The following is a 50079-nucleotide window of genomic DNA, read 5'->3' on the forward strand; positions in this document are numbered from 1 at the left end:
TACGTGCATGCGGTGAAACGCCCGTAAAATAAACGAATCAAAACTTTTCCTATTTGGAATATAACGATGTACTATAGTAAAAATTTTGTTTTTATGACAAAATATAGTTAAGTCATATTGTATTGAAGATGGAGGTTTTTGAATATGTTTTCCCAATTAACTGTAAAAAAGTATCTTAAAGTGATTCGAGAGAATTTAGCAAATACAGAAACACAATTGGTTGAGTCTTTTAAAAAAATAGAAAATCTTAAATTTCCAGAGGATGCTTCTGTATTGATTGTTAGTTCATCGTTGGATGATTTGAATGATGAACAATTTGAAATTTATTTATCGGTAAATGAAGATATGTTTGATGCTGTAGAACCGGTTGATGAAGATAGTGAATATAATGATGGTGTTTATTTAGTCGATTCCGCTATGTTGTATAAAGAATTTGAGACCGGTGAGGAATTTGATAAATTCTTTAGCTTTTTTGATAAAAATAATTTAGAAGAAGTGACAATGAAAGAAATTAGCGACTGGGTTCAAAAATGCTTTCATCAAGCAGAAGTCACGTTGCCACTACCGATTTATTTTAGCTTTACAGACGAAGATGATGCGTTAAATTTAGTGACAGGTAAATGGGAAGATCAAATGGACATCGACTTATAACATTCAATAAAAAAGCGTACAGCATGAAATCATGCTGTACGCTTTTTTGAACTAATCGATTAAGCTTCTACAAGTTCTTTTACGTCTGAACGAATCATATAATCGAATGCGCCTAGTGCAGCAGTTGCACCTGAACCCATTGAAATAACGATTTGTTTGTATGCGGCATTCGTACAATCTCCCGCAGCAAATACACCTGGAAGATTCGTTGCACCGTGTGCATCTACGATGACTTCATTACGTTCGTTTAATGCAAGTGTGCCTTGTAAAAATTCTGTATTCGGTAATAAACCGATTTGAATGAAAACGCCATCTAACGCGATTTTATGAACATCACCCGTAACAGCATCTTTGTACGTTAAACCGTTCACTGTTCCGTCGCCTGTAATTTCTTCTGTTAGCGCATTCGTTATGACCGTTACGTTCGGTAAGCTACGTAAACGTGTTTGTAACACGGAATCTGCTTTTAATTCTGCGCTACGTTGAAGAACGGTCACATGATTCACAATACCAGCTAAATCGATTGCCGCTTCAACGCCTGAGTTCCCGCCACCAACGACCGCAACATCTTTGCCTTTAAACAGTGGACCGTCACAGTGTGGGCAGTACGCAACGCCTTTATTTTTAAACTGTTGTTCGCCTGGAACGCCTAATTGACGGTAACGTGCACCTGTTGATAAAATAACGGTTTTTGATTTTAATACCGCACCATTTTCAAGTGTCACTTCAACGAAATCATTTTTCTCTACATTGACAACACGTTGGTTTTTCATAATATCTACTGGATAATCCGTTACGTGCGCTTCAAGGCTTGCGACGAATGCAGGACCTTCTGTCGCTTTCGTACCGATAATATTTTCAATTGATAACGTATCGTTCACTTGACCGCCGAAGCGTTCTGCTACAAGACCTGTACGGATTCCTTTACGTGCTGAATAAATAGCAGATGCAGCGCCTGCTGGACCACCACCAACGACAAGAACATCATACGCTTCTTTTTCGTCAAAGCCCGTTGAATCTTGAGCTGCACCTAATTTATCTAAAATATCTTCTAGTGACATGCGTCCGCCTTCGAAAAATTCACCATCTGCATAAACGGCAGGAACGGCTAAAATATCTTTTTCTTTCACTTCATCTTGATAAGCGCCGCCTTCAATCATCGTATGGCTAATGTTCGGGTTGAGTACAGACATAATATTCAACGCTTGTACGACATCTGGACAGTTGTGACACGTTAAGCTTACGTACGTTTCAAAATGTATCGGTTTCGTAATCGCTTGAATACGTTTCGCTGTCGCCTCATCTACTTTTGGTGCGCGACCTGAAACTTGTAATAATGCGAGTACGAGTGAGTTGAGTTCGTGTCCAAGTGGAAGTCCGGCGAAAACGACACCTGATTCAGAACCTACTTTATTAATGCTGAAACTTGGAGTACGGGCAAGCGTCGCTTCTTCTACTGTAATATGAGAAGACATCGTCGCTAATTCTGTTACAAGTTCACGCATATCTGTTGATGTTTTATCTTCGCCTACACTTAGTTGAATCGTTAAATCGCCTTCTAATAATGCAAGTAATTGGTTCAATTGTGCTTTAATGTTTGCATCTAATAATGCCATGTTTGTCATCATCCTTTCAAATAGACGGTAATACTGCTTAATAGCAGAAAGGAGCGCGATCACCCGCGCTCCTTTCTTTTTTACATTTCAATGTTCATTGACAAAGAAATTAGATTTTACCTACTAAATCTAGGCTAGGAGTTAATGTTTCTGCTCCTTCTTTCCATTTAGCTGGGCAAACTTCACCTGGGTGGTTACGTACGTAAGTTGCTGCTTTAATTTTGTCGATTAATTGAGAAGCGTTACGGCCGATACCATCGTTGTTAATTTCCATTGTTTGTACGATACCGTCTGGATCGATTAAGAAAGTCGCGCGTTGAGCAAGACCTGCTTCTTCGTCTAAAACGTCGAAGTTACGAGAAATAGTATGTGTTGGGTCACCGATCATTGTGTATTGAATTTTAGAAATCGCTTCTGAATGGTCATGCCAAGCTTTGTGAGTGAAGTGCGTATCAGTTGAAACTGAGAATACTTCAGCACCTAAAGATTTTAATGTTTCGTATTCTGTTTGTAAGTCTTCAAGTTCTGTTGGACAAACGAATGTGAAGTCAGCTGGATAAAATGCGACAACAGCCCATTTACCTTTTAATGTTTCGTCTGTAACTGTTTTGAATTCACCGTTTTGGAATGCTTCGGCAGTGAATGGTAAGATTTGTTTGTTTACTAATGACATATTAAATTCCTCCATTTAATCCGCATATATTTTCTTAATAACCATTTTTTCATTAGAATGATTATTATTTACAATTAAATTATTATACGAAAACTTTTTTCTGTCAACCCTTCTGCTCTACTTCTGTACTTATATTTATAAAGATTGATTTAACAATACGATCTCTATTTTCAATTAGGTGATTACTCCCAATACATATATTTGTGAAATAACTCACAATTTTCTGCGAACCGTCTATTTTTTCCTATCTCGTGTAAAATATGTCGTTTAAAGCGCTTCTGTTTTCTCAATTAGATGTACAAAAATGACACAAGAACGTCATTTTTAAAGAAAAAACTTTCCGATTAAATAGATGACATTTGACAATTGAGAAATATATAACCTATTTAATAATTCTCTTTTGTTAACGTCTTTTTCAATAGGTTATTAGTTGACCGTAAATCGTATACGAAACTATAGTAAAACTAGTAGGGCAATATTGTGATTTTGTATAGTTATCTATCACAATGGAGGACATTAAATGGAACAGACAAAACCAACATTTCAGATGAAAGATTTTTTAAAACTTATTAATAGTGTGAACCCTAAAAAAGGTCTATTTTTCTTAGGGATTGTGTTTAGTTTAGTGACAAGTGGTGCGAGCTTACTCGTTCCCCAATTTACGAAAACGTTAGTCGATACGAGCGAACTAACGAAAATCGACTTAAACATGCTTGGCATTTTACTACTTGCGTTTGCGGCACAACTCATTTTCGGTACGATTGGCGGCTTCTTGCTGCGCTACGTCGGAGAAAGTGCCGTGAAAACATTACGAGAAAAGCTGTGGGATCATTTACTACGCTTACCTGTTAGTTATTTTGATCAGCATAAATCAGGCGAAAGTAGTTCTCGCCTCGTCAACGATACCGGCGTCATTAAAGACCTCGTGACGACGCACTTCCCTAGCTTTATTACGGGAGCCATTCAACTCGTCGGCTCGATGATTATTTTATTTTTCATGGACTGGAAAATGGCATCGATTATGTTTCTTGCGGTTCCAATTGTCGCACTCGTTTTATTCCCAATCGGCAAAATCATGTCGAAAATTGGACGTCAATTGCAAGGTGCGACAGCAGATTTCAATGCCGAAGCGACAGAAAAACTAGCGGAAATTCGCTTAATTAAATCAAGTAACGGTGAAGCATTTGAACAAAAGAATGGGCGTACGTTCATCGCAAAGATTTTTAAATTAGGTGTGAAAGATGCGAAAGTCGAAGCGGTTTTACAACCGATTATGATGACCGTTATTTTAGGCTTATTCGTCGGTATTTTAGGCTACGGTGCGGTTCGCGTACAAGCCGGTACGTTAACGAGTGGTTCTCTCGTCGCCTTCTTACTATATTTATTCAATATTTTAATGCCTGCTGCAAGCTTTGCGATGTTCTTCGCACAAGTACAAAAAGCGATGGGTGCGACGGAACGAATCGAACAAATTTTAGCAACTTCATTTGAGCCCGCAGGAAACGGTTCAACGATGGACGTTGTCGGACAGACGATTCAAGCACGCGACGTTTCTTTTTACTACAATGAAGATCATCCGGTTCTTAAACATATTTCATTCGATGCCCATCCGAACTCGGTCATCGCTTTTGTAGGTCCTAGTGGTGGCGGGAAAACGACCATTTTTGCCTTACTTGAGCGATTTTACGAACCGACGAGTGGTGTATTCGCAATCAATGGACAAAACATTCAACAGCTTGATTTAACAGATTGGCGTTCACAAATCGGTTACGTTTCACAAGATAGCGCTGTGTTTGCCGGAAGTATTCGCGATAATTTACAATACGGTCTCGGACGCACATTAACGGATGACGAACTGTGGCACGGGCTTGCACTTGCCTATGCGGATACATTCGTTTCCCATTTCCCTGAAAAACTAGAAACGGAAATTGGCGAACGTGGTGTGAAATTGTCAGGTGGTCAAAAGCAACGTATTGCCATTGCACGGGCTTTCCTACGCAATCCGAAAATTTTAATGCTCGACGAAGCGACAGCTAGTCTCGACTCGCAGTCCGAAGAAAAAGTACAACGCGCACTCGATCAATTAATGGAAGGCCGTACAACACTCGTCATTGCGCACCGTCTTTCAACGATTGTCGATGCCGACCAAATTTACTTTATCGAACACGGGGAAGTAACCGGACACGGCTCGCATCATGAATTACTTGAAACCCATCCATTGTACGCATCTTACGTACAAGAACAAATGGTCAATTAAAACAAAAGGTTCATCAATAAGAAAAGACATTCACGATTTTTTTCAAATCATGAATGTCTTTTTTTCGAGAGGTTACGAAAAAAGAAAGAAGCTGGAATTTTTATTTAATTCCTAACCTCTTTTACGTTGAATAAGCACTATACTATTCATCTAGACGCTTTTTTGTTTTTATATCGTAAATTTTATAATCTATTTCCCATACATGGTCTTTAGTCACCGTAATTTCACAATAATACGGAATCGCTGCACCATAAGCGTCCAGTGCCGCAATCCCATCAAAAGAAAACTGTTCGTCTGTATGTACCATATTAAAAGTCGTGTCAGAAGTACGCCCAGATGAACCGACTTCTGCTGTACACTCTCCTTTAACTACGTCATAGTCTTTCATGATAATAAATTTCATACTAGGGATCGTACTCCACAAAAGGAACACTCCAATTAATAAGCTACCTAACGCTCGTACTATTCCCCAAAATGTCACTTCTCTACTTGCGAACATTAGTATTAAAAAACCAACGCCAAAAATTGTCATTACTAGACCGATCCCCGTGATCAAAAAATACATTAAAATTATCATCGTCTCCCTACATTGTATAAAGCTTCTGCATACTAAACATTCATTATAAATGAATATCCATTACTAGACCTATAGGGTACAACTACTATTTTTCCTCCTCTCTTATTTACACAAAAAAACACGGGTGCTACTCACCCGTGTTTTGAACGTATAAAATTAATATTCTGGAAAGCAAGATAATTTGACTGTTTCTAATACCGTTGTGTTTTTTATTTTCTTCTGTGTCGCTTTTGCAGATTTAAAGTCCATTTGTACAACGAATCCATTTCCTATATATACCGACACCGCATGCTTTTTCGTTTTTGAACTATACTCTGCATATAACTCTTTGTATACTTTTTTCAGCTCACCGTATGTCACTTTGTTTGCCAACTTAAATTCAATAGAATCTACTGTGCTATCACTTTGCGGTTTCTCTTTTTTAGAATTTACGTTAAAGCCCACTTTATAACCATTTTTGAATGTCGCTACATATTCATATCCACCATGTACATACGCTTTAGTTGTTGTAGAAGTCGGTTTTCCCCATTTTTTCACGACATTTTTGTACGTCGTTTTGTTCAAAGTAACACCTTTAACCGTTAGCGTTTTCTTCATTTTTTTAACGTCTGTAATTCCTTGTTTCGTCGCATGTGCTTGCTCAGAATTAGCAAATAACACAGGTGCTGTCACCGCAGTCGTTCCGAAAACGAGCGCTGACGCAAGTATGATTTTTTTCATCATGTATTCACTCCCATTTCTATTTTCTATACTTCCTTACTTTATGGTATTTAATTGGAAAAATATATCAACTTTTTGCTTATTTTTAAATATTCAAATTTTATTCACAATAAAAAAATCCGTTCCTTAATGGACGGATTTTTTGTTATGCTTTTAACTTTTCAATTAACTGTTCGTACGTTTCTTCGTGCAAGTGCATCGTGTTACTCATAAATTGTTGAAATACACTTAAATATTGACGTGTCGCATCGTCTGTCTCGATTTGTTCATAAATCGCGCCTAAGTCATCTTGACGTTTTTTCGTTTTTTCTACTTTACGTTCCAACATGTAGGCAATCCGTTCTTTGTCGACATACTGCATCGCACCAATGCAGACGACAATTTCGATTGGCGTCAATGCTTTTTCAACCGTTTTGTAAATCATTTCCGGTAGCGCAGCTCGTCCTGCGTCCGTAATGCCGAAAATATGTTTATCGGGGCGATTTTCTTCTTGAATGACTTTCACTTCTTGAATGAAGCCACGTTTCGTAAGCGCATCAAAATGGTAATACAACTTACTTTCCGTTAAGTTCGCCATTTCCGCAAAAGGAATCGGATCCGATAATGCTTTTTTAATTCGTATGGATAACTGTCGCCTTCCATTAGCTTCGTCAAAATATAAATTTGAAGAGACATGTGCTCAACTCCTAAAATAGACTATATAGCAAAAGGAAGCTTCCATCCATGTAGAGAACAGAAACTTCCTTTATCATATCAAACTTAAGCCATCATTTCTTTACTATCTTTATCAATTTTTTTAAGTGGCATACGTCGCGGAACGAACGTAATAATTAACAAGTTAATAATGACCGCTCCTACGCCGACTGCTACAAGCCCCCATAAAAATGGTACAGGGCTCGTTGAACCGAAGAAAATAGCTAAGTACGACTGTACCGAATGATACATTGGCGTAATGTAACTAATCACTTGGAACGGTGCATACATCATATCGCGTGGCATCGTTGCGCCGTTTGCAATCGTTTGTGCTAACAGTACAGGAATGTTTAAAATCATACCCGCTTCACCGATTAAGAACGTAAACATCGCACAGAAGTTAAATGCGACCATGTACAGTAAGATTTGTTGCAGCGCCACTTTCCAAATCGTTGCCGTATCAATATCTGCTACTAAGTACGCAATAATGAGTGCGGCAATCGTACTGAGTACGGCAATAATTAGCGCACATAATTGAACGTATCCGAATAAACGAATTTTTGATGCTTCGCCGAGGAACATTTTAAATGAACCGATTAATTGCATCGCCGCAATCATTGCCCCTACGTAACAAGCCATCGTTAAGAACATTGGTAGCATATTGTTGTGCATACCGTCCGGTACATCATTCACGACAACGTAATTGCCGACATAGCTTTCTTCAATTTGTTTCGCTACTTTTTTCGCTTGGTCTTCTGGAACGTTCATATTCATCAGAACACCTTGAGCTGTTTGTTCAGAGAAACTTTTACTAAGTTGTGCATTAATTTCTTTCACGACTGAATTCATACTCGATGCAACCATCGTTGCCGACGCTTCATTCACTGTGAAGTCAATTTGTGCCGATTTGCCACTCGTCGCATTGTCCGAAAACTCTTTCGGAATGTGAATTACGAGTGAATAATCATTATCTTTTAATGCTTTGATCGCTTCTTTATTCGTTAAATCGGTATCGATTGTTTTGAACGGTAAGCTCTCCGTCAACTGACTTTCAATTTGCTTCGCTGCTTTTCCTTCATCATCATTGACGAATGCAATTTTTAATTCATCCATTTGTCCAGGAAGTGCCGTGTACCCGAAAAGGAAAATCCCTAACATGGCCACCGCATAAAAAATCCCCATAAATACTGAGCTTTTTACACCCATTGAGTTAAAAAACTTTTTAAAACTCACTACTTCTCATTCCTCCATCAACTTGCGTCTGTATATTATTCTAATTAAAGTACTCAAATTTGAGTACTTTTAGAATTTTAGATGAAAGGGAGGGTGATGTAAAGAGAAAAGTTAGGTTTTTATTTGATTTTAAAAAGAATGACGTGACATTTTTATGACAGACGTAAAAGACACCTCTCCCCATATACTTGGAGAAAGGTGTCTTTTCTTTATTTATCATCGAGATTGCATGTATTTACTAACGACCCAACGTAAGAAAGCATACACGCCTACTTTAACCGTTTGCTGCTCTACTGTATCTCGTCTCGGATCTAAACAAACGAAGTCCATTCCTTTTACAACATCGTATTTTCCGATTTCTGATAACACATCGAACAATTCGTCTGATCGCATACCACCCGGTGTAGAAGCCGGAACCCCTGGTGCATAAGCAATATCTAGTACGTCCATATCTACTGTGACATAGACGATATCTACTTTTGATACTAGCTCGGTCATCACTTTTTGGATAATTGCTTTAGCACCTTGTTCACGGAATTGCTTTAAAGTAATGCGATTGACGCCGTAATGATTCGCTGCTTTTATAAGGCTCGGTGCATTGAAAAATCCATGCAAGCCAATATTGTAAACGTTTTGTCCTTGAACGATGCCACCATCTAACAACTGACGAATTGGTGTACCATTCGTTGGACCGTCTGTTTCTGTTGCTCGTAAATCTAAGTGTGTGTCGAGTTGAACAATGCCAATTGTTTTTTCGTATGTTCTTGAAAAGCTGTCACGATTGGCGCCGTAATCGAATGGTCGCCTCCAATTTGAACGTAAAAGCTATCCGGACATTGTTGAAGTATGTCGTGCATCGCCTGTCGAATATTTTCATGACATGCTAAAATATCCGTGCCGTGCATACGAACATCGCCTACGTCCGCCACTTGAAACGAACGAAAATCGACATCATCGTCAATCGAATACGTGCTAAAGCCGTTCCATGCACGGCGAAAGAAATCCGGATATTCACTTGCGGCAGATGGGCTAATAGAAGACCGTGATAAAGGAATTCCAGTAACAATGACGTCCATCTTTTCTGGAAGCTGTGCATAATACGGTACAATCCAATCTTTCACTTTCAAATCTTCCCCTTGTACGCGGTTCCACATCATTTGAGGTGTAGTGAAATAATTACTCAACGAGCGACCCTTCTTTCACGGCAACTTGTCCGTTCTTCACAACAGTATGCGTATGATTCATACCGTAGAAATATTGTAGCTGTTTGTAATTAGGCACGTCTAAAATGAGTACATCTGCTTGCTTTCCAACTTCTAAAGTACCGACTTGTTCACCTCGTTGAATGGCGTATGCGGCATTGATCGTCGTTGCACAAAGTACTTCTTCCATCGTCATACCCATGTTCATACACGCTAAATTTTGAATGTACGGTAAGCTAATCGTTGGTGAAGAACCTGGGTTAAAGTCAGTCGATATTGCAACCGGCACACCCGAATCAATCATTAGACGTCCTCGTGCGTAAGGTGCACGTAAGAAGAAGGCCGTCCCCGGTAATAAAACCGCAATCGTACCACTTTTCGCCATCGCTTCAATACCTTCATCCGATGCGACTAATAAATGTTCGGCTGAAATGGCACCGACTTCTGCTGCGAGTTCTGCTCCTTCATACGGTTCGATTTCATCTGCGTGAATTTTAGGAATAAGTCCATGCGCTTTTCCAGCCATTAAAATTCGGCGTGATTGTTCTGGTGTGAACACACCTTTTTCGCAAAATACGTCATTGAATTCTGCTAGCTTTAACTCTGCTACTTTTGGAATCATTTCTTGAATGACTTGTTCTACGAAAGCGTCTTCATTTCCTTTATATGCTTTCGGTACAGCGTGCGCTCCCATAAATGTCGACACGATGTCTACTCGATGCGTCTCTTGCAACTTCTTCGCAACTTCCAACTGCTTTTTCTCATTTTCCCAATCGAGACCGTATCCTGATTTTGCTTCGACCGTCGTGACCCCATGCTTTAAAAACTGATTCAAATGCGTATACGTTTTGTCGTAAAGTTCATCAAAACTCGTTTCACGTGTTTTCGTCGTCGTATAATGAATGCCACCACCGGCATTCATAATATCCATATACGATTTGCCACTTAAGCGCATATTCAGTTCATGCTCACGCGTGCCTCCATGTACTAAATGCGTATGGCAATCGACGAGACCAGGCATTACAATTTTGCCAGAAGCATCGATCACTTCCGCATCGGCTACGAGTGACGGATATTGTTGCTCTATTTCTTTCAAAGGAGCAATCATTTTAATTTGCGTGCCTTCTATTAAAATACTGACATCTTGTTGTAAACCAATTTCACTCATTTGTTCTTTCAAACGTGGTCCTTTGACGTCCGTTGCCATCGTCAATACTTCATTCGCATGATTAATTAAAATTGTCACGTCACTTACCCCCTATTAATCTTTTAACATCGGCATATGCACGCCTTTTTCTTTCGCTGTTTGAATTGCGATGTCATATCCTGCATCCGCATGACGAACGACGCCCATCCCCGGATCTGATACTAATACGCGATTGATTTTTTCAGCTGCCATTTGTGTCCCATCAGCTACGAGTACTTGCCCCGCATGTTGTGAATAGCCCATTCCAACACCACCACCATGATGAATACTTACCCAACTTGCACCACCAGCCGTATTGACAAGTGCATTTAATAACGGCCAATCAGACACTGCATCCGAGCCATCTTTCATACTTTCTGTCTCACGGTTCGGTGACGCGACAGAACCTGAATCCAAATGATCTCGACCAAATACAATCGGTGCTTTCAGCTCGCCATTTGCGACCATTTCATTTACTTTCAATGCGAAACGATGACGATCGCCATATCCTAGCCAACAAATACGGGCCGGTAACCCTTGGAATTGCACCATTTCCTGTGCCATATCAATCCAATTTACGAGCCCTTCGTCTTCTGCGAACATCTCTTTCGCTAATTGGTCTGTTTTGTAAATGTCTTCTGCATCTCCAGACAATGCCGCCCAACGGAAAGGTCCTTTCCCTTCGCAAAATAACGGACGAATGTAAGCCGGTACGAAACCTGGGAAATCAAACGCATTTTCTACGCCCATCTCTTTCGCATAAGCACGAATATTGTTACCGTAATCAAACGTTTCAGCTCCTTGTTCTTGGAAAGCCAACATCGTACGAACATGTTCTGCCATCGTTTCTTTCGCTAATAGTTCATACTGTTTTGGATTTGATTTGCGTAATGCAAGTGCTTCATCTAACGACATACCATTCGGTACATATCCATTTAATGGATCGTGCGCAGACGTTTGATCCGTCACAAGATCCGGAATCATTTGTCGATTTAACAATTCACGGTTCACATCCGCACAGTTCCCTACAAGTCCGATAGACGCCGGTGTTTGAGAAGCTGTTAGTTTATTAACAAGTTCTATTGCCTCATCTACTGTTTCTACTAAATAATCACAGTAACCTTCTTTTATTTTACGTTCGATACGTGCACGGTCTACTTCGACGACTAAAATAACAGCGCCTGCCATTTTACCTGCAAGTGGTTGCGCCCCACTCATACCGCCCATGCCCCCTGTTAAAATCCATTTACCGTGTAAACTCGGTGTACCGAATTTTTTCTTCGCTGCTTCAACAAAACTTAAATATGTTCCTTGTAAAATCCCTTGCGCTCCAATGTAAATCCAAGAACCCGCTGTCATTTGACCGTACATCATTAAGTTGCGCTCTTCTAACTCATAAAAATGATCCCAATTTGCCCAAGCTGGTACGAGATTTGAATTAGCGATTAAAACGCGCGGTGCATGTTCATGTGTTTTAAAAACAGCGACAGGTTTCCCTGATTGTACGAGCATCGTTTCATCATTTTCTAATTCTTTTAATGTCGCAATCATCTTCTCAAAACTTTCCCAATCACGTGCCGCTTTACCGATACCACCATAAACGACTAATTCATCTGGATTTTCAGCTACTTCTGGATCAAGATTGTTCATAAGCATACGGAGTGCCGCTTCTTGTGTCCATCCTTTACAAGTTAGTTCTGTCCCACGTGGTGCACGAATATTTGTTTTAAACATTAAAATCTCTCCCTTTTTTTAAAATAGTAGAAATGCGATTGGTGTAACTAATATGAGCGTTAATACGACACGTTCAAACCAAATGATGAGCATTTGACGAATCGTTAACGGAATACTCGTCGATAAAATAACTGGAATAACTGCAGAGAAAAATAAAATAGCTGAAATCGACACGACAGCAACGATGAATTTTGTCACGATCACACTTTCTGTTACGAGCATTGCTGGTAAGAACATCTCAGCAATCGATAGAGAAATCGCTTTCGCTGTCAACATCGGTTCAGGTATTTGAAGTAAATACGTAAACGGTACGAATAAGTATGCAAGCCAATCAAATAGCGGTGTATACATCGCTAGTAATAACCCAATTAAACCGATAGATAAAATGGATGGAATGACACCCATCGCCATAATTAGACCGTCTTTTAAATGAATAGTTAAATTTTTCGGTAACGACGGATTTGATTTCGTTGCAATTACCGCTTCTGTCCAAGCCATTTTTAGACGATCTTTTTTAATAATTTTTTCCGGTTGAGGTGTCGCATCTTCTGCATACGTGTCTTTAATAGAACGCAGTGGATAAATACGTGCCGTAATCGCCGTTACTGCAAACGTAACAACGAGTGTCACCCAGAAAAATTTATTCCAATGCTCCATTAAGCCGAGTGTCTTCGCGACAATAATCATGAACGTCGCTGATACTGTTGAAAAACCTGTTGCAATAATTGCCGATTCTCTCGCTGTATATTTCCCTTCTTTATACACACGGTTCGTTAACATTAAGCCCACCGAATAACTGCCTACGAATGACGCTACAGCATCGACCGCTGAACGACCTGGTGTTCTAAAAATAGGTTGCATAATAGGTTGCATAAAGATTCCAATGAATTCTAATAGTCCATAACAAACGAGTAACGCTAAGAAAATCGAGCCGATTGGAATGACTAAGCCAACAGGTTTAATAAGTTTCTCCATTAAAAATGGTCCGATATCAGGATTAAATAAAAAGGCCGGTCCGAAGTTGAAAATAAGCATAACACCTACGACTAAACCGACTAATTTCAAAATAGATAATACGATGCTTACAGACGATACATTCCATTTTTTCGTAACAAATGGATAAAAAGCGCCGAGCACTAATAGAATCAATACGTACGCCTTAACGAGCGTCGGTGTATACATTGTGAGTGCGGTCACGATATGATCTAATAAAATCGAAGACCGACCATCCCATTCAAATGAAATAAAAAACTAAAAATACCGATTATGCTACAAATAATCATTTTTCCAAAGATGCCAAATTCAAAACGAGCAAACTTTTTCACTTCTTCGTCTTTCAATATTTCTTCTTGAAACTCCATCGTAATCACTCCCTCTTATTACATAACTATAAAGAAACCACTTATTATTTTTAATAGATTAAATACTCTGATTATAGTAAAATTCTATTATTACGATAATTTATTAAACAAATAATAGAAATTTTATACTAATTAGAAATTTTAAATGAGGTGAATCAATGAAAATCATTATTATGGAGCGCGACGTGGAAGAGATGCGCGGGATTGAATGGTACATAAAACATTATTTATCTTATGACATCGATGTGATGAACTTATGTGAACCTGAAGCATTAGCCGATGCCATTGCTTCCTTTTTGCCAGATTTACTCTTGCTTGAACTCGAGCTCATTCAACCACCTGTCGAAAAGATGCTTCGCCAACTTTCGATTCCGATTATCGCGCTAACAGGTGAGCCTTTATTTCAACAAGCACTCAAAGCAGTAAACATTCGAGCGTGCAATTTATTCGTCAAACCGATTCCACTAGATGAATTAAAGTCGAGCATTCTCTCACTCCCTGTAAAAGCCGCTTCACCGCCGGAAGAAAAAACACTTCGTCGCCAATTGTATGCAGATTTATTTTTAAATAGTTCCGCTCTTTATGCGCCAAACGAACAAACTTTTTTCGTCATGGAATGTGCAGATATACAGGAAAACCTCCCATTTTACAATTGGCTAATCGCGCTCCCAGTCTTTAATGAATTCGTTGCACTGCCTCTTCAAAAGCGGATTCTTTGTCTCACGCAGACGTCCGATACGGCACCATTAATCAAACAACTTCGCCTCTTCGTACAAGAATGGACGCAGTCAGGTGGAGGCGACGTGAACATTGCTTTGTACGACGGAGAGCCATCGACACTTACAGTTATGTACAACGCGTGTAAAAAAAGTTTAATGCGCCGCTTTTATACGGGGTATCCACATATTTTTAAAACGTCCGAAACGCTGCACATTACTCGACTCGATCCACTTCTAACCTTTGAAGAACAACAACTGTGGATTGATAGCCTCGACCAGGGCGACGTGCCTAAAATTAAAAACTTATTGTATCGTTTGACGAACACTTCCATGCCTTATCACCAAGAAGATGTCCGTATACATTTGACGAGCATACTCGCACAAATCCGGCGCTACATGAAAAAATATCATTTACAACAACATGCTGCGATTGAAACGCAGTACCGTGAATTGTTTCACTACATTTTGGAACATCCTGTTTTGTATACGATTATTCAAGAATTCATTTTATTTACGCAGCGTATTACAAACTATGTAAAAAGAGAACAACAAGCGGCAGTCGCCGATTATACCGAACTCGCTGTCGCATTCATCGAAAAAAATTATGCCGATGCCGACTTAACGCTTCAAACGACAGCTGATGCCTTAAATATTAGTCCTAACTACTTGAGCACGATGTTTTCTAAAAAAAGAGGCATTCCGTTTAAAAAATTTGTACAACAATATCGCCTACAACTAGCCGCAAATGACCTCATACAATCGACGCAATCTATCGCATCAATTGCTGAAGCGGTCGGCTTTGTAGACAACAACTATTTCTCTAAAGTATTCCGTAGTCATTACCAACTAACACCTTATCGCTATCGACTTCATCATAAAAAAAGCCACGTATCTCATTCGACAGACGCGGCTCCGAACAACGCCCATGAAGCGGTTTTGCGATTTGGGCATACGACATAAATTCAACTATGCGCCGCGACATTCGTCCAACCAAGTGCATTTTGTGATTCCTTTCGTACGAATACAACACATTTTTCACATACATCGTATTGGATTGTCGCTTCCTTCCAATAAAAATAGGCAAATACGTAGTTCTTCTTTTGTTATAATTGCTCCTTTTTACAAATAATTTATGACGCGACGACGAAAAGTGCCACTTCTATACTAGAAGTGGCACTTAATTTTATTTATGTCGTATGGAGGAATAGGGTTTTGGAGAATTTACTAAATAATTTGAACTCGCAATAACTGTTTATTCGCTACAACATAACGCAAAATCGAACTTCGATTTAACACTTATATTAACAATTGGAAGTATTATCATAATTTTTATCGTTATTTATTAATGTATAAAAATCCTATTAAAAGACGTTAAATATTTTCAAAGATTCTTATGTACACTAACTTACCATAAGAGTTGTACTCACAAAAAAGGATGATCATAATGATCATCCTTTTTTTATTCTATTTATTATTTATAGGAATTAATTACTTTAAAATATATGTAATGTAATAATCAGCCATTAGTTGAAAATATTGCTGTGAGCTAAAATTAAATTGTTGGTAATACCTCTCCCGTTTCTAACATTACTACATAACCTATTTTAGTTGTACTACCTTTTTTACATTGATGAACTATTTCAAATGTTTCAGGTGCTTCTAACCCTATAATTACTAAGGGTACACTTAATTGATTATTTAATGGTGGTAGATGTTTAAGGAACTTCTCATATGTTCCTACAGCTGAATCAAATCCACCAGCACGTCGTAAATCATCCGTTGCACATATGATTACACCAACGCGAGTTTGAATAGCTTTCTCTACATGATTTAATTCACTCGCTAAAACAGGTTTTAACAAATTCCATGCTATTACTCCTGAATGATTAAATGCCACTTCAACCGAAACATCTTCTTTAGCATAATCTAATCGCCAATTTTCATTGTGATTATAGCTTGCGTCATTGAAAATAGGACTCTCAGCAAACCATCCCATATTTATAAATTGTTCTTTAAGCAATTGATTGATAGAAGCTGAAATACTTTTACCTCGGTTTGGACGATTTAAATAATTATCTATAATATCTTGATCCGTTATATTTTCAATTGCAGTTTTAATTTCATTCCAAAGAGGTTTGATTTCATCCTCTGTTTCTACAATTGATAAAGCAAAACGATGTGAATGTAAATGTTCTTGATACTTCATATATGACTTCCTTTCTAATAACAAAATTAATTTTAACAGATAAATAATATTTATAATTGCAATCTCTCAAATAGTTTTTATTAATTTCTCTATTATTGCGGAATCCACAGTCCATATCATATTTATTACAATCTAATTTCTCAACAAAGTAGACTAGTCATTATCCCATAGTTATTGGATTCGCTCCCCCTTGACTTCAAAGTTTTCAGGCCATATGTTTCGGACGCGGCACACTATTCTGATTCAATGACGCTACGTAATGTCATTTTATGCGGAACAACAAAAAGTGTCCGGGACTCTTCATCATCTTGACGCATCGACCAATTAATTAACTCTTTGACTGTATAGCGTGCTTCGCTATACCACACAACGTTATGCGCGTTCGGCATACGGAAAAAGCCGAAGTCGTTGCAGTACATATCGGCATTAACGCTAGATAAGCTCAATTTGAGGTTATTGGCGATACGTTTCGCGACTACAAGACTACGAAAGTCATTTTTATTTTAAATGTATATATTTTTACTATATTGTATATAAAATAACATATTGATGATACAAAACTTATATTGTTTCATTTCAAAATAACTATTTACATAAAAAAATTCCACATCTATATTCTTATACTCTAGCACTATATTGAGTAGCTTTTAATTGTAATTCACTTTCTAAATCACCTTGGATTTTGTAAAATTTCCCTGAATTATTCTCATCATCATACTCATATACTCGAATTAATTGATATTGCTCGGAATGCTCCTTACAGAAAGCAAGCTCATTTGGTGAAATAAAAAACTCCGAATCCAGATTCCCTTTTGTGGCTTTTACTTCTAAATATAAATATGTACCGTCTGGATTGAACGATTGAATATCGTACCCCGCTCCATCACCTTCTACTACTGATGTATGTACTACTTTATTAGCTAAATCAGTTCGTCCAACTTTGATTAATTGTTCTTTTGTATACTGTAGAACTAGTAACTCTGCTGACAACCCTAATTTTGTATTATTTTCATTTCGCGCTACATAGTTTGTTTTCTTTGCTTTGAAATTTTTCTTTCTTGAATGACTCTCTTTTTTTATAGGCGCTTCAGTTTCTTTCAAACTATTTTTAGGCTGCTCAACAATTATTCTTGCTGATTCAAGCTTAATTTCATCAAAAATCTTTTCATCATCCCATTCTAAAACTTGCCATTTAAAATGGACGGGATTTTCTAGCGTTGTATCATGATCGATGTATGCAAGTCGACCCATATATCGAAATTCTCTTTGCTTTTTACTAGGACGTAAGAATAAATAAATATTATGTTTCGTATAATCATGATTAATAAATTCAATGATTTGCTTATGATCCAGCGTATGCTTCTTTTGAGATTGCCACGTTAAAACACCATCTTCTGTAAGGTTTTCTTTAAACGTAACACCTAGTTTATCTTGGCCAATTGTTACAAAGAAAACATAGTCATGTTTACGATTCGGAATTCTAACAATCCCATGAAGTCCCCAAATGCCTGCACCAGCCGTAAACTTTGTAATCCCTCCATCAAAAATTTTATGCACATCTTTTCTAGTATACTTTTCATGTAATGTCAATTTTTTCATTTCCACACCTCTTACTATCCATCATATTACTTTTAAGTTAAATTTAACATGATATATTATTGATATAAGAATACTAAGGGAGATGTACATAATGGCAAAACATCCATTTACATTTAATGAATTAAATACAATTTTAAGTGAAGCAACGGGAAAAACGCTTGGAGAAGCGGATGTAAATAACGTCTTTGCCAAAACAATTGATAAACCGAAGATTACTGGGATTGCCGGGGATGTTGTGGAACAATCTATATTAGGTTATCCAGCTGATTCAGACAGTGATCCAGACTTAATTATCGATGGTGTTCCTACAGAACTTAAAACAACAGGGATTCGTGTGAAAATTCCAAAGGGGAAGAAGAAAAAAGAGTACAAAGCAAAGGAACCGATGTCTATTACTGCGGTGTCTATAAATAACATTGTAAAAGAGGATAATTTTGAAGATTCTCGTTTCTGGCACAAGCTAGAGAATTTACTGCTTGTGTATTACAATTACGCAGCACCTAAAGCTGTTCCTGCAACAGAGTATTCGAATTTTATAATTGAAGGTTATCAATTCCATCAATTTTCAGATGAAGATAAAGAAATTTTAAAAAATGACTGGACGATTGTACGCGACTTTATTCGAGATATACAAGCGAATTATGCGGATCCTCGTACAGAATATCCGCGCATTTCGTCTGAACTTCGTAAAGAGCTGATACTTATTGATACAGCACCTAAATATCCGAATCCTCCTCGTTTCCGTTTGAAACAGTCTACAGTTGGCACTATAGTTGAAAAGCACTTTGGTCAAAAATTAGAGGAATTAGACAAAAAGTATTCATCATTCAAAGAGCTAGATGATGAACTTCATCGTTTAACAACTTTATATAAGGGTCATACCGTACGAGAGTTACTTGAAATGCTACATATTAATGCAACATTAAATAAACATAAAGATGTATCAAAAAGTGTAACTGAGCAGATTATTGTTAAAATGCTTGGTGGTAAGGCAAAGAAATTGAGTAAAATTGATTTATTCAGTAAAGCTGGAATTATTCCTAAAACTATCGTAACCACCACTGCTGGAACACGTACTGAAGATATGAAGCTATTCCAAATTGATTTTGAGGAATGGACGCGTAGTGAATATGATTCAGACGAGGGGGAATTGCTGCCTATGACATTTGATCAATCGTTTGTTCATAATTATTTTGCAGAGCATCAATTTCTATGTATCGTTTTCCAAGAGTCAACGGACGGAGATAAATTACTCGATAATAAATTCATTGGCTTTAAACGATTAGCTTTTGATGAAGCTTTTATAAACAGTACGGTTAAAAAGCTATGGGAAGATGTTCGTGAGCTTGTCATCGATGGGTTATTAGTTGAAAGTGTTGTCTATAAAAAAGATGGAACACCACAGATTAATAAAAAAACGAATACGATAAAGAAATCTTTAAATTTCCCTAAGTCTGCGGAATATGATGTTTTTGTAAGAGGAAGCGGTACAGATTCCACTCATAAAAATTTTATATTAAATGGCATTCATATGTATTCTCAATATGTATGGATTAAAGGATCTACGATGGTTCATTTATTAAAAGATATAACTTTCATCTAAAATAAACAAATACTAAAGAAAAAGAAGGTTTTTTTCGCCGATTATTTCATAATACCCACGCCCTACTTCTCAAATAATAATTTTATTGAAAATATTTACCTTTAAAAATGATGTTATTTAAATGATTAAAAACATAATGATTGATCTTCTGAGATTTTTAAGATATAATGAAAACACTAAATGAAAGAAGGTTAATCAATGAACAACAAACTCAATGTAGTCGAGCTTTTTGCTGGCGTGGGTGGTTTCCGGGTTGGTTTGGAAAAAGCAGATAAAAAGCTATTTGATACTGTATGGGCCAATCAGTGGGAACCTTCTAAAAAAACACAAGATGCATTCGATTGTTATAATTCTCATTTCCCATCAAGTGAAAATTGTAATGACGATATTTCAAAAGTACCGAATAAAACTTTTGAAGATATGAACATAGATTTATTGGTTGGTGGATTTCCTTGCCAAGATTATTCAGTCGCAAGATCTTTATCAAAAGAAAAAGGGATTGAAGGGAAAAAAGGGGTTCTATTTTGGGAGATTAAACGCATTGTAGAAGTTTCTCACCCTAAGTACATTTTATTAGAGAATGTAGATCGTCTATTAAAATCTCCTTCTAAACAACGCGGGCGTGATTTTTCAATTATGCTAGCAACATTTCGTGATTTAGGTTATATCGTTGAATGGCGTATTATTAATGCTGCAGAATATGGATCTTCTCAACGTCGTCGCCGTATTTTCATATTTGCTTACGATCAATCACTCGCATATGCAGAACGTCAATTAGATTTTTCAACTGGAGAAATTCTTTTAAAAGAAGGTTTCTTTGCACAAACATTCCCTGTGAAAGAAGAGCTTTATAAAAATCGTGAAGCATTCGTTGAACTTCCTTCGGATATCGTTGAAATCTCAGACACGTTTTCATTTGAATATCATCAAGCAGGTATTATGATTGATGGTAAAGTTCATACAGTTCATCCAGAAGCGCTGGATCCACAAGCTGTTACATTAGGGGATATTTTGCAAGATGAATCAGAAGTAGATGAGAAATTTTACTTGAATGAAAATCAAATTGAAAAATTTGCGTACTTACGCGGGCCTAAAAAAATTGAACGTACATCTAAAGAAGGTCATAAATATATCTTCTCTGAAGGTGGGATGTCACCTACCGACTCACTAGAATTACCAGGGCGTACAATGCTAACAAGCGAAGGTACAACAAATCGTAGTTCTCATGTTGTCGAGGTGAATGGACGTAAACGTTTCTTAACACCCATTGAATGTGAACGACTTAATGGATTCCCAGATAATTGGACTGCTACAATGGGAAATCGTATGCGTTACTTCTGTATGGGAAATGCACTTGTTACACAGATGATTGAAAAAATGGGTAACACTATTAAAGAAATCGATGCTGCGGAAACACGTAATATCGCACAAATCTCATTAAATCTTCATTAAAAAAGACCGGGATAATACCCGGTCTTTTTTATATAGCTTCAAATTCTGAAATTATTCCCCAATCGCCACTTTCGCTACTTTCATCACCGTCATATCGTCCATCGGTGGATTGTGTAAGCCTGCGCGAATGTCGCGGTAGTAGCGGCTGAGCGGATTCGTTTGTTGGAGGCTCTGTGCACCGACGATTCGCATTGCTAAATCGACGACTTCGAGAGCGGTATTTGTCACGAATAGTTTCGCAACGCCCAGTTCGTTCGTCACCGTTTCAGGGCGCGTTTCAAATTGGCGGATTGTACTGTAGAGGAAGTGACGTGCGGTCATTAATTTAATGTTCATTTCCCCAATTTTTTGTTGAATATGAGGCAATTCAGAAATTGTGACGTCTAAGCTATTCGGTTGGTACGTTTTCGCAAAGTTTGTCGCATAGTCACAAGCAGCTTGCGCGATGCCTAAATAAACAGCGGGTACGTGAATAATCCAACCGTTTTGGCGAATCGCACCGCGTGGACCGTTCATCGTTTCAAGTAGCGCGTCTTTTTCCACGTAAACGTCTTCTAATACGAGGTCATGGCTCGCCGTTCCACGCATTGCCATGACGTCCCACGTTTCGTCAATGCGGACACCTTTTGCTGTCGCATCTACGAGAAAATAGCCGATTGCTTGTTCGTCTTCCATCCATAGTGCGACGATTGGATGCGTTAGCGCTGTCGAAAGTGACGTAAATGTTTTGCGTCCATTTAATAGAAAGCCGTCCCCTTGTCTCGTCGCATGACCTTCCGGGCGTCCACCACGCGTCGGACTACCGGTCGCTTTTTCTGTTACGGCACGATTCGTTAAGGCACGCTCGTGAACGATTTTTTTTGCGAGGAATTCGTGTTGTGCTTCTTGCCACAATTGTTTTTCGTAAGCATCCCCGATGATGCTCACGTGCCATCCGATCGATAAAGCCGTCGCCCCGTCATAACGTGCGAGCGTTTCTTGGCATAATACGAGGTCATAAATGCCGAAACCAAGCCCTCCGTAAGACTTAGGTAACGTTAATTGGTTGTAGCGAATATCGAGTAATGCTTCGATGCTCTCCTCCGCTAAACGTCCTTCGCGATCTGCCGCTTCGCCTGCTTGGCGGATCGCCGGCCCAATCGTATGTAGTTGATCCAGCATTTGCTGTTGTTGCTCTGTTTGAATAAAAGGTTGTAATGGTTCCATGAAATGCCTCCCGACTTGTTTTGCTTATTGTAACACTCTTTTCAAAATCTGTTCGTCCATTTTCTGAATTGTTCATTTTTTGTTCTTCCGATAAAAAAAAGAGTAAAGCGAGACGAATCGTCCTACTTTACTCTTTTTCACAACGTCCCTTAAATATATAAAGGCTGTTCTTTCACTTTTTTATGTGTTGCGATACTCACAATTACGAAAACGATGAGTGATAGAACGATTGGGAATGTGACCGTATGGACGCCGAAAATATTCGGAGATAGACGGTCGATGGCGATATACGTCAAGAGACCGACGACCATGCCACACATAGCTCCGTACTTGTTCGCCTTTTTCCAGTACAAGCCGAGAACGATTGGCCAAACGAATACCGCTTCTAAACCACCGAAAGCAAATAAATTTAACCAAACGATTAAATCAGGTGGGTTGAATGACATCAGAACGACTAAAATACCGACGATTGTCGTCACACTGAAGCTCGCCTTTTTAATCGTTGCTTCACTCGCGTCCGGTTTAATATAGTGCAAGTAAATATCTTTCACGATCGTTGAGCTGACCATCATTAGTAAAGCATTCACCGTCGACATAATCGCTGCCATCGGTGCTGCTAATACAATCCCTGCTAAAACAGGGGGGAGCACTTCCATCGTCAATGCGGGCATCACTTTATCGCCGATTTCGATTCCTGGAATGACTGCGCGACCGAATGCGCCGATTAAATGCATACCGAACATAATCGTTGCGATGCCGACTGTTCCGATCATAATCGCACGGTGCATGCCTTTAGACGATTTGTAACTCATCGCACGAACGGCGATTTGTGGTAAACCAATGACCCCAACACCGACTAAAATCCAGAAAGAAGATACGTATGTAGACGTATATTGACGCTCGTCACCGAATGGTGAAACGAGATTCGGATTAATGTTTACTAAGTCGTGCATAATGTTTGAAATACCGCCGCCTGCAATAATCGTACCGATTAATAAAACGACCGTTCCGATGACCATAATCGACCCTTGCAGTGCATCTGTTAAAGCAACGGCACGGAAACCACCGATCACGACATAAATTAATACGACGACCGCAAAAATAAAGAGTGCTGTCGTGTAGTTCATGCCTGTAAGCGACTCAATAAGCCGCGCGCCGCCTATCCACTGGGCAACCATCGATGCAAATAAGAAAATAATAATGCTGACTGCCGATACGATGACGACAACATGACTTTTATAGCGTTCACGTAAAAAGTCGATTAGCGTAATCGCTTTAAATTTGCGTGTCACAATGGCGAATTTTTTGCCGAGAACCATTAATACGAAATACCCAGCAGGTAGCTGTGCTAGTGCTAGTAATACCCAGCCAAGTCCCGTATTGTACGCAACCCCTGGACCACTAATGAAGCTCGATGCACTTCCGTACGTCGCCATCATCGTCATCGCGAGTAAGAAGCCGCCCATTTCGCGTCCACCTAAAAAATATTCCGATAAGAAAGAGTCCGAAGAACGAACGAGTTTATTCGACCAAAAGCCGATACCAAAAATAATAATGACAAAAATAGCTAATGGAATAATGACTTGCAGATGCATTATTTCTCCTCCTCTTCATCGTCTAAAGGTACTTCTTTAAAGACGAATTTCAGTAAAATGGCAATCAATACGAGCATCGTAATCGTCGTCACGATACAACTATAGAAAAACCATGCAGGGAAACCGAGGATATATGTATAGTCTTTTGGATCGCCGCCTCCCATACCGTAAGCGAACCCGTACCACATACCAAAGTTTAGTAACACTAACACTACTCCGATAATCGCTTCCCGATTCGCTACGCGATAACGCTTATCTTTCATCATGAAACACCCCTCTTTTTTTAATTCATTTCTCTAGTCATCTAAATGAATTGCATTCACAATCCATTTTTATATAAGATTAGTGTAGAAAACTTTATAGTTTATGTAAATTTCATTATAATAAACTTTAGTTAACATTTGCTTAACTGTCAATGGAGGGGTGAGGACAATGACGATCGAACAACTAAAATATATTGTAGCCATCGCAAAATACGGGACATTAAAAGATGCTTCCGAAGAATTACATATTACATTATCTGCACTAAGCCAAGGTCTGAATCGTTTAGAAAAAGAACTCGGTCTGACGTTATTCACACGAAGTCGTACCGGTTCAACGACGACAAAAGAAGGAAAAGTGATCGTGAATCATGCGAAAAGCGTGCTTAGTTCACTAAAAGACTTAACAGAAGTCGCACAAGTTATGCAAAACCGCCTAACGGGTACGTTAAAAGTCGCTTCGATTCCCGGACCTTTTTTCAAGCTGTTCACAATCGTCCAGCAAATGAAGTCGATTTATCCAGAAATCAACATTCAAATTCGTGAACAAAATTCGCAAACGATGTTGGAAGAGCTGAATAGCGAAAAAGTTGATGTCGCACTAGCCGTTTATAACGATGAAGACATTCAACACAACCCTGAATTAACGTTTACGAAAATTTCGACGTGCCAAATGCTCATCGTCGCACACGAAGATTCGCCCGTTATTCAAAATGGTCATGCCGTCACAGCCGAGCTTAAAAAGCAACCGGTCATTATTTTTGACGATAAAATGGTTATCGCCACAATGAATGAAATGAAATATGAATTCGGTCGAAATGCGATTGTCATTTCCGTAAACAACCCCCATATCGTGCAGCAGTACGTAGAGGAAAATAAAGCATACACAGTCGGGCTCGACTTGACGTTCACACATTCAAAAAGCTTTATGAAAAACATGAATTTCGCGAAAATCAACTTTTTGACGTCGATTCCCGTTGAGCATACGTTCGGCATCGTTACAAAAGCGAGTCGCCACGAAACACAGTTAATGAAAGAATTTGCTTACAAACTTAAAAAAGAATTTAAAGATTATACGAAAGAAATTTCGGCAATCGACGTATAAAAAGACGCAACGATGACGTAAATATTCATCGTTGCGTCTTTATTTTTCTTCTTATCGGTTCATTTTCTCTATTTCACACAATATTAACTTAAGTTAACGAAAACTTAACTTAAACTATCATCGTTCTTCTTTTTTCCAGTGCATGCATCGCTTCAAGTACGACTTCAGCTGTCATGTCTCCCGGCAATACGTGAATCGATTCTGCAGGAATCGTTGCTTTCACTGCGACTTCGTGCAATTCTTCGTCCGTTGCTTCTATTTGTAGAGCTGCGAGCGATTGTGGAAGATGAAGCATATCGTAAAATGGTTGTAACGCATCAATCTCATCTTCTTTTCCTTCTAATAGTAATTGCACGCAAATGCCGTATGCAACTTTCACACCGTGTAGCTGCGTATGCGATGCTTCGAGCGTCGTTAGTGCATTATGAATCGAGTGCGCCCCGGCTGTGCGTCCGTAATGATCGCCGTATCCGCCAACCATTCCCGCATACATGAACATCGTTTCGATGACATGAATAAACGCAGCATTCACGGTATTCGTATCGACGGCTTGCAATGCCGCTTCCGAATGTTGCAAGAGCAATTCCTTACATTGGCGAGCCGCTTCGTACGAAATCATCATCGGTACGGTTTTGTCGTCTATTTTTCCGAGTTGTACGTCCGCCTCGTACCATTTCGCAAGCGTATCTCCAATTCCCGCGATGAAATAATCGCGCGGTGTTGTTAACAACAGTACGGGATCGACTAATAGCAAACTCGTCGCAACAGGATAAATCTCGTAGCGGACGAACGCCCCTGTATCATCGTACAAAACGCTTAATGGCGTCCACGGCGCACAGTTCGATGCGATCGTTGGAATCGCAATGACTTGTTTATGTACCTCGTTCGCAACAGCTTTCGCTAAATCGATGACTTTCCCCCCTCCGACGCCAATAATCGCATCGTAATCAGTCATCATCGCCGCTACTTTGTCGACTTCAGAAAAAGAACATTCACCGCCGTACGTATATACGTCCGTTTGAACGTCTGTCATGTCCGGCCAAAAAGTATGTGCTTCTTGCCATGATTTTACCCCTGTAACGATAAGAGCACGGCAAATACCGCGCGGCAATAAGAAACTTTCTAGTTTTTGAAGAATCCCTTCCTCTACTACGTATTCACTCGGTGCTGCATGTACGTGAATTGTCTTCATTCGAATCACTCACTTTCTTAAACTAGTGGAATGCTCTCATTTTACGCTTTATTTTCTGAAAAATCATTCAATTCATCAAGCAATGAATAATTGTCGACAAGACTTAGCGACAACCACACATCACCTACAAACCCTCATTCCATTTCTCTATAAAAAAACACTTCCAAACGGCGCGTTTGAAAGTGTTTTTCATTATTTCAATTGTTGCGTCATCGCTTCCATTTCAGCTGATAAATTACTCAAGCTCTCACTTAACGAGTTGACGTGGTCAATCATATGATTTTGTTCTCCGTTTAAGCCATTTACTTTTTGAACGCTCCGTTTCAAATCTATCATCACATGATTAATTTGTTCAAAAATCGACCAGACGTCTTTCGCCTTTTGGTTAATGACAATCATAATTTCAGACATTTGATCGGCTTCTAACTTACTCGATTCTGCCGATTGTTGAATTATATAAAACGACTCGCCCGCACGTTTTGAAATGTCTGTTCCTTTTTCAACTTCGCGTAGCCCACGCTTCGCATCTTCCACATTTTTCGTAGAAGCGGACGTAATATGAGCGATTAAATCATTCACTTGCTGGCTTGATTTTGCCGATTGTTCCGCTAGTTTGCGTACTTCATCTGCGACGACAGAAAACCCTTTTCCAGCATCACCCGCACGTGCCGCTTCAATCGATGCATTTAGCGCGAGTAAATTCGTTTGGTCCGCGATGCCATTAATGACGCCGATAATTCCTTCAACTTCCGTCGCCAAATGGCCTAGTTGCTCGGAAGAAGCAGTAATATGCTGCACTGAGTCTTCGATTTTTTGCATTTGTTCATGTGTCGCGTCAATCATTTTTTGACCTTCCGCTGCTTTCACATTCGTATCAGACGATAACGTAGTCATCTTCGTTACCATATCGACTGCTTTTTTAATATCGTCATTAATAGCACTCGTCGTATCGATTGCCGTGGCGATTTCTTGTTGTTGTACGTCCGTCACCGAAATCAATTTTTCCATCTCTGCTTCTACGTCGGACGTCTTATGTTTCGAATGACCGACCGTTCCGTGTAAATCTAGCGAAGCGGTTGATAACACCGTTGATTTATGAACAATTTCTTCAACTGCTTGGTCGAGAAGTGCTTGGTGTTCTTCTCGCTCACGTGCCAACTTATTTTCCGTTTGTAAATTCGTCTGGATTTGTAAAAAAGAAGAAACGGTCATGAAAACGACGAAGATGATGTGTAATAAAAACATCGACGGCGTAATACCTTCTCCAAATACAGCCGGCGTGAACGGCGTTACGAAAAAGCCGAGTAAATGTTGGACCGCGAAAATGGCTGAAATCGTCCAAACAGCACGGTATTGATTGTAAAACGCAATAATCGCAATCGCGACAAAAATGCCGAAGTGATACGCCATCATGCCGTGCCCTGCTGTAATCATCGTACAAATAATCGCACCGAAAACGAACGGTGATAACATTTGCATACGTTCCGTCGCTTTATTTTTGTAGTACGTGTATAAAAAGATCGTTTCAAGCGTTAGTGATAAAATAAAAATACTATTCACATACACGTTAATGAGCTTACCCCAATTAAAAATTGAATACGTTTCTTCCTCTACTATATGACCCATACTCGGATTATGACTCATTTGCCCACTCCAAAAGAAATTGACTATGTAAATGAGTAACGTAAACATCATTAAAATGATGGATAATATCGCTACTACGCGGTTTTTTGCTATTAATTTTTGTCGTTGTTCAGTCATTATATATTCTCCATTCAGCTAAAATTGTTAAATAAAGGAATTTAACACATCTTTAAAACCAAAAGATAGTATAATATAATAGGACTATTAATTCTACACAAAAATATTTTTTCCTATCAAAAAAATATAAAAATAGTTCTTTAGTATCACTATTGAATTTTATCGATTATTTTTTGATAAATTGGCATCATATGTTCTTCTTTGCAATATGTCGCCAGTTCATTCAGTGGAATCCACGCGACGTCACTATTTTCTCCTTCACAAACGACGAGATGACTCGCATCATCTGCCTCCATCAAATACGTGACGTTTAAATGCAAATGTTCGGATACGTATTGTCCTTTTTTCATATGACCGAGTACGGTTAGTTGCTCGATTGAAATCGGCATTTGTTGTACGGGTGTTGCTACAACGCCCGTTTCCTCTTCTACTTCTCGCGTCGCAACGCGTAAAAAATCCGCTTCGCCGTCCGCATGTCCACCTGTCCATGCCCATGAATCATAAATATTATGAAAAGCCATTAACACGTGCGTACGTGCTTCATTCACGACAAATGCTGAGCACGTCATATGAGCAATCGGATTTTCACGTGTTAATACGTCTTCGAAATGCTCAAAGGCATAACGAAAAGCCGCTAAATCCTTTTCTTCTTGTTCGTTCGTCGGTACGTATGTAAGTAATTGTTGTTGCCATGCGTTCATTTTGTCATTCCTCCTAATAATTTAACATCAATTGGTTCGCAAGAGCTGCCATGCCAATTTCGACCATCAATTCTTTCGTAATCGTCGCTTCTGGGTGATAGCACCGGTCATTCGTAATTTGTACGTGCAAAACCGCTTGGCGCAATTCATTTCGTTGAACCATTAATGCGTGAATGTCTGCCATTTCCTCAAACATCACATGTTGTAACGGTTCATCCAATGCTTCTACGAGTACTTGCTCATCCCCGTTAATAAGTCGTTTAAACGCATCAATCGCCTGAATGAACGGCGGAAGCGTTTCGACTTCTTCCCCTTGAAATGCCCGCTGTTTAATTAATCGTACGAGCGCTTGTTCAATCACCGTATCTTTTTCGAGTACTGTGTGATCGTTCAACAATGCGACGTCGATCGCAGGCCAATTAATCGGCGCTTCCTTTTCTGCACGGTCAATCGCTAAATATTCATTCATTTCATCAATCGCCGCTTGGAAACACATATAAGCTCGGCTGTAGCGATGACGCTCCGCTAAAATCAAGCCATCCTCAATTAATGCTGTACTATTTTCTTTTAATGCACGAAGCACTTGTTCTGTATATGTCATACACATCCCCCCTTTTTTTCTATTATAGCGAAGCCAAAGCATTTTCGTTGATTTGTTATCACTTTACATGTAAAGTGATAACAAAGAAGAGGAGGTTTGGCATGCATCAGACGAGAGCATCCCTTATATGGGTTCGACTAGCACGATTCCACGAGCAAAGTAATTCCTTATCGAATCAATTTTTAGCTTCTTTTGACTTAACGTCTTCCCAATTTGATCTTTTAGTACAAATTGCGTCGCACGAGCCGATTACACAGCAACAACTTGCATCGAAAGTACTCGTTTCAGAAGGCGGCATATCCCGCTCTTTAAAACGCATCGAGCAACTCGGTTGGATTGAACGTCAAAAAGAATGGAAAACGAATTGGATTCGCTTGACGAAAAAAGGCGCTGACAAGCTAGAAGAAGTATATGACCAACAAGTCGCATTCCAATCTGCTTTATTTGAAGACTGCTTATGCGAAGAAGAACAAAAGCAGCTTTACTATTTATTGTCCAAGCTTCAAAAAAATACAGAAAACAAGCTTTCCTGAGGAGGAAATTCCCATGCATCATCACATTTCCATGATTACGAAAAATGCCAACACGAACAATCATTTTTATCGTCACATTTTAGGCTTACACCGCGTGAAACTAACCGTAAACCAAGACTCACCAACGATGTACCATTTATTTTTCGGTGATACGACAGGAACACCTGGGACAGGTATTACTTTTTTTGAAATGCCGATTGCTGGTGCAACACACCGCGGCACGAATGCTATTACAGGATTTTCACTCATCGTACCGTCAGAACAAAGTTTAGCGTTTTGGGCACAACGTTTTGATACATTCGGTGTCAAACACGATGCAATAACGACTTACGCTGGACGCCCTGCACTTCCATTTGAAGACGAAGATGGTCTACGCATGCATTTAATCGCAAGCGACGACCGTGAAGATTTCTGGGAACCATACGCACACGAAGAAATTCCAGACGAACATTTAATTCAAGGGATGGGTACAGTTGAATTAACCGTGTCACGTTTTGAAAAACTAGAAAAAACATTAACAGGCATTTTCAATTACACGAAAGCAGCTGACCATACGTTCCAACAAACAGCAGGCTCTGCTGTCGGTGAAATTTTCGTCATTGAAAAACAAGGCGACCGTGAAAAGCCAGGTAGAGGAAGCATTCATCACTTAGCACTTCGTACGAAAGATGAAGCATCATTACGTGATATTTTAGCAGCTGCTAAAGAAGCCGGTTTCCACGTTTCAGACGTCATCGACCGCTATTTCTTCAAGAGCATTTACTTCCGTGAATCAAACGGTATTTTAATCGAAGTCGCAACAGACGGCCCTGGATTTACAATCGATGAAAACGTTGAAGACATGGGTAAAACACTTGACTTACCACCATTTTTAGAAAATAAACGCCAAGAAATCTTGAAAAAACTATCAACCATTGAGGAGTAATTCATATGACGAATGAACAAAAAGCACTTGAGTTTGGTCTGTATTCACTTGGCGATTATATGCCTAATAAAGCGAATGGCCATCTTTCTGCACAACAACGCATTCAAGAAATCATTCAATTAGCGACGTATGCCGAACAAGCGGGCATCGATGTGTTTGCATTAGGTGAAAGCCACCAAGATTATTTCACGACGCAAGCACATACCGTTCTATTAGGTGCGATTGCACAAGCGACGAAAACGATTCGCTTAGCAAGTTCTGCAACCGTATTAAGCGTCCAAGATCCAGTAAAAGTGTATGAAGACTTTTCAACGATTGATTTAATTTCAAACGGTCGTGCTGAAATCGTCGCAGGTCGTGGCTCTCGTGTCGGTGCCTACGATTTATTCGGTATCGATTTAGCCGATTACGAAGAAATTTTTGAAGAGAAACTCGCGTTGTTAAAACAACTAAACGATGCAGACGGTCCCGTTTCATGGTCAGGGAAATTCCGTCCTGAACTGAAAAATGCGAACATCTTACCTCAACCTCAAAACGGCAAACTCCCTATTTGGCGTGCGGTTGGTGGACCTCCTGGCTCGGCAATTAAAGCCGGCTACATGGGCATTCCGATGATGTTAACGACATTAGGCGGACCTGCGATTAACTTCCAAGTTTCTGTCGATGCGTATTACGAAGCACTCCAACGAAGCGGCTTTGAAGCATCTCAGTTCCCTCTCGCAACAGCGAGCTTATGCCACGTCGGTAGTGACCGATCACAATCGATTACACAAGCAGCAACGTATTTATCTGCTGGTTTCGAAAAAATTCGTGGTAGTGGCTACCCTCGTTATCAAGTTGAAGAAGCGGCAAATGACGCAACGAATGCTTTAATGGTCGGCGAACCTGCCATGATTGTTGAAAAAATGTTATACCAACATGAACTTTTCGGCATGGACCGCTTCATGGCCCAAATTGATTTCGGTGGTATTCCTTTCGACGAAGCGATGCGCATTGTCGATCGTATCGGTGAATTCGTTTTACCTGAAGTGAAAAAATTCGCGAAAAACCCTCGCTATTAATAAAGAAAAAAGTCTGGGACATTCTCCTAACGTAAATAAAAATGACGCTGTCAATCGACAGCGTCATTTTTATTATGTATTTTTTCGCTACTTGCGAGAAAATGAGTTGGAGCCATACCTGAGAAAAGCGTCCGTTAAATTCCCTTTAAAAGAAATGTCTTTTCACTGGCTCAATTTCGTAGTTCAGTTCCTTATAACACCTATTTAGTTAAGATTTTATACCAACTTCATTTTTCATTTCAATTAATGATGCTGTCGAATAGTTCTATGAATCTAGTTATTTTTGATTCCATGCCATTTGATACAGTTCGTACTTTTTCATTCATTCTTCTTTTTACGTAGTTCTTTCATTTACTGTAATAAGAAGAAAGTATTTTATAACTATTTGATTTTTCCTTAACTAAAATCAAATACCTATTTTATTTCCTTTTTCACCTTTTATTGATGATTCACACATCATTTTGGCTTTATTTTGTAATAAAAATAAATCAATTTGAGATACAAATGTCATATAAATAAAACAAAGCCGTCTTTTTTATCTGCTATACTATTTTCATATAAAAATAATGGAGGATCAAATAATTATGAAAAATATAGTACGCTCCGCAACAATCGCGGCTTTATTGGCATCTGCAGTTACAGCTCCGCTCGCTGCGAACGCAGAAGAACTTGCCCCAGCAAAACCCGATAGTACTGTGGAATGGGAAGGAACGCCGTACGTGACAGATACGACACAAACGAACAATCGATTGCGTACACTTTCAACAGATGAAAAAATTATCGACGTGTCCAAATGGCAAGGTTCGATTGACTGGTCTAAAGTCGCAAAAACGGTTGATTTCGCTATCATTCGTACACAGTACGGTAGTTCTGTTGAAGATACGATGCATAAAACGTATGAAAAAAATGCCATTGCGAACAACGTCCCCTTTGGCGTGTATTCTTATAGCTTAGCAGTTTCTACGTCAGATGCACGTGCAGAAGCGCGTAGTTTTTACAACCGCGCAAATAAAAATGCAAAAATGTACGTCATCGATGTAGAAGAAATGACGAGCACTTCAGGTGAGTCAATGCGTAAAGTGATCAATGCTTACGTTGATGAGCTACGCAAATATACCGACAAAAAAATTGGCTTATACATTGCCCATCACTTATATCCAAAATTAAATTTAGATACGTCAAAAGCAGATTTTGTATGGATTCCTCGTTACGGTTCAACCGCTCCGTCTTATACATATGATTTATGGCAATATACAGACAAAGGGATTGTGTCAGGCATTAATGGCTATGTCGATATGAACCGTCTAAAAGCAGGCAAAGAATTGTCGGACATTAGCGGTAAATCCGATATGGTGACACAAACTGGTAGTGATATCGATTATTCAAAATATTATACAGCGACGAATAAACCAGCTTACGTGCAACTATTAAAAGACGTGGATACGTTCAAATCAACTGCTTTAACAGCTGGCAATAAAACCGGCACGCTCGACAAAAATGAAGTCGTAAAAGTAATCGGCATCGTGAATAGCGCATCTGGCTATCCTCGTCTAAAAATCGGGACGAATAAATACATTACAGCGAGCAAATCACTCGTTCAAAAAATTACTGCATCATACGACAATTATTACTACACAAATCCAGATAACGTATTGTTCAAAAAAGATGCAAAAATTTATAGCAGTACGACAATGAATGAAAGTACAGAAAAAGGAACATCTTACACTGCCGGTACGGTTGTAGACGTTCTAAATATTGCTTACTCAAGCACAGGTGTTCCTCGCTTGAAAACGACACGTGGCTACGTAACCGCGAACAAAAACATGGTACAGCAAGCGAAAACAGGAATTAACTACAAAAACTTCCACTTCGTAAATCCTGGCTACGTACAAATTATGAAAGATCTTGTAACGTATAAATCGACTTCATTTACAGCATCAAAAGCGAATGGATCGGTTGCTGCGGGTCAAGTCGTAAAAGTAACGGGCATCGACTTTTCAAGCACGGGCTATCCTCGCTTGAAAATCGGGACGAACAAATACATTAATGCAAACAAAGCGTACGCTCAAAAAATCGTATCAAGCTACAATAACTACTACTACACGAACCCTAAAAAAATTATCGTGAAAAAAGAAGCCGGTATTTATGATGATACGACGATGAACAGCAGTACAGCGACAGGCAAAACGTATGACGTAGGTGATATTGTAAACGTAACAGGCATCGCTTACTCAGATACAGGTGTTCCTCGTCTCATCACAGCGGATGGTTACATTTCTTCAAACAAAAACATGGTACAAAAAGTCGTTGCTTCCATCAACAATTACGTGACGACCATTCCCGCAAAAGTCGTAAGTAAAACAGGCATTTGGGAATACAATTCAACGAATTTTGATACGAGCAATCGTTATAAATCATACAAAGTGAATCAACTTTTCACTATTACAGGCATTGAGTACACAGCAGGTGGTACACCACGCTTAAAAACATCAACAGGCAAATACATTACAGCGAATAAGCTAAATGTCCAACCCGTTGTAAAAAACATTACGTCTTACTATTACGGAACGAAAATACCGAGTGAATTAACGCTTGCCAAAGCGACGTCACAATGGAAAACGGTTAATTTAACAGGCAAAATCAAAGACTTCGCTGCGGGTCAAGTCGTATCGATTAAAGAAGTCGGTTATTCAGACAATGGCTATCCTCGCTTCCAACTAACAGATGGTACGTACATTACAGCGAACAAACTAAACTTTAAATAAGCAGTTATTTTGCAATGCACATACGCGAATGCTATGATAAAAACACTTTGAACAAAAAGGAGAATGATCATGGCAATCGTGCATGTTACAACTGCAGAAGAAATCAATGCGCAAGTCGCAACTAATAAAATGGTCGTCCTCAACTTTTGGGCTACGTGGTGTGGTCCTTGTCGAATGTTCGCTAACGTACTGGAACAAATCGATGAAGAAATGGAAGACGTACGCGTTTTAAAAGTAAATGTCGACGAGCATCCCGAACTATCAGAGAAATTTGAGGTAATGGGCATTCCGCATACACGCGTTATTTTAAACAATGCCATGTATGAACCCCTCGTAGGGTATATCCCATACGAACAACTACAACCAATGCTTGAAACCGAATTAAAAGAAGAAGCGTAAAACTCTCTTCCTATTTAAATGAACGTTTTAGCACTTTATAAACACCGAACTGTTTACTCGACAGTTCGGTGTTTTTTTACGTATGCTTCCCCTTTTCGACACTCTGTTATTTTATCCCAATAATATTTTCCCCTTTTCATATTCAAAATGAATGGCTATTTCTCTTTTATCCATATATTCTCTCGTTACCGTTTGCTTTTTAAGTCATTCCATACGTAATTTCATTTAGTGAACGCATTTTTTGTAAATAAAAGGCGAATTAATTGTAAACAGTAGTCTTTTATTCGTGTATAATGGTATATTGATAGGTATAAAGTTATTTATATGTTTTTAAAACTAAGTATTTAGAACGTGAATAAAATAGTAAAAAGGAGTTATTATATGTTTTTTTAGATACAAAATACATTTCACCACTTCTCCACGAAACTTTATTAAAAAATCAATTTTCACTTTATGATTTCAGGCATCGACAATTTTTACGTGGTGAAGGTCAACCTTTAACGAAGCACGTCATCATGAACTCTGAAAACGCCTTCCAAACATTTGAAACGGCATACGAAGAAACATTCCCTCAATTAGTGCATACCGCTAAAATCTTCAAAGATAAAATTGCTTTCCGCAAAAAATTATCCGCACATTATCCGCACTTCTACTTCCAAGAAGTGACGTTACACACATTGCAAACGATGGACTATGAAGCGTTACCGTATCCATTAATCGTTAAACCGGCAAAAGGATATTCAAGCGTCGGCGTTTTCTTACTTAAAAATGCCACACAGTTCAAAGAAACGATTGCCGAATTGTATACGACGATGGCAAATACCGTCATGCCGCATGAGCTCCCTGCTTTAGCAGAACGTGCCTTTTTACTCGAAAGCTACATTTCGGGGCAAGAATATGCAATCGATATGTATTTCAATGAACAAGTGGAGCCGGTCATTTTAAATTTATTTACACGTACGTTTAAAGATGCTCATGACATGAGTGACCGCGTCTACTATACGAGCAAAGAAACACTGCAAAAAGCACTCATGCCGATGACAAACTACTTAAAAACATTACAAGGCGTCTTTCATATTCCTGCGATGCCGCTTCATATTGAGCTACGTATGAACGAAGATGGCACGATCATCCCGATTGAGATTAATCCGCTTCGCTTCGCCGGTGAAGGTACGACCGATCTCGGTTTTTACGCATATGACATTTGTTCGTACGATTATTTCATCGAACAAAAACAACCGGACTGGGCAACGATTATCGAGCAAATGGATGAACAACTTTATGCGTTCACATGCGCTTCACTAGACGTCACATTACAAGAAAATGAAATTGTTGCCATTGACCATGAACGACTAAAACGCCAATTTTATACCGTGCTAGATTACCGTAAGTTACCGGTGATGAGTCATGAAACATTTGCCGTTATTTTTTACAAATGTGCGCACGTGGACGATTTTACATCCATTTTACAATTAGATTTTACCGACTATCTTTATATTCATAATACGAACGAAAGCGAGGCATCACTCGTATGAACATCAAAAAAATCTTTAAACAAAAAAATTATCGCTTCTTTTTTAAGTGTAATTATTTTAATTACTGCGGCATTATCAATGATTTTATTTACGATTACGAACAACTTAGTGAATGACAATATCATTCCACAATACGAAGCAAATTTAAAATTGAGCATGGAAAAATTCCAAAGTGAATTTGACGCCGATTTAATTAACAAGGCGAAAAAAGACAAACAGGCTTATAATGAACTCAGTTCGAAAATCAATGCCTTTATGCAAGAACATGATTTAGAAAATGCGTACGTTATGAGTAAAGTAGATGGCAAAGACGTCATTTTAGCGTTAAGCAATACGGATGATTATTTAACCGCTTTAGACTTTACGAAAGACCAAGCGAGAGCGCTTGATCAAACGGACCTCATCGTGAGCGACATTTATAAAGACGATTACGGCAAACACATTTCAACATTCATTCAAATTCCGGGAACGGATTCTGTTCTTGGTCTTGATGCCGATGCTGATTTTATCGATACGTTAAATCATAAATTACTGCTGTATATTATGATTGCCGCAATTGTGGCGATTGCGGTTGGGACGACAGCAGCCTACTTTATTTCACGTAGTATCGTACGTCCAATTAGCCGCCTCGTTCACCATACGGAAGAAGTGGCAGAAGGCGACTTAACGATCACACTTGAAAATAATGCCGTCGATGAAACAGGACGCTTGATCGACAGTTTCAATCAAATGCAACATGAACTGCATTCGACACTCGCACAAGTCAATGATACGACGGTACATGTCGTCGATGGTTCTGAAACGTTAAAAGAAAGTGTTTACCAAATGACCGATACGACGAATCAAGTAACGAGTGCCGTACAGGAGATTGCAGCGAATACAGAGCAAACGACAGCCGGTGCGAAACAAAACTTAACGATGATTCATTCATTAACTGAAAAAATCACACAAATTTCGGAGTCAACGATTCAAATTTCGGACGATACGAAACATGCTGCAAACGTTGCAATCGAAGGAAACCAAAATATCCAAAAATCTGTTGAAGGCATTGATATTATTAGCCAAACCGCTAAAAATTCATTGACGATTACAGAAAAAATGAACAACCGCGCACAAGAAGTAAGTCAAATTACGAAAATGATTTCAGGCATTTCTGACCAAATTAACTTACTCGCTTTAAATGCAGCGATTGAAGCGGCTCGTGCAGGCGAATATGGAAAAGGCTTCGCCGTTGTCGCAGACGAAATTCGTTCACTCGCTGAACAATCTGCAACGTCTGCCAGTACGATTACATCTCTTATTAATGAAATGCAAAAAGATTCGCAACAAACCGTAACCGCAATTAGCAACGTCGTTCAAAAGATTGATGACGAAAGCACAACGATTTACGGTGCAGGCGAAACGTTCCAAAACATCGTCAACCTCGTAGAACATGTCAAAGCCGACTTAGCCTCTGTAACGAGCAACATTCAAAGCATGGCATCAAATTCACACGAGTTAGTAACGACGACGAATACGACCGTTGAATCGTTAGAAGAAACGAATATGAGTTCTCAAACGATTGCGGCTTCTATGGAAGAACAAGCTGCTTCTACAGAAGAAATGTTAAGCATTACTGTTGAATTAAATTCAATGGTCGAAAACTTACAACAACAAGTCGACCGCTTTAAGCTTTAAACGATTCGGTCGCCTCTATTGAAAAAAGAGGCTGGGGCAACACCTTAGTTAATAAGAAAAGACATGCATGATTTGAATAAAATCATGCATGTCTTTTTTGTCTGTTGTTCTTCGTTTCTGCCGACGCTTTTCGCAGGTACGGCTTCATCTCATTTCCCTAATCATATATTATGGAATCGCACGCCCAACCGTATAACCAGTAAAAATACAACCGCCGAGAAACGTCCCTTCTAGCGCACGATACCCGTGTACTCCGCCACCGCCAAAACCAGCCGCCTCTCCGACTGCATAAAGCCCTTCTAAAACCGAACCATCTTGCTCTATTACTTGCCCCTTTAAATTCGTTTGAATACCGCCTAATGTTTTACGCGTCAAAATACGTAGACGAACAGCGATGAGTTTGCCACTTGCTGGGCTTAAAAAGGCATGTGGCTTCGCAACTCGAATGAGTTTTTCTGATACGTAGCGGCGCGCTTTATAAATAGACGAAACTTGTGCATCCTCACTTTCCTTATTTAAAATCGTAGCATCATGTTGTTGCAACACCGTTTTCAACGTTAAAAAGTCGATATGTTCTGTTTGCGTAAGCGCGTTCATCTTCGCGGCTAACTCTTTGACGCTCGTTGCGACGAGGAAATCTTCTCCTTCATCGACAAAACGTTGTACAGGAGCCGGTGCGCCTTTACGAAGACGTTGCATTAACAATCGAATGCTTTTATCCGTCAAATCCGGATTTTGCTCAGAGCCCGATAGCGCAAACTCTTTCGCAATTACTTGTTCCGTCAAAATAAACCATGAATAATCAAATCCGGTCTGTTGAATTGCTTCTAAAGACGTCAACGTATCAAATCCGGGATAATTCGGATGGGGTAGTTTCTTCCCCGCTCCGTCCAACCAAATAGACGAAGGTCCAGGTAAAATTCGAATGCCATGTTCATGCCACACAGGTGCATAATTTCGAATCCCTTCCGTATAGTGCCACATACGATCTTTATTAACGATTTTTGCCCCTTGTCCTTCCGCAATTTGTAATAGCTTCCCATCAACATAAGACGGGACGCCTGCAAGCATTTGTTCAGGTGGTTTGCCGAGGCGTGCTGGCCAATTTTCTTTTACGAGTTGTAAATTAGCCCCGATACCCCCAGAAGCAATAACGACCGCTTCCGCTTTTAATTGAAACGACTGTTTGACCATTCGGTTCGTCGCCTCTCCTCTCGCTGCCGAATCTTCTTCTAACACATTTCCTGATACGCCCGTCACGCGCCCTTCTTTCATCATAAGTGCCGTCACTTCATGTCGTGGTAAGTACGTTAATTGCCCCGTTTTTTGTGCACGCAATACGGCCTCTTTAAACGGTGCTACGATGCCTGGTCCCGTCCCCCACGTAATATGAAATCGTGGCACAGAATTACCGTATCCTCCTTTTAAAATGGCCCCTCGCTCTGCCCAACCGACAACTGGGAAAAACCGAATCCCTTTCGACTTTAAATACGCATACTTTTCATGCGTCGCAAACGATACGTAAGCCTTCGCCCATTGCTCACCGAAAAAATCCTCTCCGTCTAAACGGTCAAATCCTGCAGCAAGTGACCAATCTTTCCACGCTCGTTCGAACGTATCACGAATGCCCATCCTCCGCTGTTCAGGTGTATTTACTAAAAATAATCCACCGAATGACCAATGCGCTTGCCCGCCTAACGATTGCGGTCCTTCTTGGTCCAATAACAACACACGCTTCCCTCTTTCCAGAAGTTCTGTCGCTGTTACGAGGCCTGCTAAACCTGCGCCTACAATTATCACATCCATTGCTTTTTCCCACCCTTTCAACATAAAATAACGTTATACTTGTATTCCCTATAAGCGTACAAAAACCCTTTTTCGATGGCGGAATTTTCCGAATATTAATCGAATGACAATTAACAGTGGTAAACGCTTTCAAAAGACGTTACAGTATGGATAGAATCAAATTGCATTTCCAACTCATTTCGTAAAATGAGCGATTTCAATACGAAATCATCTAAACAAACATAAATTAAAAGTGAGGTGACTTTCAGCGGTAATCCGCTGAATACACAACGATGGATACACGTAAAGAACATGATTTTTTAGGCGAATTAGAAATTTCAAACAGTGCTTACTACGGCGTTCAGACGATGCGCGCATTAGCTAACTTCCCCATTACAGGATATACGATTCACCCTGAATTAATCCGTGCTATGGCAATTGTAAAAAAATCTGCAGCACAAGCCAACGCTGCAACGAAACAATTAAAACCATCTACTGCTGAAGTCATGATCGAAGCATGTGACGAAATTATCGAAGGCAAATGGCACGAACAATTCGTCGTCGATCCAATCCAAGGTGGCGCAGGAACCTCTATTAATATGAATACGAATGAAGTCATCGCCAACCGTGCACTTGAAATTTTAGGCTACGACAAAGGTCGCTTCGATATTATTAGCCCGAACAACCACGTCAACATGGCACAATCAACGAATGATTCATTCCCAACAGCAATCCACATCGCTGCGCATTCAATGATTCAAAAATTAGGCAAAACGATGAAAAAAATGAAAGACACATTTGAAGCAAAATCAGCAGAATTTGATGATGTAATTAAAATGGGTCGTACGCATTTACAAGACGCTGTGCCAATCCGTCTCGGTCAAGAATTCGAAGCGTATGCGGCAGTTGTCGGTCGTGACATTAAACGAATCAAAACAGCACAAGAAAGCTTACTTTCTGTCAATCTTGGTGCTACAGCAATCGGTACAGGCTTGAACGCAGATCTTGAATACCGTGAACTTGCCATTAACTTCTTACGTAAAAATGCAGGCTACCCATATGCCCTTGCACAAAACTTAATTGACGGTACACAAAATACAGACGTATACACAGAAGTATCTTCTGTCTTAAAAGTATGTATGCTAAACATGTCTAAAATTGCGAACGACATTCGTATGATGGCTTCTGGCCCAACAGCTGGTTTAGGTGAAATCATATTACCTGCACGTCAACCAGGATCATCTATCATGCCAGGGAAAGTAAACCCTGTTATGCTGGAAGTGATGAACCAAGTTGCTTTCCAAGTAGCGGGGAATGATTTAACGATTTCAATGGCTTCAGAAGCAGGTCAATTCGAATTAAACGTAATGGAACCGGTACTCGTATACAATTTATTACAATCTATTCAAATTATGAACAACGTCTTTGAAGTGTTCACTGAATATTGCTTGAAAGATATTAAAGCGAATAAAGAACGCTTACTTGCTTACGTTGAAAATTCAATCGGGATTATTACAGCTGTATCTCCTTACATCGGTTACGAATCTTCTTCACGCATTGCGCGTGAAGCATTATCTACTGGTAAATCTGTACGTGAACTATGCGTTGAGTACGGTCACTTCACACCTGAAGAAATCGACAAAATTCTTAGCCCATATGCACTTACAACACCAGGTGTATCAGGAAACTTAGCACAATACCGTGCCGAACATAACCAAGGATTAAAATAAGATTCTCCTTCCCTCTTCGATCATTGAAGAGGGTTTTTTTTATGCGTTCACGATTTCTTTTTATTCCAATTAAATGATTTTTTTAACATTTTTAAATAACCTATGTTTATTTATTTTTCTGTTGGGAATATAAATAAAGAACAACATTTCATAATATTAGGAGGGATTTTTACTATGTTTTCATTTATTTGGTACATTATCATCGGTGGTATTCTAGGATGGCTAGCAGGTCTTATTCTTGGTAAAGATGTCCCTGGTGGCGTAATCGGGAACATTATCGCAGGTATTATTGGGGCTTGGATCGGTAGCTTCCTTGGCGATTGGGGTCCAAAATTAAGCAGCTTCTACGTTTTCCCAACACTACTTGGTACAATCGTTTTAATTTTAATCTTCAGCTTCATTATGAAGTCTGTAGGAAAAAAAGCGTAATCTAGTTACAATCGATATCGGACATCATGTCCACTATCTCAAATAAAAGGCGTTGCCATTTGGCAGCGTCTTTTTTATTGTTCATATTGTTCATTATGAACATTTTTATTCGAATCTTTTTATAGGTTTCTTCCTATTTTATGTAAAAAGGATACGTATTTAACTGTTCTGTCTGTTTATTTACGTTATTTTGTGGTAGACCTATAATAGAAGAGTTTTTAAGGAGGACATATACATGACATTTCCAGAAGTACACAACCAACTTTTTATTAACGGTGAATGGGTAGACGGCTCAAATGAAGCTGTTGAAGTAAAAAACCCCTCAACAGGTGAAGTAATTGGGAAAATCGCACAAGGTGGTACGAAAGAAACAGCTGAAGCGATCGCTTATGCGGCAGGTGCTTTCACTTCTTGGTCTACGACAGATCCGAAAGAACGTGCATCTGTTCTTCATCGCATCGGAACATTAATCGAAAATAACTTAGATCGTCTTGCACTTATTATGACGCTCGAACAAGGGAAACCACTATCTCAATCGAAAGCAGAAGTACAATCATCTGCAGATTCATTCCATTGGAGTGCAGAGGAAGCACGTCGCCTATATGGTCGCGTCATCCCTGCCCCGAACGGTCAACATTTCATGACCGTTCACCAACCAATCGGCGTCGTCGGTGCGATTACACCGTGGAACTTCCCTTCGAATATGATTGCACGTAAAATCGCGCCTGCACTCGCTGCTGGATGTACAGTCGTTTTAAAACCTGCAAGCGCAACCCCTTACTCTGCTCTTGCTCTCGCTGAATTGTTCGAGGAAGCCGGTTTACCAAAAGGGGCCGCAAACATTATTATGGGGAAATCAAGCGATATCGGGAAAGAATTAACATCGAATGATACGGTTAAAAAAATCACTTTCACCGGTTCAACTGAAGTCGGACAAATTTTAAATGAACAAGCCGCTTCTACTTTGAAAAAAGTATCGATGGAATTAGGCGGTCACGCACCATTTATCGTGTTCGATGATGCAGACTTAGATCAAGCCGTTTCAAGTTTAGTACGCGCTAAATTCCGCAACAACGGGCAAGTATGTACGTGCCCGAACCGTATTTTCGTTCAAAAATCAGTGAAACAAGCGTTTACAGAAAAACTACTCGTTGCGATGAAAGACGTAAAAGTTGGACTCGGCATTGAAGATGAAACCGTTGGACCGCTCATCAATGAAGAAGCACGTGAACATATCGAAGATCAAATTAAAGACGCAACTAGTAAAGGCGCAACAGTGTTAGTCGGTGGTAAACGTCCTGAAGATACTAAATTCGCAAATGGTCCATTTTACGAACCGACCGTTTTAGATGGTGTAACAAGTGATATGGACATTTACTATATCGAAACGTTCGGTCCTGTCATTCCACTCATTGAATTCGATACAGATGACGAAGTGGCTGAAGCAGCGAACGATACCGAATTCGGCTTAGCTTCTTATTTCTTCTCAAAAAACATCGCACGAATTTCACGTTTCTCTGCCGCGCTTGAATACGGCATGGTTGGCGTTAACTCAATGGCGATTTCTCAAGCAGAAACGCCTTTCGGTGGCATTAAGCATTCTGGATTCGGTCGCGAAAACGGAGAAGAAGGTATTCGCGAATACGTCTATACGAAATCTGTTTGTATGCACGACTAATTAAAAATGGTACGCTCTATTAATTCTCTTGTAAAAACGACCGAAGAGTTCACCTCCTCGGTCGTTTTTCTATTCTCCATACCCACATACCATAAAATCTTCATGACAACACGTCACAAATTCATCGCATTTTCATGACAAAACGATGACGATATTGCATATGTATCAATGGTGTTAAAAAATACACGATTCGTCATCTATTTTACATAAACGTATAATATTTAAACATTCTTTTTCGCGTTATGATTTGTTTGTATTAAAAAAACAAAAAAATAAAACACGTTAAGGGAGACTTTACTTTGAATAAAAAAACAGCACTTTTCTCATCACTCGCGCTTTCAGGCTTATTATTTTCTACGGCAGGTGCAACAAGTGCATCCGCTATGGCAAATGACGGGGGGCATCGTCAAACGTCGCAAGCACATTACACACCAACACAAAAAACAGCTGCATCGAATACATACGTTGTCAAACAAGGCGATACATTATCAAGCATCGCCTCAGCACACGGCACATCTTATGTAAAATTAATGCAATTAAATGGACTATCTTCTACGACTATTTATGCTGGGCAATCATTAAAAGTAACAGGTACTGTCACAAAAACAGCTGCTGTAACGAAAACACCCACGCAAAAACGTGTAACGCAAACGTCAAATACGGTTACACAAGTAGCTAATACAGCACCTGCCGCTTCATCAAGCATGGCAACGGCCGCAAGTGTTGCGCTTAGTGTCGTTGGTACACCGTACAAATGGGGTGGTAAAGCACCTGGTGGCTTCGACTGTTCAGGTTTAATTTATTATGCTACACAAAAAGCAGGTGCTAACTTAGGTTATGCAACAGCTGCTGGTCTTTATGCAGGAGGTACATCTGTATCAACACCACAAGTAGGCGACTTAGTCTTTTTCTCTAATACGTATAAAGCGGGCATTTCGCATGTCGGTATTTATATCGGTAACGGACAAATGGTAAGTGCCGCTTCAGACGGTGTGCAAGTCGATGCTGTACAAGGCGCTTATTGGAAAGATCATTTCACAGGTTACAAACGCTATTAATCGAAATAAAAAAGAGCGAACGCTTACTAGGAACTGACGCAAATATCTAAGCCAACATAAAAAGAAAAAAACACTTTCAAAGAGATAAAATCTTTGGAAGTGTTTTTTGATGAACAAAATCCATATGAAATAAAAATAATAGAAACGTTTTATGTTGAATCGCTTTTACGCATAACAAATGACGTTGTCGTTCAAACCCGCATCGACTACGGTCATAACACACGAATTTTAATAAAATGAAACCACCTTTACCGATTCAATACCGGAAAAGATGGTTCAACAAAAATTTGACGGCGTCTACTAAGAGAAATCCTGAGCAAAAGGCACCAGCAGGAAGCTTTAGCCATCCCCTATGAAAGCGTCCGTCAAATTCAGCTTAAACGCGTTTCACTTTCAAAAGTCCGTTCTCTCGTATTCGCTCTTTTTATATGTCGATTTATTGAGCAATTAACTCACATAAATTGGCCATTTCAATTGCTGAAATAGCAGCATCATACCCTTTATTCCCTGCTTTCGTACCAGAACGCTCAATCGCTTGTTCAATCGATTCTGTCGTCACAATGCCAAAAATAACCGGTACGCCCGATTGTAGGCCGACTTGTGCGATCCCCTTCGCCGCTTCGTTACATACGTAGTCATAATGCGTCGTGGAACCACGAATGACGGTCCCTAACCCGATTACCGCATCGTACGTTCCTTTTTCAACTAATTTTTTGGCGATAAATGGTACTTCAAATGCCCCCGGAACCCAAATCGTATCAATATTTTCTTCTTTGACGTCATGACGTTTCAAGCCGTCCAATGCCCCGTCTAATAATTTCGTATTAATAAATTCATTAAATCGTCCAACTACAATCCCAATTTTTAATCCTGTTCCTACTAATTTTGCTTCCATTGTTTGTCCCATTTTATCCAATCTCCTTCATATTCGTATAGTTAACGAGCTGTTCAATCGAAATGAGCGGACAGTCCATTTTTTCAGCGAGTCGTTGTAACTCTGGCAAGCGTGCCATATGTCCGTCTGCACTCATAATTTCACAAATAACGCCTGCTTCTTTAGCACCTGCGAGTTTTGCGAGTTCAATGGCAGCTTCTGTATGCCCTCTTCGAACACGAACACCACCGTCTTTTGCGATGAGTGGGAAAATATGACCCGGTCTTCTAAAATCCTGTGGATCCTCACTCGTTATTAATTTTTCAATCGTCAGCGCTCTCTCAAACGCACTAATCCCTGTCTCCGTCTGCTTATAATCAATACTTACTGTAAAGGCTGTTTCGTGATTGTCTGTATTATGGGCAACCATTGGTGGTAAAGCTAATTTATGTGCAAGCTCCGTCGAAATCGGTGTACAAATCAACCCTTTTCCGTACGTCGCCATCTTGTTAATCGTCTCAGCTGTACAATATTCAGCGAGTGCAACGAAGTCCCCTTCATTTTCTCGGTCTTCGTCGTCTACGACAATAATAATTCCGCCCTTTTTCAAATAGTGAATAGCCTCTTCAATTGTGTGCATATCGGTTCCTCCTAGTATCCATGCTGCGCTAAAAACGACGGCGTCAACGATGGTCGTTGTACGAACTTTTCGATATATTTAGCGAGCAAATCGGTTTCAATATTAACAGCTGTGCCGACAGGTTTTTCTTTAAAAATCGTCGAAGCATACGTATGTGGAATTAACGAAATCGTCACGCTCGTTGCGGTTACGTTAAAAATCGTAAGGCTCGTTCCATCAACTGCAATCGACCCTTTCGGCACACAATACTTCGTCAATGTTTGTGGAAGCTGTAAATCAATGTACACGGCATTTTCAAGTTGTCGCTTACGTAAAATTTTAGCGACGCCATCTACATGCCCGGATACGATATGACCACCAAAGCGACCGTTATTCAACATCGCACGTTCTAAATTAACGTGTGTTCCTCGCTTCACTGTCGCTAAGCTCGTACTATGAAACGTTTCCGGCATCACATCTGCCAAAAAATACGTCGCACCGATTTCTGTCACAGTTAAACAAACACCGTTCACTGCGACACTGTCACCTAATTGAAGATGTTCTAACACCTTATTTCCTTGAATTTGAAGCGTCATCGATTGTCTTTGCTTTTGTACACGTTCAATCGTGCCGATTTCTTCGATCATACCTGTAAACATGTCCATTCTCCTTTCCAACTTTACATAGTTGTCTAATAGGATAAATGAATGTAAGGGTACTACGAACAATCTCTTGGGCATAAAAAAACAGAAATCCACGTTTTACTAAGGGGATTTCTGTTTCATGCGTCAACAAATAAGCATACGTTTGTACACTTTTTCTGCGCATTCTTCTCTCATCCAGACTATACTGTCGGTTCCGGAATTCCACCGAATCCTGCTCGAAAGCTCGCGGACTATAACCGCCGATTGGGAGTTTCACCCTACCCCGAAGAAATGCTATGTAGTTTTAAAAAAAAAGCCCGTTCATCGCAATTTGCGGAACGGGGTTCGGTTTACGGCTCATCAAATAAGCAGTAGAAAAAGACACGCTTCTCCCATTGCTTTGACGCCGATCCTTCTCTCATCCAGACTATACTGTCGGTTCCGGAATTTCACCGAATCCTGCTCGAAAGCTCGCGGACTATAACCGCCGATTGGGAGTTTCACCCTACCCCGAAGGAAATATTCATTTACGCAATTATCTTAGCATAGTTACATTATAAATGCACGATTTTTTCAAAAACAACTAGATATCGAATACGATTCTCCTCCACGTAAGCCCGACGTCACCTACATGGTGCGCCTATAAAAAACATCTCAGAAAATAATTTCCTGAGATGTTTTCAATCATTTTATTTAAAATTATTTAGCAGAACGGTTTTTACGACGACCTTTAAAGAATGCCATAAGGGCGATGAATAATGCACCTAAACCAGCTGCTGTTGTTGCTGCCGCTGCATCCCCTGTTTGAGGAAGACCTGTTGCAGAAACTGTATTTGATTGCGCTGCTTCATTTGTTCCCGCATGCTGTGTTGCTGTGTTGCTTGCTGTCGTATTTTTCGTTGTTGTCGATTCATTACTTGCTGTGTTTTGTGACACAGTAGTAGCTGTTGGATCGTTACCATTTACAGATGTATTCACATTGTTTGAATCATCTTCACTTGGTGTTGTTGGTGTTTCTTCACCTGGTGTTGTCGGTGTTTCTTCACCTGGTGTTGTCGGTGTTTCCTCACCTGGTGTTGTCGGTGTTTCTTCACCTGGTGTTGTCGGTGTTTCTTCACCTGGTGTTGTCGGTGTTTCCTCACCTGGTGTTGTCGGTGTTTCTTCACCTGGTGTTGTCGGTGTTTCTTCACCCGGTGTTGTCGGTTCGTCAGTTAATTTTGTACCTTGGTAATCCCAACGGTGTGTTTCACCATTTGAACCTAAGTATCGATCTACAATAATTGAACCGTCCACGTTTGAGTTAGCAAATAATGAAGCTGCTGTCGCTAAAACAGTTCCTTGGAATTGTTTAGCTAATGTAATTTTACCTGTGTAGCCTGCTTCGTTTGTAGAATCGTTGAAGTTCCATAATAAGTTCGCATCGTTATAAACGATTGCTTCATGATTCGTACGTTCTGTCGTCCCGTACATTAATTTAATGCCTTGTCCGAATACGAAATCTTTTTTCCCTTTTAAGTCAACGTTTATTACTACATTCGTACCTTCTGCTAAACCAGAAATTAATAAGTCCCCTGATTTTTCTAATTCATCTGCAGAAATATTTAATACGATTGTGTTCGTCTTAGCTACTGGACTAAAGTTGCTTAAATCTAAGTAATAGTTGCTACCATTTTGTTCTGCGCCTTTACCTAATTTTGTTTCTTCTGTCGCTGTGTTAGCTAATTGTTTAGAAGTCGCTGCTAATGCTGCAAATTCTTTTTTGAAATCGATATATGTCGTTGTCGTTTCTTTATAAACGTCTTTCGCATGATCCATTTTATTACCATTCACATGAATAGCATCTTTGTTTTGATCAAATTCTACTTTAATATCTTTCCCTACAACAATTTTATTTGGACGACCTTCTACAAATGATGAGCTTGCTAAGTTTTGTTTTGGTGCAATTGATTGAATGTATGAAATATCCGTTTTATTATTTGCCTCATCGTACTGTGCATCATTTTGGTTATGTTGGTTCGTACCAAAGTTTGCAGGCGTATTCAGTAATTTACCGATTGCGACATTTCCGTTCGTATGAACTGTCCATTTTGCTTCATTTGCGAAAATGTGGAAATTTTGTGCAATCCCTAATAAATTATTTTCTACATTTGCATTTACTGTATTTTTAATATCTGATACGACATCACTTGATGTGTCGTTATCGTAAATATGTTTGTTACCATTTCTTGATGAGTCGATCACTGTCGCTTGTTTTGTTTCAGTTTCAGCGGCTGTTGTTTTTGCAACAGGTGCTTTTTGTTTTACTACTTCCGCTTGTTTTGATGCTTCTGCTTGTTTTGCTGCTTCTGCTTGTTTTGCTGCTTCTGCTTGTTTTGCTGCTTCTGCTTGTTTTGCTGCTTCTGCTTGTTTTGCTGCTTCTGCTTGTTTGCTGCTTCTGCTTGTTTGCTGCTTCCGCTTGTTTGCT

General features: G+C 39.5%; 40 protein-coding genes, 3 pseudogenes and 2 riboswitches (1 of these 45 cut by a window edge). Of the genes and pseudogenes, 18 read left to right on the forward strand and 25 right to left on the reverse strand.

The genetic code is table 11. The features are described 5' to 3' along the window. Both KSHG_RS10715 and KSHG_RS10720 read left to right on the forward strand, forming a co-directional pair. Positions 1-27, forward strand: partial view of a class I SAM-dependent methyltransferase gene (locus tag KSHG_RS10715; RefSeq protein ID WP_010305951.1) — the 3' portion only. It extends 885 nt beyond the left edge of the window; only the last 27 of its 912 coding nucleotides appear in the window; its start codon lies off the left edge, out of view; its stop codon occupies positions 25-27. A gap of 246 nt (positions 28-273) precedes the next feature. Beyond that, positions 274-651, forward strand: a complete 378-nt coding sequence (locus KSHG_RS10720; RefSeq protein WP_147630529.1) for a hypothetical protein — start codon at positions 274-276, stop codon at positions 649-651. A 59-nt stretch (positions 652-710) separates the two neighbouring features. On the opposite strand, the gene ahpF is transcribed toward KSHG_RS10720, so the two are convergent. Beyond that, a complete protein-coding gene (ahpF, locus tag KSHG_RS10725; RefSeq protein ID WP_010305957.1) occupies positions 711-2267 on the reverse strand; it encodes an alkyl hydroperoxide reductase subunit F in 1557 nt (518 codons plus the stop codon). A 109-nt stretch (positions 2268-2376) separates the two neighbouring features. Continuing rightward, on the reverse strand, positions 2377-2940 hold the full coding sequence (gene ahpC, locus KSHG_RS10730) for an alkyl hydroperoxide reductase subunit C (RefSeq protein WP_010305961.1): 564 nt from the start codon (positions 2938-2940) through the stop codon (positions 2377-2379). Between the two features lie 520 nt (positions 2941-3460). Between ahpC and KSHG_RS10735 the strand changes: the two genes are divergently transcribed. Continuing rightward, a complete protein-coding gene (locus KSHG_RS10735; RefSeq protein ID WP_010305965.1) occupies positions 3461-5197 on the forward strand; it encodes an ABC transporter ATP-binding protein in 1737 nt (578 codons plus the stop codon). A 142-nt stretch (positions 5198-5339) separates the two neighbouring features. Here KSHG_RS10735 and KSHG_RS18370 read toward each other — a convergent pair whose 3' ends face one another. The 8 genes and pseudogenes from KSHG_RS18370 to KSHG_RS16865 all read right to left on the reverse strand — a co-directional run bounded on the left by KSHG_RS18370 (position 5340) and on the right by KSHG_RS16865 (position 13825). Continuing rightward, entirely contained in the window at positions 5340-5621 is a 282-nt protein-coding gene (locus KSHG_RS18370; protein WP_147630530.1) for a hypothetical protein, read from the reverse strand. 309 nt (positions 5622-5930) lie between these two features. Continuing rightward, positions 5931-6497: a hypothetical protein gene (locus KSHG_RS10745; protein ID WP_026022578.1), complete on the reverse strand. Its 567-nt coding sequence runs from the start codon at positions 6495-6497 to the stop codon at positions 5931-5933. Positions 6498-6639: 142 nt separating this feature from the next. Beyond that, the gene (locus KSHG_RS16855) at positions 6640-7071 is read right to left on the reverse strand and encodes a helix-turn-helix transcriptional regulator (protein ID WP_010305979.1); all 432 of its coding nucleotides are present in this window, start codon (positions 7069-7071) and stop codon (positions 6640-6642) included. A gap of 182 nt (positions 7072-7253) precedes the next feature. Continuing rightward, positions 7254-8420, reverse strand: a complete 1167-nt coding sequence (locus tag KSHG_RS10755) for a YhgE/Pip domain-containing protein (protein WP_010305983.1) — start codon at positions 8418-8420, stop codon at positions 7254-7256. A gap of 216 nt (positions 8421-8636) precedes the next feature. After that, positions 8637-9577: pseudogene (locus KSHG_RS19230) on the reverse strand (agmatinase family protein). Between the two features lie 19 nt (positions 9578-9596). Continuing rightward, the gene (gene hutI / locus KSHG_RS10765) at positions 9597-10868 is read right to left on the reverse strand and encodes an imidazolonepropionase (protein ID WP_010305988.1); all 1272 of its coding nucleotides are present in this window, start codon (positions 10866-10868) and stop codon (positions 9597-9599) included. 15 nt (positions 10869-10883) lie between these two features. Further along, positions 10884-12542 carry a urocanate hydratase gene (hutU, locus tag KSHG_RS10770; RefSeq protein WP_010305992.1) on the reverse strand — a complete coding sequence of 553 codons (1659 nt, stop codon included), beginning with the start codon at positions 12540-12542 and terminating at the stop codon, positions 10884-10886. A gap of 18 nt (positions 12543-12560) precedes the next feature. After that, positions 12561-13825, reverse strand: a pseudogene (locus tag KSHG_RS16865) (YjiH family protein). Positions 13826-14061: 236 nt separating this feature from the next. On the opposite strand from KSHG_RS16865, the gene KSHG_RS10780 reads away from it, so the two are divergent. Next, on the forward strand, positions 14062-15582 hold the full coding sequence (locus KSHG_RS10780; protein WP_010305999.1) for a helix-turn-helix transcriptional regulator: 1521 nt from the start codon (positions 14062-14064) through the stop codon (positions 15580-15582). A gap of 592 nt (positions 15583-16174) precedes the next feature. Here the strand turns inward: KSHG_RS10780 and KSHG_RS10785 are convergent. From KSHG_RS10785 to KSHG_RS10795, 3 genes are all read right to left on the reverse strand, one after another. Further along, on the reverse strand, positions 16175-16828 hold the full coding sequence (locus KSHG_RS10785) for a BglII/BstYI family type II restriction endonuclease (protein ID WP_010306001.1): 654 nt from the start codon (positions 16826-16828) through the stop codon (positions 16175-16177). A gap of 233 nt (positions 16829-17061) precedes the next feature. Then, positions 17062-17247, reverse strand: a complete 186-nt coding sequence (locus tag KSHG_RS10790; RefSeq protein WP_010306003.1) for a hypothetical protein — start codon at positions 17245-17247, stop codon at positions 17062-17064. A 199-nt stretch (positions 17248-17446) separates the two neighbouring features. After that, positions 17447-18427, reverse strand: coding sequence for a DUF3427 domain-containing protein (locus KSHG_RS10795; RefSeq protein WP_010306006.1), 981 nt, complete (start codon positions 18425-18427; stop codon positions 17447-17449). A gap of 91 nt (positions 18428-18518) precedes the next feature. Between KSHG_RS10795 and KSHG_RS10800 the strand changes: the two genes are divergently transcribed. Further along, complete coding sequence (locus KSHG_RS10800; RefSeq protein WP_010306010.1) at positions 18519-20030, forward strand: MutH/Sau3AI family endonuclease; 1512 nt, start codon at positions 18519-18521, stop codon at positions 20028-20030. 198 nt (positions 20031-20228) lie between these two features. Next, a complete protein-coding gene (dcm, locus tag KSHG_RS10805; RefSeq protein WP_010306014.1) occupies positions 20229-21482 on the forward strand; it encodes a DNA (cytosine-5-)-methyltransferase in 1254 nt (417 codons plus the stop codon). A 51-nt stretch (positions 21483-21533) separates the two neighbouring features. On the opposite strand, the gene KSHG_RS10810 is transcribed toward dcm, so the two are convergent. The 3 genes from KSHG_RS10810 to KSHG_RS10820 form a co-directional block, all read right to left on the reverse strand. Then, complete coding sequence (locus KSHG_RS10810; RefSeq protein ID WP_010306017.1) at positions 21534-22688, reverse strand: acyl-CoA dehydrogenase family protein; 1155 nt, start codon at positions 22686-22688, stop codon at positions 21534-21536. A gap of 149 nt (positions 22689-22837) precedes the next feature. Next, positions 22838-24283, reverse strand: coding sequence for a sodium/pantothenate symporter (gene panF, locus KSHG_RS10815; protein ID WP_010306021.1), 1446 nt, complete (start codon positions 24281-24283; stop codon positions 22838-22840). After that, entirely contained in the window at positions 24283-24546 is a 264-nt protein-coding gene (locus KSHG_RS10820; RefSeq protein ID WP_026022579.1) for a YhdT family protein, read from the reverse strand. The genes panF and KSHG_RS10820 overlap by 1 nt, the downstream gene beginning before the upstream one ends. Positions 24547-24715: 169 nt before the next feature. On the opposite strand from KSHG_RS10820, the gene KSHG_RS10825 reads away from it, so the two are divergent. Then, positions 24716-25648 (forward strand): LysR family transcriptional regulator, encoded by a 933-nt coding sequence (locus tag KSHG_RS10825; RefSeq protein WP_010306029.1) that lies wholly within the window; start codon positions 24716-24718, stop codon positions 25646-25648. A gap of 109 nt (positions 25649-25757) precedes the next feature. Here KSHG_RS10825 and KSHG_RS10830 read toward each other — a convergent pair whose 3' ends face one another. From KSHG_RS10830 to KSHG_RS10845, 4 genes are all read right to left on the reverse strand, one after another. Then, positions 25758-26840, reverse strand: a complete 1083-nt coding sequence (locus KSHG_RS10830; protein ID WP_010306034.1) for an iron-containing alcohol dehydrogenase family protein — start codon at positions 26838-26840, stop codon at positions 25758-25760. Positions 26841-27032: 192 nt separating this feature from the next. Next, positions 27033-28601 (reverse strand): methyl-accepting chemotaxis protein, encoded by a 1569-nt coding sequence (locus KSHG_RS10835; RefSeq protein WP_010306039.1) that lies wholly within the window; start codon positions 28599-28601, stop codon positions 27033-27035. 149 nt (positions 28602-28750) lie between these two features. Further along, positions 28751-29302: an NUDIX hydrolase gene (locus tag KSHG_RS10840; RefSeq protein ID WP_010306044.1), complete on the reverse strand. Its 552-nt coding sequence runs from the start codon at positions 29300-29302 to the stop codon at positions 28751-28753. 13 nt (positions 29303-29315) lie between these two features. Next, on the reverse strand, positions 29316-29903 hold the full coding sequence (locus KSHG_RS10845) for a hypothetical protein (protein ID WP_010306048.1): 588 nt from the start codon (positions 29901-29903) through the stop codon (positions 29316-29318). Between the two features lie 101 nt (positions 29904-30004). Between KSHG_RS10845 and KSHG_RS10850 the strand changes: the two genes are divergently transcribed. The 7 genes from KSHG_RS10850 to KSHG_RS10880 all read left to right on the forward strand — a co-directional run bounded on the left by KSHG_RS10850 (position 30005) and on the right by KSHG_RS10880 (position 38798). Next, the gene (locus tag KSHG_RS10850) at positions 30005-30436 is read left to right on the forward strand and encodes a MarR family winged helix-turn-helix transcriptional regulator (protein ID WP_010306051.1); all 432 of its coding nucleotides are present in this window, start codon (positions 30005-30007) and stop codon (positions 30434-30436) included. A 13-nt stretch (positions 30437-30449) separates the two neighbouring features. Then, positions 30450-31361: a VOC family protein gene (locus KSHG_RS10855; RefSeq protein WP_010306054.1), complete on the forward strand. Its 912-nt coding sequence runs from the start codon at positions 30450-30452 to the stop codon at positions 31359-31361. Positions 31362-31366: 5 nt separating this feature from the next. Continuing rightward, positions 31367-32422 carry an LLM class flavin-dependent oxidoreductase gene (locus KSHG_RS10860; protein ID WP_010306058.1) on the forward strand — a complete coding sequence of 352 codons (1056 nt, stop codon included), beginning with the start codon at positions 31367-31369 and terminating at the stop codon, positions 32420-32422. 584 nt (positions 32423-33006) lie between these two features. After that, positions 33007-35187 (forward strand): DUF5776 domain-containing protein, encoded by a 2181-nt coding sequence (locus KSHG_RS16870; RefSeq protein ID WP_010306062.1) that lies wholly within the window; start codon positions 33007-33009, stop codon positions 35185-35187. Positions 35188-35256: 69 nt separating this feature from the next. Next, positions 35257-35586, forward strand: coding sequence for a thioredoxin family protein (locus tag KSHG_RS10870; protein WP_010306065.1), 330 nt, complete (start codon positions 35257-35259; stop codon positions 35584-35586). A gap of 515 nt (positions 35587-36101) precedes the next feature. Beyond that, positions 36102-37121, forward strand: coding sequence for an ATP-grasp domain-containing protein (locus KSHG_RS10875; protein WP_010306068.1), 1020 nt, complete (start codon positions 36102-36104; stop codon positions 37119-37121). A 78-nt stretch (positions 37122-37199) separates the two neighbouring features. Then, the gene (locus KSHG_RS10880) at positions 37200-38798 is read left to right on the forward strand and encodes a methyl-accepting chemotaxis protein (RefSeq protein ID WP_010306072.1); all 1599 of its coding nucleotides are present in this window, start codon (positions 37200-37202) and stop codon (positions 38796-38798) included. Between the two features lie 168 nt (positions 38799-38966). Here KSHG_RS10880 and KSHG_RS10885 read toward each other — a convergent pair whose 3' ends face one another. Beyond that, positions 38967-40604, reverse strand: coding sequence for an FAD-binding dehydrogenase (locus tag KSHG_RS10885; protein ID WP_010306074.1), 1638 nt, complete (start codon positions 40602-40604; stop codon positions 38967-38969). Positions 40605-40876: 272 nt separating this feature from the next. On the opposite strand from KSHG_RS10885, the gene aspA reads away from it, so the two are divergent. From aspA to KSHG_RS10905, 4 genes are all read left to right on the forward strand, one after another. After that, complete coding sequence (aspA, locus tag KSHG_RS10890) at positions 40877-42313, forward strand: aspartate ammonia-lyase (protein ID WP_010306078.1); 1437 nt, start codon at positions 40877-40879, stop codon at positions 42311-42313. 174 nt (positions 42314-42487) lie between these two features. Continuing rightward, the gene (locus KSHG_RS10895; RefSeq protein WP_010306081.1) at positions 42488-42742 is read left to right on the forward strand and encodes a GlsB/YeaQ/YmgE family stress response membrane protein; all 255 of its coding nucleotides are present in this window, start codon (positions 42488-42490) and stop codon (positions 42740-42742) included. Between the two features lie 235 nt (positions 42743-42977). Then, complete coding sequence (locus KSHG_RS10900; protein ID WP_010306085.1) at positions 42978-44420, forward strand: NAD-dependent succinate-semialdehyde dehydrogenase; 1443 nt, start codon at positions 42978-42980, stop codon at positions 44418-44420. A gap of 299 nt (positions 44421-44719) precedes the next feature. After that, on the forward strand, positions 44720-45478 hold the full coding sequence (locus tag KSHG_RS10905) for a C40 family peptidase (protein ID WP_010306089.1): 759 nt from the start codon (positions 44720-44722) through the stop codon (positions 45476-45478). Positions 45479-45914: 436 nt separating this feature from the next. Here KSHG_RS10905 and ribH read toward each other — a convergent pair whose 3' ends face one another. From ribH to KSHG_RS19330, 4 genes and pseudogenes are all read right to left on the reverse strand, one after another. Next, a complete protein-coding gene (gene ribH, locus KSHG_RS10910) occupies positions 45915-46385 on the reverse strand; it encodes a 6,7-dimethyl-8-ribityllumazine synthase (RefSeq protein WP_010306092.1) in 471 nt (156 codons plus the stop codon). A 25-nt stretch (positions 46386-46410) separates the two neighbouring features. Then, positions 46411-46992, reverse strand: a pseudogene (gene ribB / locus KSHG_RS16875) (3,4-dihydroxy-2-butanone-4-phosphate synthase); the annotation flags it as partial. Positions 46993-47003: 11 nt separating this feature from the next. Further along, complete coding sequence (ribE, locus tag KSHG_RS10920) at positions 47004-47630, reverse strand: riboflavin synthase (RefSeq protein ID WP_010306099.1); 627 nt, start codon at positions 47628-47630, stop codon at positions 47004-47006. Between the two features lie 164 nt (positions 47631-47794). Beyond that, positions 47795-47910: riboswitch (FMN riboswitch) on the reverse strand. Between the two features lie 111 nt (positions 47911-48021). After that, a riboswitch (FMN riboswitch) is annotated at positions 48022-48137 on the reverse strand. A gap of 177 nt (positions 48138-48314) precedes the next feature. Beyond that, positions 48315-50079, reverse strand: a 1765-nt coding sequence (locus tag KSHG_RS19330) for a choice-of-anchor A family protein (RefSeq protein WP_010306101.1), incomplete at its 5' end; no start/stop codon positions are given.

The sequence above is a fragment of the Kurthia senegalensis genome, from assembly GCF_000285595.1.
Taxonomy (GTDB): domain Bacteria; phylum Bacillota; class Bacilli; order Bacillales_A; family Planococcaceae; genus Kurthia; species Kurthia senegalensis.

What these genes read in the sequence shown, in the direction of transcription:
- ahpF (WP_010305957.1), bottom strand. Translation starts at nt 2,267, where the DNA reads ATGGCATTATTAGATGCAAACATTAAAGCACAATTGAACCAATTACTT.
- ahpC (WP_010305961.1), bottom strand. Translation starts at nt 2,940, where the DNA reads ATGTCATTAGTAAACAAACAAATCTTACCATTCACTGCCGAAGCATTC.
- KSHG_RS10735 (WP_010305965.1), top strand. Translation starts at nt 3,461, where the DNA reads ATGGAACAGACAAAACCAACATTTCAGATGAAAGATTTTTTAAAACTT.
- KSHG_RS10745 (WP_026022578.1), bottom strand. Translation starts at nt 6,497, where the DNA reads ATGATGAAAAAAATCATACTTGCGTCAGCGCTCGTTTTCGGAACGACT.
- KSHG_RS16855 (WP_010305979.1), bottom strand. Translation starts at nt 7,071, where the DNA reads ATGGCGAACTTAACGGAAAGTAAGTTGTATTACCATTTTGATGCGCTT.
- hutU (WP_010305992.1), bottom strand. Translation starts at nt 12,542, where the DNA reads ATGTTTAAAACAAATATTCGTGCACCACGTGGGACAGAACTAACTTGT.
- KSHG_RS10780 (WP_010305999.1), top strand. Translation starts at nt 14,062, where the DNA reads ATGAAAATCATTATTATGGAGCGCGACGTGGAAGAGATGCGCGGGATT.
- KSHG_RS10785 (WP_010306001.1), bottom strand. Translation starts at nt 16,828, where the DNA reads ATGAAGTATCAAGAACATTTACATTCACATCGTTTTGCTTTATCAATT.
- KSHG_RS10790 (WP_010306003.1), bottom strand. Translation starts at nt 17,247, where the DNA reads ATGTACTGCAACGACTTCGGCTTTTTCCGTATGCCGAACGCGCATAAC.
- KSHG_RS10795 (WP_010306006.1), bottom strand. Translation starts at nt 18,427, where the DNA reads ATGAAAAAATTGACATTACATGAAAAGTATACTAGAAAAGATGTGCAT.
- KSHG_RS10800 (WP_010306010.1), top strand. Translation starts at nt 18,519, where the DNA reads ATGGCAAAACATCCATTTACATTTAATGAATTAAATACAATTTTAAGT.
- dcm (WP_010306014.1), top strand. Translation starts at nt 20,229, where the DNA reads ATGAACAACAAACTCAATGTAGTCGAGCTTTTTGCTGGCGTGGGTGGT.
- KSHG_RS10810 (WP_010306017.1), bottom strand. Translation starts at nt 22,688, where the DNA reads ATGGAACCATTACAACCTTTTATTCAAACAGAGCAACAACAGCAAATG.
- panF (WP_010306021.1), bottom strand. Translation starts at nt 24,283, where the DNA reads ATGCATCTGCAAGTCATTATTCCATTAGCTATTTTTGTCATTATTATT.
- KSHG_RS10820 (WP_026022579.1), bottom strand. Translation starts at nt 24,546, where the DNA reads ATGAAAGATAAGCGTTATCGCGTAGCGAATCGGGAAGCGATTATCGGA.
- KSHG_RS10825 (WP_010306029.1), top strand. Translation starts at nt 24,716, where the DNA reads ATGACGATCGAACAACTAAAATATATTGTAGCCATCGCAAAATACGGG.
- KSHG_RS10830 (WP_010306034.1), bottom strand. Translation starts at nt 26,840, where the DNA reads ATGAAGACAATTCACGTACATGCAGCACCGAGTGAATACGTAGTAGAG.
- KSHG_RS10835 (WP_010306039.1), bottom strand. Translation starts at nt 28,601, where the DNA reads ATGACTGAACAACGACAAAAATTAATAGCAAAAAACCGCGTAGTAGCG.
- KSHG_RS10840 (WP_010306044.1), bottom strand. Translation starts at nt 29,302, where the DNA reads ATGAACGCATGGCAACAACAATTACTTACATACGTACCGACGAACGAA.
- KSHG_RS10845 (WP_010306048.1), bottom strand. Translation starts at nt 29,903, where the DNA reads ATGACATATACAGAACAAGTGCTTCGTGCATTAAAAGAAAATAGTACA.
- KSHG_RS10850 (WP_010306051.1), top strand. Translation starts at nt 30,005, where the DNA reads ATGCATCAGACGAGAGCATCCCTTATATGGGTTCGACTAGCACGATTC.
- KSHG_RS10855 (WP_010306054.1), top strand. Translation starts at nt 30,450, where the DNA reads ATGCATCATCACATTTCCATGATTACGAAAAATGCCAACACGAACAAT.
- KSHG_RS10860 (WP_010306058.1), top strand. Translation starts at nt 31,367, where the DNA reads ATGACGAATGAACAAAAAGCACTTGAGTTTGGTCTGTATTCACTTGGC.
- KSHG_RS16870 (WP_010306062.1), top strand. Translation starts at nt 33,007, where the DNA reads ATGAAAAATATAGTACGCTCCGCAACAATCGCGGCTTTATTGGCATCT.
- KSHG_RS10870 (WP_010306065.1), top strand. Translation starts at nt 35,257, where the DNA reads ATGGCAATCGTGCATGTTACAACTGCAGAAGAAATCAATGCGCAAGTC.
- KSHG_RS10875 (WP_010306068.1), top strand. Translation starts at nt 36,102, where the DNA reads ATGAACTCTGAAAACGCCTTCCAAACATTTGAAACGGCATACGAAGAA.
- KSHG_RS10880 (WP_010306072.1), top strand. Translation starts at nt 37,200, where the DNA reads ATGATTTTATTTACGATTACGAACAACTTAGTGAATGACAATATCATT.
- KSHG_RS10885 (WP_010306074.1), bottom strand. Translation starts at nt 40,604, where the DNA reads ATGGATGTGATAATTGTAGGCGCAGGTTTAGCAGGCCTCGTAACAGCG.
- aspA (WP_010306078.1), top strand. Translation starts at nt 40,877, where the DNA reads ATGGATACACGTAAAGAACATGATTTTTTAGGCGAATTAGAAATTTCA.
- KSHG_RS10895 (WP_010306081.1), top strand. Translation starts at nt 42,488, where the DNA reads ATGTTTTCATTTATTTGGTACATTATCATCGGTGGTATTCTAGGATGG.
- KSHG_RS10900 (WP_010306085.1), top strand. Translation starts at nt 42,978, where the DNA reads ATGACATTTCCAGAAGTACACAACCAACTTTTTATTAACGGTGAATGG.
- ribH (WP_010306092.1), bottom strand. Translation starts at nt 46,385, where the DNA reads ATGGGACAAACAATGGAAGCAAAATTAGTAGGAACAGGATTAAAAATT.
- ribE (WP_010306099.1), bottom strand. Translation starts at nt 47,630, where the DNA reads ATGTTTACAGGTATGATCGAAGAAATCGGCACGATTGAACGTGTACAA.